Origin of the sequence: Pseudomonas sp. TWI923 (assembly GCF_039673365.1) — a bacterium.
Lineage (GTDB): Bacteria > Pseudomonadota > Gammaproteobacteria > Pseudomonadales > Pseudomonadaceae > Aquipseudomonas > Aquipseudomonas sichuanensis.
This window is the reverse complement of record NZ_JBDJLM010000019.1, coordinates 1-56,559: the sequence shown is the minus strand read 5'-3', so window position 1 is coordinate 56,559 and position 56,559 is coordinate 1. Positions and strand designations below refer to the sequence as shown.

The following is a 56,559-nucleotide window of genomic DNA, read 5'->3' as shown; positions in this document are numbered from 1 at the left end:
CTGCTGCGCAGGGCGGCTTCGGCGGAATCGTATTCGCTCTGGCTGGTGTAGCCCTTGGGCAGCAGCTTCTGCTGGCGGATGAACGCGGCGCTGCTCTGGGTCACCCGCGCCTGTTCGGCGAACACCTCGGCCTTGGCCGAGTCGACGGTGTTCTGCAGGTCTTTCGGGTCCAGGCGCGCGAGCACCTGGTTGGCCTTGACGTGGTCGCCCACATCGACGCTGCGGGAAATGATCTTGCCGCCCACGCGAAACGACAGGTCGGTCTGCACCCGCGCCTGCACGTCGCCGGTGAGGGTGACCCGGGCGGCGAAATCGGTAGGTTGGACTTGTTGCACCGCAACCTTGGGCAATACCGGGGCGGCTTCTTCCTTGTCACAGCCCGCAAGCATCAACAACAGCCCCAGGCCACCGACCATGATCGGATGCGATACCGACATGCAGGCTCCTCGCTTGTACGAATGGTTTGTACGACGCGTGGGAGAAGCGTAGATCAGGGATCGACAAACGGCATGGGACGGTGGGCAATTCCCCTGTGCTAGCAACTGTCTTGCATCAAATCTGAAATCTGGCGCGGTAACTGTGGGAGCGGGTTTACCCGCGAACACCGGCTTAGCCGGTGCCAAGCACCGCGTTGCCCGCTTCGCGGCTAAAGCCGCTCCCACAGGGCCGAGCTGGATCAATGGTCTACGACCGCTGCCACATTCTGAAAACATCAGCCACGCGTGGTTTCAAGACGCGCCACTAGTGTTCATGGCGAGCCCCTATTCAAGGACGACCTGCATGAGCCTGGCCCAGTCGTATCTGCTCCGCCGAGGACGGTTCTCTGAACCGGGCCGGATCTATTTACTGACCACCCTCACCCACCAACGAAAACCATTGTTCATGGATTTTCACAATGCCCGGCTCGTCATCAACGAACTGCGCAAATCAGACCAGGAACAAGCTTGCCAATCGCTGGCGTGGGTAGTCATGCCAGACCATCTGCATTGGCTTATCGAACTGCATTCGGTGACGCTTGCCACGCTGATGCGCAGATTCAAATCGCGCTCGAGCCTGGCCTTGCATAAGTCGGGGGGTTGAGCAGGACCCGGTATGGCAGCCCGGCTATCAGGACAGGGCACTACGTCGAGACCAGGATGTGAGATGGGTTGCCAGGTACATCGTTGCCAATCCATTGCGGGCTGGGCTGGTGGGAAGTATCAGGGAGTACCCGCATTGGGATGCGGTCTGGCTTTGAACCTGTGCCGGGTGATTCGCGGGTGAACCCGCTCCCACAGGGCTGGCGCCATGTCCGAGGACACCGCCGTCCCTGTGGGAGCGGGTTTACCCGCGAAGGACTCAGGCCGAAGTGGCGACCTGAGCGGGGCGACGCACCTGCGGCTGCGAAACGTTGGCCGCGGCGCCTTCTTCGATGGCCTGCTGGATCGCCTTGCGGCGACGTTCTTCGGCCTGGCGGCTGAAGTACCAGACCAGGAAGGTCACCAGCGACACCGACAGCAGGATCAGGCTGGCCACGGCGTTGATCTCGGGCTTAACACCGAGGCGCACGGCCGAGAACACTTCCATCGGCAGCGTGGTCGAGCCGGGGCCGGACACGAAGCTGGCCAGCACCAGGTCGTCCAGCGACAGGGCGAACGACATCATGCCGCCCGCCGCCAACGATGGCGCGATCATCGGGATGGTGATCAGGAAGAACACCTTCCACGGCTTGGCACCCAGGTCCATGGCCGCTTCTTCGATCGACAGGTCCAGCTCACGCAGGCGCGCCGACACCACCACCGCCACGTAGGCGGCGCAGAACGTGGTGTGGGCGATCCAGATGGTGACGATGCCACGCTCCTGGGGCCAGCCGATCATCTGCGCCATGGCCACGAACAGCAGCAACAGCGACAGACCGGTGATCACCTCGGGCATTACCAGCGGCGCGGTGACCAGGCCACCGAACAGCGTGCGGCCCTTGAAGCGGGTGACCCGGGTCAGCACGAAGGCCGCCAGGGTGCCCAGTGCCACGGCGGCGACCGCCGTGTAGCAGGCGATCTCCAGCGAGCGCATCACCGAACCCATCAGCTGGCTGTTGTCGAGCAGGCCGACGTACCACTTCACCGACCAGCCGCCCCACACCGTCACCAGTTTGGAGGCGTTGAACGAGTAGATCACCAGGATCAGCATCGGCAGGTAGATGAACAGCAAGCCGATGATCAGCATCAGGTTGGAGAAACTGAAGCGTTTCATGCCCGACCCTCCATCTCTTTGGCCTGGCTGCGGTTGAACAGCAGGATGGGCACGATCAGGATCGCCAGCATCACCACTGCCAGCGCGGACGCTACCGGCCAGTCACGGTTGTTGAAGAACTCCTGCCACAGCACCTTGCCGATCATCAGGGTTTCCGGGCCGCCGAGCAGTTCAGGAATCACGAACTCGCCCACCACCGGGATGAACACCAGCATGCAACCGGCGATGATGCCGTTCTTGGACAGCGGCACGGTGATCTTCCAGAAGCTGTTGAAGGTGCTCGAACCCAGGTCCGATGCTGCCTCGAGCAGGCTTTCGTCGTGCTTCACCAGGTTGGCGTACAGCGGCAGGATCATGAACGGCAGGTACGAATAGACCACGCCGATATACACCGCCAGGTTGGTGTTGAGGATCTGCAGCGGCTGGTCGATCAGCCCCAGCCACAGCAGGAAGCTGTTGAGCAGCCCGTTGTTGCTGAGGATGCCCATCCAGGCGTAGACGCGGATCAGGATCGCGGTCCAGGTCGGCATCATGATCAGCAGCAGCAGGACGGTCTGCGACTCCTTCTTGGCTTTGGAGATGGCATAGGCCATCGGGTAGCCGATCAGCAGGCACAACAGGGTGCTGAACAGGGCGACCTTCAACGAACCGAGGTAGGCCGAGATGTACAGCTCGTCTTCGGTGAGCAGGCCATAGTTGGCCAGGTTCAGCACCAGCTGCACCTTGCCTTCGAGATAGGTGTAGATCTCGGTGTAGGGCGGGATCGCCACGTCGGCTTCGGCGAAGCTGATCTTCAACACGATGAAGAACGGCAGCATGAAGAACAGGAACAGCCAGATGAACGGCACGCCGATCACCAGGTGCCGCCCCTCCGGGGTCAGGCGCTGGAAGGCTCGCTTGAGCTTGCGCAGTTTCATGACCGCAGTACCACGCCGCTGTCGTCTTCCCACCACACGTACACTTCGTCACCCCAGGTAGGGCGGGTGCCCTGACGCTCGGCGTTGGCGACGAACGACTGGACGACCTTGCCACTGGGCAGCTCGACGTAGAACACCGAGTGGCCACCGAGGTAGGCGATGTCGTGAACCTTGCCACGCGACCAGTTGTGCTCGCAGGTTGGCTGCGTGGTGGTGACCAGCAGTTTCTCCGGGCGCAGGGCGTAGGTGATGTGCTTGTCTTCCACCGAGGTGGTGATGCCGTGGCCGACGTAGATCTTGCGCTCCAGCTCCGGGCTGGCAATGACGGCGTGGCCTTCGGCGTCTTCGACCACTTCACCTTCGAACAGGTTGACGTTGCCGATGAACTCGCAGACCAGGCGGCTGGTCGGGGTTTCATAGATGTCGATCGGGCTGCCGATCTGGGCAATCCAGCCCAGGTGCATGATGGCGATGCGCTGGGCCATGGTCATGGCCTCTTCCTGGTCGTGGGTCACCATCACGCAGGTCACGCCCACGCGCTCGATGATCTCCACCAGCTCCAGTTGCATCTGCGAGCGCAGCTTCTTGTCCAGCGCGCCCATCGGTTCGTCGAGCAGCAGCAGCTTGGGGCGCTTGGCCAGCGAACGGGCCAGGGCCACACGCTGGCGCTGGCCACCGGACAGCTGGTGCGGCTTGCGCTTGGCGTACTGAGTCATGTGCACCAGCTTGAGCATCTCGGCCACGCGGGCGTCGATCTCGGCCTTGGGCATCTTGTCCTGCTGCAGACCGAAGGCGATGTTCTGCGCCACGGTCATGTGCGGGAACAGCGCGTAGGACTGGAACATCATGTTGATCGGCCGCTCGTAGGGCGGCATGTCGGTGATGTCGACACCGTCGAGGAAGATCCGCCCCTCGGTCGGGCGCTCGAAGCCGGCGAGCATGCGCAGCAGGGTCGATTTACCGGAACCGGAGCCACCCAGCAGGGCGAAGATCTCGCCTTTGCGGATTTCCAGGGACACATCGTCCACGGCTATGGTTTCGTCGAACTTCTTCGTGACCCGGTCGATCTTGACCAGCACCTGCTTGGGTTGCTGGCCACCCTCGAGGGCTTTCTTATAGGCACCGGAGGCAACTGCCATGAGTGAAACTCCCAACAAGATTTATATGCCCACACGGCCTGTTGCTACAGGGGCCGTGGCGGGCCTGGATTGTTGTTACTTGCCCGACTTGACCTTGGTCCAGCTGCGGGTCATCAGGCGCTGCACCTTGGGTGGCAACTCTGCGTTGACGAACATCTTGTCCAGCACTTCCTGCGGTGGGTAAACCGCGGCGTCAGTCCTCACGGCCTGGTCCATCAGGTCGCCAGCCTTGGGGTTCGGGTTGGCGTAACCGACGTAATCACTGACCTGGGCGATAACCTCAGGCTTCAGCAAATAGTTGATGAAGGCGTGGGCCTCTTTGAGGTTCTTGGCGTCCTTGGGGATCGCCAGCACATCGAACCAGAGGTTGCCGCCTTCTTTCGGGATTGCGTAGGCCAGGTTCACGCCCTTCTTCGCTTCAGCAGCGCGGGCCTTGGCCTGGAACACGTCACCGGAGAAGCCTGCCGCGACGCAGATGTCGCCGTTGGCCAGGTCGGTGATGTATTTCGAAGAGTGGAAGTAGGTCACGTAAGGGCGCACGGCCAACAGCTTGGCCTCGGCCTTCTTGTAGTCTTCAGGGTCGGTGCTGTTGGGGCTCAGGCCCATGTAGTTGAGCACCGCCGGGAGCATCTCGTCGGCCGAGTCGAGGAAGGCCACGCCGCATTTGCTGAGCTTCTTCATGTTCTCGGGCTCGAACAGCACGGCCCAGGAGTCGATCTTGTCGGTGCCCAGCACCGCCTTGACCTTCTCGACGTTGTAGCCGATGCCGTTGGTACCCCATAGGTAGGGCACCGCGTACTGATTGCCCGGGTCGTTCTTCTCGAGGCGCTTCATCAGCACCGGGTCGAGGTTGGCATAGTTGGGCAGCAGACCCTTGTCGAGCTTCTGGAACGCGCCCGCCTTGATCTGCTTGCCGAGGAAATGGTTGGACGGCACGACTACGTCATAGCCGGTCTTGCCGGCCAGCAGTTTGCCTTCCAGGGTTTCGTTGGAATCGAACACGTCCTGCACCGGCTTGATACCGGTTTCTTTCTCGAAATCCGCGAGGGTGGTCGGCCCGATGTAGTCGGACCAGTTGTAGATATGCACCGTGGGCGCCGCTTGGACGCTGCAAGCCAGCGTCAGGCCCGCTCCAGCCATCAAGGCCTTGCGCAATACAGATATAGACAAGTGGGGGCTCCTTACAATCAGTGCCTTTGCGGGCGGAAAACCTGGCCGCTCACGCAAAACCGGCGCGCAACTTACCTTCACGGCTTCGATGCCGCAAACTTATTTGCCTAAAGCTGCCTCTGGGCCGCAAAGGCCCGGCCCAGAGGGTCCCGCATCGGGCTTACTTGCCCGACTTGATCTTGGTCCAGCTACGGGTGATGTCGCGCTGGGCAGACTTCTCCGGCGCCTTGATGGCGTACAGCTGTGCCTTCACTTCATCGGACGGGTAGATGGCCGGGTCGCTGGTGATGTCCTTGTCCACGAACTGGGTGGCCGCCTTGTTGCCGTTCGGGAAGCGCACGGCATTGGTAATGCCGGCCATCACTTCCGGTTGCAGCAGGTAGTCCATGAACTTGTAGGCCGCTTCGACGTTCTCGGCGTCCTTCGGAATGGCGACCATGTCGTAGAAGGTGCCGGCACCTTCCTTGGGAATGGTGTAGCTCAGCTTGACCTTGTCGCCGGCCTCGTGGGCACGGGCCTTGGACTGCTCCAGGTCACCCGAGTAACCCACGGCCACGCAGATGTTGCCGTTGGCCAGGTCGGAGATGTACTTGGAGGAGTGGAAGTAGGTGATCGAAGGACGGATCTTGAGGAACAGGTCTTCGGCGGCCTTCAGGTCTTCCTTCTTGGTGCTGTCGCTTGGCTTGCCCAGGTAGTGCAGCGCGGCCGGGATCATCTCGGTCGGTGCATCGAGGAAGCTCACGCCGCAGCTCTTGAGCTTGGCGATGTTCTCAGGCTTGAACACGGCGTCCCACGAGTCGATCTTGTCCACGCCCAGCGCGGCCTTGACCTTCTCCGGGTTGTAGCCGATGCCGATGGAGCCCCACATGTACGGGAAGGCGAACTTGTTGCCCGGGTCGCTGGCGTCGCCGACGGCCTTGAGCAGGGCCGGGTCGAGGTTTTTCCAGTTGGGCAGCTTGGAACGGTCCAGCTCCTGGTAGACGCCAGCCTTGATCTGCTTGGCCAGGAAGTTGTTGGACGGCACGACGATGTCGTAGCCCGACTTGCCCGCCAGCAGCTTGGCTTCGAGGGTTTCGTTGCTGTCGAAGACGTCGTAGACGACCTTGATGCCCGTCTGCTTCTCGAAGTTGGCCACGGTGTCCGGGGCGATGTAGTCCGACCAGTTGTAGACGTGCAGCACTTTGTCATCAGCCTGAACAGCGGTCGCCACGGCACCCATCAGGGCGGCGGCCAGCAGCGTCTTGCCCAATTTCTTCATGCGTAATGCTCCAGAATTTATTATCAAGCCATCTGTTCAGCAGCCAGGGCCCACGGTGCACGCGCTGGGCGACTGAAACAGCCGTTAGTCTGGCAAGTTACAAGGCGCTGTTTCAACACAACCAGAGCCTTGTAATGACTTAATGTCACCTCGCCAGCCTAGCAGACCGTCATTTGATCGCTTCGTACGTCAAATCCAGGCACTTGCGCGCCTTCTCCACCAGTTCGTCCACCTCGGCATGGGTAATCACCAGCGGCGGGGCGATGATCATGGTGTCGCCCACGGCGCGCATGATCAGGCCGTTTTCGAAGCAGAAGTTGCGGCAGACCATGCCCACGCCCTTGCCCTCGTAACGGCTGCGGGTGGCCTTGTCCTTGACCAGCTCGATCGCGCCGAGCAGGCCCAGGCCGCGCACTTCGCCCACCAGTGGGTGGTCCTGCAGCTCACGCAGTCGTTTTTGCAAGTAGGGTGCCACTTCCGTGCGCGCCTTCTCGACGATGTGCTCGTCGCGCAGGATGCGCAGGTTTTCCAGGCCCACCGCGGCCGCCACCGGGTGGCCGGAATAGGTGAAGCCGTGGTTGAAGTCGCCACCTTCGCTGATCACCTTGGCCACCTTGTCACGCACGATCACACCGCCCATGGGGATGTAACCGGAGGTCAGGCCCTTGGCGATGGTCATCAGGTCGGGCGCAAGGTCGTAGTAGTCGGAGCCGAACCACTCGCCGGTGCGGCCGAAACCACAGATCACTTCGTCGGCGACGAACAGGATGTCGTACTTCGCCAGGATCTCCTTGACCTTCGGCCAGTAGGTCTCTGGCGGGATGATCACGCCGCCGGCGCCCTGGATCGGCTCGGCGATGAAGGCGGCGACGTTGTCTTCGCCCACCTCCAGAATCTTTTTCTCAAGCTGCTCGGCAGCCCACACGCCGAAGTCGTCGGGGCTCATGTCGCCGCCCTCGCCGAACCAGTACGGCTGAGGAATGTGCACGATGCCTGGGATCGGCAGGCCGCCCTGCTCGTGCATTCCGCTCATGCCGCCCAGGCACACGCCGGCGAAGGTGGAGCCGTGGTAGCCGTTGATGCGGCTGATGATGGTCTGCTTGTGCGGCTTGCCCTTGAGCGCCCAGTAGTGGCGGACCATGCGCAGCACGGTGTCGTTGCCTTCGGAGCCGGAGCCGGTGAAGAACACATGGGTCATGCCCTCGGGCGCCACGTCGGTGATCGCCTTGGCCAGCTCCAGCGCGGGCGGGTGGGCGGTCTGGAAGAACAGGTTGTAGTACGGCAGCTCGCGCATCTGCTTTTCTGCCGCCTGCACCAGTTCTTCACGGCCATAGCCCACCGCCACGCACCACAGGCCGGCCATGCCGTCGAGGATCTTGTGGCCCTCGCTGTCCCACAAATGCACGCCCTGCGCCTTGGTGATGATGCGCGGCCCCTTCTCCTTCAGCTGCTTGTAGTCGCTGAAAGGTGCAAGGTGGTGCTCGCCGCTCAGGGTCTGCCATTCACGGGTTTGCGGGTTGTTGACGCTCATGTGCTTCTCCATGGTCCGGTGGCCGCGCCCTGGCGGCCTCAGGGTTGATCACACAGCAAACAGCAGGAACTCTCGCTCCCAGGAGCTGATGACGCGCTTGAAGTTTTCATGCTCGGCGCGCTTGGTGGCGACGTAGCCGGCAATGAATTTCTTGCCCAGGTACTGCTCCAGTGCCCGGCTGATTTCCATGCGTTCGAGGGCATCCTCGATGGTCAGCGGCAGGCGCAGGTTACGGCGCTCGTAGCCGCGGCCCTGCACCGGCGCGCTGGCCTGGATGCCTTCGACCATGCCGATGTAGCCGCACAGCAGGCTGGCGGCGATGGCCAGGTACGGGTTGGCGTCGGCGCCCGGCAGGCGGTTCTCGACCCGGCGGTTCTGCGGGCCGGCATCCGGTACGCGCAGGCCGACGGTGCGGTTCTCTTCACCCCACTCGACGTTCACCGGCGCCGAGGTGTCCGGCAGGAAGCGGCGGAACGAGTTGACGTTGGGGGCGAACAGCGGCAGCGCCTCGGGGATGAACTTCTGCAGACCGCCGATGTGGTTGAGGAACAGCTCGCTCATGCTGCCATCGGCATTGGAGAAGATGTTCTTGCCGGTGGCGGCATCGACCACGCTCTGGTGCAGGTGCATGGCACTGCCCGGCTCGCCGGTCATCGGCTTGGCCATGAAGGTGGCGGCCACGTTGTGCTTGAGCGCCGCCTCGCGCATGGTGCGCTTGAACACCAGGATCTGGTCGGCCAGGTGCAGGGCGTCGCCGTGACGGAAGTTGATTTCCATCTGCGCGGTGCCATCTTCGTGGATCAGGGTGTCGAGGTCGAGCTGCTGCAGTTCGCACCAGTCATAGACGTCCTCGAACAGCGGGTCGAATTCGTTGGCGGCCTCGATCGAGAACGACTGGCGGCCGGTTTCCGGGCGGCCGGAGCGGCCTACCGGCGGCTGCAGCGGGAAGTCCGGGTCTTCGCTGCGCTTGGTCAGGTAGAACTCCATCTCTGGCGCGACGATTGGCTGCCAGCCCTTGTCGGCGTAGAGCTTGAGGACTTTCTTGAGCACGTTGCGCGGCGACAGCTCGACCGGGTTGCCCTTCTTGTCGTAGGTGTCGTGGATCACCTGGGCGGTCGGCTCGATGGCCCAGGGCACGAGAAACACCGCGTTCTCGTCGGGGCGGCAGATCATGTCGATGTCGGCCGGGTCGAGCAGTTCGTAATAGATGTCGTCGTCGACGTAATCGCCGGTCACGGTCTGCAGCAGCACGCTCTCGGGCAGGCGCATGCCTTTTTCGGCGATGAACTTGTTGGTTGGCGAGATCTTGCCGCGGGTGATGCCGGTCAGGTCGCTGATCAGGCATTCCACTTCGGTGATCTTGTGCTCTTTCAACCAATCGGTGAGCTGGTCGAGGTTGTTACTCATAAATACCTCAGGAGGTAATGTGGCCCGGTTGCAGGGAACCGGCTGCCATTGACGCCTGGCGTCGGTCAAAGTCGGCGCACACAGCGCCGAGGGGCCTGGACAGGCCCGCGCCTTGATTCTGGATGGAGTGCCTGGCTAAAGCAAAAACCTGCGCGCAGGACGCCAGTGGATACACTCCATAAGAGTGGCTCCGTGGTGAAAGCAAAGGGCAGATAGAAAGGAAGACTTGCAGTAACGCATTACGAGGCATGGTTTTTTTGTGCGAACCGTCAATTATTGCGGCCACTGCGGCCACCCACTGTTGCAGGCGTGCAATGATCGGACGGTAACCGGGAGATGTACCTGAGCGCACCGTGCATGCGGTGCTGGCAGGTCTCGACAGGCGGACCATGTGACCCTCGTATTATTGTGTTTTGGGTTGTGACCGAGCTTAGCCTTGTTCATTTTTTTACACAACCACTCCGTAAAAAATAAAACACGGCCCGCTCTGGATAACCCTTCAGCACGAAAATAGCGGATAATGGCACGCCCCGATATGCAGCAAATCTGCCGTAGACGTGCCATTTCAGGGCATCATGGGGCTGGCTTGACTTAACCCGGTCTTTCCGATTGACTGGGGTTGCAAGCCCCCCTTGATTGATATTTTTAACAACAAAGGTGTTGCATCATGTCGGTACCCCCGCGTGCCGTTCAGCTTAACGAAGCGAACGCGTTCCTTAAGGAACATCCTGAGGTTCTCTACGTTGACCTTCTGATTGCAGATATGAATGGTGTGGTTCGTGGCAAGCGCATCGAGCGCACGAGCCTGCACAAGGTTTACGAGAAAGGCATCAACCTGCCGGCCTCCCTCTTCGCCCTCGACATCAACGGTTCGACCGTCGAAAGCACGGGCCTCGGTCTGGACATCGGCGATGCCGACCGCATCTGCTACCCGATCCCCGACACCCTGTGCAACGAGCCCTGGCAGAAGCGCCCTACCGCGCAATTGCTGATGACCATGCACGAACTCGAAGGCGAGCCGTTCTTCGCCGACCCGCGTGAAGTGTTGCGCCAGGTGGTGAGCAAGTTCACCGACATGGGCCTGACCATCTGCGCCGCTTTCGAGCTGGAGTTCTACCTGATCGACCAGGAGAACGTGAACGGCCGCCCGCAGCCGCCACGCTCGCCGATTTCGGGCAAGCGCCCGCAGTCGACCCAGGTGTACCTGATCGACGACCTCGACGAATACGCCGACTGCCTGCAGGACATCCTCGAAGGCGCGAAAGAGCAGGGCATCCCGGCCGACGCGATCGTCAAGGAAAGCGCCCCGGCACAGTTCGAAGTCAACCTGCATCACGTTGCCGACCCGCTCAAGGCCTGTGACTACGCGGTGCTGCTCAAGCGGCTGATCAAGAACATCGCCTACGACCATGAAATGGACACCACCTTCATGGCCAAGCCCTACCCGGGCCAGGCAGGCAACGGCCTGCATGTACACATCTCCGTGCTGGACAAAGATGGCAACAACATCTTCACCAGCGAGGATCCCGAGCAGAACGCCGCGCTACGTCACGCTGTCGGCGGTGTGCTCGAGACCCTGCCCGCCTCGATGGCGTTCCTCTGCCCCAACGTCAACTCGTACCGCCGCTTCGGCGCGCAGTTCTACGTGCCCAACGCGCCGAGCTGGGGCCTGGACAACCGCACCGTGGCCCTGCGTGTACCTACAGGTTCGCCGGACTCGGTGCGCATCGAACACCGCGTCGCCGGTGCCGATGCCAACCCGTACCTGATGATGGCGGCCGTACTGGCCGGCGTGCACCACGGTCTGACCAACCAGGTCGAACCGGGTGAGCCGATCGAAGGCAACTCGTACGAGCAGCTGGAGCAGAGCCTGCCGAACAACCTGCGCGATGCCCTGCGCGAGCTGGACGACAGCGAGATCCTCAACAAGTACATCGATCCGAAGTACATCGACATCTTCGTCGCGTGCAAGGAGAGCGAGCTGGAGGAGTTCGAGCATTCGATCTCCGACCTCGAGTACAACTGGTACCTGCATACCGTGTAAACGAAAACGCCGCCCTCAGGGGCGGCGTTTTGTTTCAAGATCGCATCGCGGGGCAAGCCCGCTCCCACGCTGTTCGACGTGGGAGCGGGCTTGCCCCGCGATGTCGTCAGAGCGGCTTCTCGAAAATTTTCGAATTACGCTGGAAGTTATACAGCGACGCCCGCGCCGCCGGCAGCTGCTCCACGCCACAGGGCGCAAAGCCACGTTCGCGGAACCAGTGCGCGGTCCGGGTCGTCAGCACGAACAAGGTCTTCAACCCCAACTGCCGAGCCCGCGCCTCGATGCGCTCGAGCAACTCGTCGCCACGCCCGCCATGCCGGTACTCCGGGTTCACCGCCAGGCACGCCAGCTCCCCCGCCTCGGAATCGGCAATCGGGTACAGCGCCGCACAGGCGATGATCATGCCCTCGCGTTCGACCACGCTGAACTGCTCGATCTCCCGCTCCAGCACCTCGCGCGAACGGCGCACCAGGATGCCCTGCTCTTCCAGCGGGCTGATCAAATCCAGCAGGCCACCGACATCGTCGATGGTCGCCTCGCGCACCACTTCGAACTGCTCCTGGGACACCAGCGTGCCGCCGCCACCGCGGGTGAACAGCTCGGTCAGCAGCGCGCCATCTTCGGCGTAGCTGACGATATGGCTGCGCGCCACCCCGCCCTTGCAGGCCTCGGCGGCCGCGTCCAGCAATTCCGCCTGGTAATCGCTGCCCAAGCGCTGCAGGTGCGGCGCAATGTGTTGCGGGCGCAGTTCGCGTACCAGTTGCCCCTTCTCATCCAGCAGGCCGGGTTCGGCGCCGAACAGCAGCAGCTTGTCGGCACCCAGCTCGATCGCGGCGCGGGTGGCCACGTCTTCGCAGGCCAGGTTGAAGATCTCGCCGGTCGGCGAGTAGCCCAGGGGCGACAGCAGCACGATGGAGCGCTCATCGAGCAGGCGGTTGATGCCCTTGCGGTCGACCCGGCGCACTTCGCCGGTGTGGTGGTAATCGACCCCCTCCAGCACGCCGATCGGCCGCGCGGTGACCAGGTTGCCGGAAGCCACGCGCAGGCGCGAGCCCTGCATCGGCGAAGCCGCCATGTCCATCGACAGGCGTGCCTCGATGGCCAGGCGCAGGGCGCCGACCGCATCGATCACGCAGTCGAGGGTGGCCGCGTCGGTGATCCGCAAGCCATGGTGATAGTGCGGGGTCAGGCCGCGGGCGGCCAGGCGGCTTTCGATCTGCGGGCGCGAGCCGTGCACCAGCACCAGCCGCACGCCGAGGCTGTGCAACAGCACCAGGTCGTGGACGATATTGCCGAAGTTCGGGTGTTCCACACCATCGCCCGGGAGCATGACCACGAAGGTGCAGTCGCGGTGGGCGTTGATGTAGGGAGAAGCATGGCGCAGCCAGTTGACGTAATCGGGCATGACGAGGCCTGTGGATAAGTGAACGGAGAACGAAAAGGCGCACAACGTTCGAAAGTCATCGTCGGAACAGGCTTGCGGTCACGCGCGGTCTCCTCTAGGCAGGAACGAATCAGCTCAATGGACGTTTAGCTCAGGCAATAGTGCCGGATCAGGTCACGCAATAGACGCACGGTAGGCTCGATACGTGACATTTCCAGGTACTCGCCAGGCTGGTGGGCACAGGCGATGTCGCCTGGGCCGAGCACGATGGTCTGGCAACCGAGCTGCTGAAGATAAGGCGCTTCGGTGCCAAAGGCCACCGCTTCGGCGCGATGGCCGGTCAGACGTTCGGCCAGTTGCACCAGTTCGCAGTCGGCGGCCTGCTCGAAGGGCGGCACCTCGGGGAACAGCGGCGCGTAGTCGATGCGCACCTCGTGGCGCTCGGCCAACGGCGCCAGTTTGCCGCGAATGGCCGCGCGCAACTGCTCGACATCCATGCCCGGCAGCGGGCGCAGGTCGAACTCCAGCGCGCACTGGCCGCAAATCCGGTTGGGGTTGTCGCCGCCATGGATGCAGCCGAAATTCAGGGTTGGCGTGGGCACCGTGAACTGGGGGTTGCGGTACTTTTCCTGCCAGCCGCGGCGCAGGCTCATCAACTCGCCCATCACCGCATGCATGGCCTCCAGGGCGCTGTGGCCGAGGGACGGGTCCGACGAATGGCCGCTGCGCCCAAGGATGTCGATGCGGTCCATGAGGATACCCTTGTGCATGCGGATCGGCTTGAGCCCGGTGGGCTCGCCGATCACCGCCGCGCGGCCCAGCGGCTGGCCGGCTTCGGCCAGGGCGCGGGCGCCGGACATCGAGCTCTCCTCGTCGCAGGTGGCGAGGATCAGCAGCGGTTGCTTGAAGTCGTGCTCCAGCAGCGGAATCACCGCGTCGATGACCAGGGCGAAGAAGCCCTTCATGTCGCAGCTGCCCAGCCCGACCCAGCGGCCATCGACCTCGGTCAGCTTCAGCGGGTCGCTTTTCCACAGCTGCGGGTCGTAGGGCACGGTGTCGCTGTGCCCCGCCAGCACCAGCCCGCCCGGGCCGGTGCCGCGGCTGGCCAGCAGGTTGAACTTGCCGGGGGTGACCTGCTGGATCTCGCATTTGAAGCCCAGGTCGCCCAGCCAACCGGCCAGCAGGTCGATGACCGGGCGGTTGGACTGGTCCAGCGCAGGCTGGGTGCAACTGACCGACGGGGCGGCGATCAGGGCGGCGAACTGGTCTTTCAGCGACGGCAACGGCATGCGCGGACTCCTCGACGGCATCGAAGCTCATCATAACAATGCCATCCCTGCGCAGAGCAAGCGATTGCCGGGTGCCACGCAATCCCTGTGGGAGCGGGTTTACCCGCGATGGGCCGCAAAGCGGCCCCAAAACCGGCAGGCCACAGCCGACTCCTGTAGACTGCCCGGCAACGATGCCCCCTCCCTGCGAGCCCGCGATGCACACTGAAACCGAACTCAAACTCCGCGCCAGCCCCGAGACCCTTGCCGCCCTACGCGAGCACCCGCTGCTGAAAAAGCGCAACAAGTCCGGCTGGCAGACCCGCGAACTGCTCAATCAGTATTTCGACACCCCCGAGCGTGAGCTGTCCGCCGCCCGGGTCGCCCTGCGCCTGCGCCGTGACGGCGAGGTGATCATCCAGACCCTCAAGTGCCGCGGCCAGAGCGTGGCCGGCCTGTCCGAGCGCAACGAGCACGAGTGGCAGCTGGACAAGGTCAAGCTCGACCTGAAGAAGCTCGACGCCAGCTGCTGGCCCGAGCAACTGGCCGAGCTCGACAAGAAAACCATCAAGCCGTTGTTCACCACCGACTTCACCCGCGAGTACGCGGAAATTTCCTGGGGCCGTGGCAAGGCCAAGGTGGTGATCGAGGCTGCGCTGGACCAAGGCTTCGTGATCGCCGGCAAACGCAAGGAAGCCATCTGCGAGCTGGAGCTCGAGCTGCGCGAAGGCGCGCCCGAAGCGCTGCTGGAGCTGGCCGCCGAACTGGCCGCCACGCTGCCACTGATGCCCTGTGACATCAGCAAGGCCGAACGCGGCTACCGCCTGCTCGACGAAGGCAGCTACGAGCTGGACCTGCCGACCGCCGAGCTGGATGCCGAAATGCCAGTGGACGACGCCTTCGCCGCCCTCGCCTGGCAATTGCTCGGCAGCAGCCAGCGCCTGGCCGAGCAGTACCGCCACACCGGCCACTGGCGCCTGCTGCAGGACTGGGTGCGCTGCCTGGCCGAACTGCGCGCACTCACTGGCAGCCTTGGTCAGGCCGCGCCGCGCGCTGCCACCCGCGAGCTGCGCGCCAGCCTCGACGCCCTGCTGGAAGACTGGCGCCCGCTGGTGCTGGCCGGCAACGAGGACGAAGACATCCGCCGCGCCGCGCCCGAGCAGTTCACCGAAGAGCTGGAAGACCCGCGCTGGGGCCAGTTCTCCCTGCAGACCGCGCGCTGGCTGAGCGCCCGTGCCTGGACCGTCGAACGCAAAGGCCGTGGCGAACGCCAGGGCAAGGCGCAACTGGCCAGCTGGCTGCAGCACTTGCTCGGCGAAGAAGCCCGCGCCCTCAAGCTGCCGCTGTACGTGCAGCGCCCGGAAGACCTGGCCGAGCAGCTGCCGCGCATCGAGTCGGTACAGGCCTGGATGCACCATGCCCGCCAGGTGCTCGACCTGCCCCAGCAGGACCGCCTGTACGGTGAACTGAACAAGCTGCATGAGCTGGCCGAGCAAGCGCTGGTCGATGAGCACAAGGACGAGCTGCTGGAAGCACGCATCGAGCAAGCCCGTGCCATCGAACAGAACCGCGCCTGGAAGTACCTGCTCAAATCGCCCTCAGCGCGTTAAGGGCAGGCTGGTCGTGGACTTGATCTCGGACAAGGCCACGATCGAATTGACCTCCTGGATCCCCGGCACATTCGACAGCTTTTCGAAGAAGAACCGTTCGTAGGCTTCGATGTCCGGGGTGACAATACGCAGCAGGAAATCCACCGAGCCCATCAGCACGTAGCACTCCAGCACCTCGGGGAAGCCGCGGATCGCCTCGGTGAACTCGGCGAAGTTCGAGCGGCCGTGGGCATTGAGCTTCACCTCGGCGAAGATCTGCGTATTCAGCCCCACCTTCTTGCGATCCAGCAGGGTCACCTGGCCGCGGATCACCCCCTCCTCTTTCAGGCGCTGGATACGGCGCCAGCAGGGCGATTGCGACAGTCCGACGCGCTCGGCAACCTGCGCACTGGACAATGAAGCGTCCGCCTGCAGTACCTCGAGAATGCGCCGGTCATAGGCGTCCAGTTCGCTTTGCATGATTGATTCTCCAACGCGCCATAAAACGAATTAACTAATTCGTCAAAATCGTAAATGGCCGAATCATAGCGAAAATATGCCCCGCCGAACGTGCAAGAATTTCTGCACTTTCGCGGAGACCCAGCATGAACGCACTCGAACGCCCCCTCACTTCGCCCCGCACCGACGCCTGGGCCGCCACGGCCGCGCACAGCACCGTGCACTACCACCTGCAGGCCGAAGCCGAGCCGGACACCCTGTGCCGAGTGCTGAACCTGTTCGCGCTGCAATTTCTCACCCCGCACAGCGTGCAGGTGAGCCAGTGCGACGACCTGCTCGACGTGCAGATCGGTATCGGCGGCCTGAGCTGGCACCGCGCCGAAGTGATCGCGCAAAAATTGCGCAACCTGGTCTGCGTTGCCGACGTCAGCCTGCACAACCTGCCGCGCCTGGCGCACGCGGCAGTCAGCTGAAGGCCGCCGGCGGCAAGATCCGGAAATCCTTTGCCGCACCGCGGGTGGGCCGCCCGGGCTAGCCTTTCCGGGCCTTCGATCACCTGGCCAGGACGCCGCCATGCTCGCCAAGGATAGCCATGACCTCGACCTCAACCGCCTGCTCGACGCCCTGCTGGCCGAGCAGCGGATCACCGCCAGCGATGCCCTGCAAGCACTCGAACGGGCAAGGTCCCACCCCGCCGACCATCCCCTGGAACTGATTGCCGGCCTGGCCCTGCCAGACCCACTGCACCCAGGCCAGGCCCTCGGGCTGGATAGCCTCTGCCGCTGGCTGGCGCATCAGGCTGGCCAGCCGTTCCTGCACATCGACCCGCTACAGATCGACCTGGCGCGCCTCGGCAACCTGGTCTCTGCGGCATTCGCCCAGCGCCACGGCATCCTTGCGGTGGCCATGGATGACAGCAGCATTACCGTGGCCAGCGCCCAGCCCTACCAGCGCGAGTGGGAAGCCGACCTTGCCCTGAGCCTTGGCAAGCAGGTACGCCGGGTGCTGGCCAGCCCCAGGCAACTGCGCCAGCTGGCGACGACCTTCTACGACCTGGCCCACTCGGTGCACGGTGCCGGGCAGCAGCAGTCGCCGCGCCTGGGCGAACTGGAGCAACTGCTGGAGCTGGGCGCCAGCCATGCTCAAGCCAGTGCCGACGACGCCCACATCGTGCACATCGTCGACTGGATGCTGCAGTACGCCATCGAACAAGGCGCCAGCGACATCCACCTGGAGCCGCGCCAGGCGCAAGGCCACCTGCGCCTGCGCATCGACGGCCTGCTGCACGCGGTCTACGCCTTCCCGGCGGCGGTTGCGCTGGCCATGGTCAGCCGCCTGAAACACCTGGGGCGGATGAACGTGGCGGAGAAACGCCGGCCCCAGGATGGCCGGCTTAAAAGCCGTCTACCGGGTGGGGAGGACATCGAGTTGCGGCTCTCCACCCTGCCCACGCCGTTCGGCGAGAAGCTGGTGCTGCGCCTGTTCGACCCCCGGCAACGGCATGACACCCTCGAACGCCTGGGGCTGGGTGGCTCGCTACTGCAGCAGTGGCAGGCGCTGTTGCAACAGCGCCAGGGCATCCTGCTGGTCACCGGGCCCACAGGCTCGGGCAAGACCAGTACGCTGTATGCCAGCCTCAGGCACCTGGCCACACCCCAGGTGAACCTGTGCAGCATCGAGGACCCCATCGAACGCCTGGAGCCCGCCATCAATCAGTTGCAGGTCCAGCCGGGCCTGGACCTGAACTTTGCCGACGGCGTGCGCGCCCTGCTGCGCCAGGACCCGGACATCATCATGATCGGTGAGATCCGTGACCCCGAGACCGCGCAGGTGGCCGTGCAAGCGGCGCTGACCGGGCACCTGGTGCTGTCCACCCTGCACACCAACGATGCCTGCGCTGCCATTACCCGCCTGCAGGAACTGGGTGTGGCCGACTACCTGATCAAGGCCACGCTGATCGGCGTTCTGGCCCAGCGCCTGGTGCGCACACTGTGCCCGGCCTGCCGCGACAGCGCCCAGCAGGAGCAGCCCTGCCGCCAGTGCCGGGGCAGCGGTTTCCAGGGCCGCACAGGGTTGTTCGAATTGCTCAGGGTCAGCGCCAGCCTGCGTGAACGGATCACCCCGGGCGCCGACCTGGCCGCCCTGCGCCAGCAGGCACAGGCCGACGGCCTGCGTGACCTGCAACGCTGCGGCCAGGACCGCGTCGAGCAGGGCCTGACCACCCTGGAGGAGGTGCTGCGGGTCTGTGGGTAAGTGATAAATCCCCTGTGTGAACGGGAACTTGGCCTGGGCAGGCATGATCCAACGGGCATCTCAAACAGCCCTCATAGACCGAGGTGATTCATCATGCGTTTCAAAACAGCCATCGCAGCCACCGTCCTGTTCGCGCTGCCCATTGGCTCCGCCATGGCCGACACGTTCTGGCGTAACGTCATCTCCTCGGGTGCCACCACTGCCTCGACCTACCTGACCTTCAAGGACCATAAGCTGATCGTCGCCGCCCAGGATGACGCCGGCAGCTTCGTTGCCAGTGACGGTGCGATTCGCGGGCCGTTCCTGGAAGCTGCCATCAACCAGGTTCGCGCCGACAACCCAGGCGTGCAGGCCAGCGACATGGAACTGGCCAACGCCATCCTGGCCAAGAATGCTGTAGCCGAGTAATCCAGAGAACTGCTTTGTAGCCCAATCGCCGGCAAGCCGGCTCCCACTCCGACCGCATCAGCCCAGGCCATGGGCAAACCTTGTGGGAGCTGGCTTGCCAGCGATGAGGCCAGTACAAGCAACACAAAATTGCTGCTTCCACAGGGCGGGGCAATTTCAGCGATACGCCTCCACCGGCACACACGAACAGAACGGGTTCCGGTCCCCATACAAAGCTCAATTGCCGCTTCGAGGCGCCCTATTTCCATACGGCAGAGCCATACAAATCGTCAAATGCCGTAGGACCTTTCTCTAACTCTCCTGAGCAGAAAAAAGACAGTTTCCAGGCTGCTAGCGTCCGGGCTTCCACTCACAAGGAAGCAGCAGCATGAGCCAGCGCATGAACATCTTCGGTAAAGGCCAAGGCCTGGACGGCGATCTCACCAGTACTGATGCCACCTGTATCGCTGGCCAGGCTCGCGGTACTTTCCATGGCCGCCGCTGGCTACTCGAGGGTGACCGTACCACGCCATGTCCGCGGTGCGGCAAGCAAGGCACGATCGTCGATGGCGAGTCACGCTGGCTTCAGGATGGCATCCCCGTCGCTGTAGATGGCACCCCCGTAAAATGCGGGTGCCCAGCAGGTAGCAACTACGTCTTGGCTCCAATGAACCAGCAAGTCGCGGCACTGGCGAATTCGGCACACCTGCCCACCTCCGATAGCTTGCGTCGCAACGCTCCACCCCAGCCACAGGCCTTTGCTCGCGCCACATCGCCCATGGCTTCGGCAGCCCCCGGCGGCCTTGAACCTGGGTTTCACATAGTGCAACGCAGCACCTCGTTCCCTCAGTTGCTCATGCGCCTGTTCGAGGTGCGCGGCTCGCTGCCAGTCGCCCGCTTGCAACGGCTGAACCCCACCTTCGCTCAAGGCTTCAAGGCCGGTGAAATCTTCGTCATCGGCGACCCGGACAATATCCATGCCTGCACCCGCGAAGAGGCCGAGTTGATGGCCGCAGCACAGAGGGCACGGGAGGCGCTGACTGAAATGAACGCCGAGGAGGCGGATTTCATGATGCGTCACCAGAGCGATATTGCAGGGCTGCTCGCAGATGCAAGCTTATCGATGGGCGTTGTCCAGACGATGATGGCCAGATCACTTGAGGAATTGCAGGGCACACTGCGCGGCATAGAGCATTTGCATCAGCAACAATTCACGAAGCACGGCCACCTGAAAAGCCCTGAGTTCTTCAGTGCGCGCAAGGAGCTCTTCCGAAAACTGGATACACAGTTAAAAATCACCTTTCTCAACAAGCATATGGACCTTGGCAGCCATGACTCCTTGCGTAGGGACCTTGGTATATCAAGCAGAAGCCTGGTCCATCACTGGAGCAAGGCCGGCGGGCCGGGACAAATTCCGGGTTATTCAACCCACTTGGACAAATTGGCAAAAATGTCCAACTACCTGAAGTATGGAGGGAGCGTAGGGATTATCTTTGGTGGTTCTTCATCGCTTTTGAAAATCCAAGAAGCATGCCGGGCCGGCGAAACGGCAGCCTGTAAAAAAATTCGTTTCACTGAGTCTGGAAGTTTTGCAGGGGGCCTTGCTGGCGGTACGGCTGGCGGCATTTTCGCAAACGCTGTAGCCGGGGCGTGCCTTAGCCTTGGCCCGGTCAGTGCGACTGTCTGCGTCATAGCCGTAACTGGCGCAGCAGTCTTGGTAGGGAGCGTGGGCGGAATGACGGCGGGAGAAATCACCGGCGATGTCCTGTTTGAATCCCTGTACTCGGAGTGACTACAACATGAGCCTACTTGTTGAATTAGCGTCATCCTCGAAATCCTGGAAACTCTTCATTGCCCTTACCCCGTGGGTGATCCTGCTAATAGGACTTTTTATCATTGCTCGCCTGGCATGGACCAAAAATCTGAACATCATGCTCTCGGCCTTGAAAAGCAGTGATTGGCTAAGGCTTCAAAGCGCTTTATGGTGCATGTTCGGGGCTTGGGGGAAATTAATGATAACCGGCACCATCGCAGGCTTATTGCATTGGCCGACCAAACAAATGCATATCCGCCTTGGAAAAATAAAAAAGGAAGAAATAGACAACTTCCCAAAATCTCTGAAATACCAACTTTTCATCGGCGAACTCCTCATGGCTGCCGGCGCACTACTATGCGCCATCACTTATCATGCCTATTCATAAACACGACAAATCACCGAGCGACGGCCAGCAGCAAACCGCCCGGGTGAGCGGATCGCTCTCCTGGAGGGCTCGCTGCCTATTTACAGGGCACAGTTCCTTTATCGATACGCCTCCACCGGCACACACGAACAGAACAGATTCCGGTCCCCATACACGTTGTCGACCCGGTTCACCGCCGGCCAGTATTTATGCTGGCGCGCGTGAGCGCTGGGGGCGATGCCCTGTTCGATGCTGTAGGGCCGGTTCCACGGCGCCAGCACGTCGGCCAGGGTGTGCGGGGCATGCTTGAGCGGGTTGTCCTCGGCCGGCCAGTTGCCGTCCTGCACCTGCGCGATCTCGGCGCGGATCGCCAGCATCGCTTCGACAAAACGGTCCAGCTCGGCCTTCGACTCACTCTCGGTAGGTTCAACCATCAGCGTGCCCGGCACTGGGAACGACATGGTCGGGGCATGGAAGCCATAGTCCATCAGGCGCTTGGCCACGTCCTCCTCGCTGATGCCGGTCAGCGCCTTGAGCGGGCGCAAATCGAGGATGCACTCGTGGGCCACCCGCTGGTTGCGCCCGCTGTAGAGCACCGGGAAGGCATCGCGCAACTGGCTCACCAGGTAGTTGGCTGACAGGATCGCCACCTCGCTGGCATCGGCCAGCTGTGGCCCCATCATGGCGATGTACATCCAACTGATCGGCAGGATGCTTGCGCTGCCCCACGGCGCGGCACTCACCGCCGTGTTGTTCGGGTCCAGCCCAGGCACCGGCACAACCGGGTGGCTGGCAACGAACGGCTTGAGGTGCGCCCGGATGCCGATCGGCCCCATGCCCGGGCCACCGCCGCCATGGGGGATACAGAAGGTCTTGTGCAGGTTCATGTGCGAGACGTCGGCGCCGATGTCGGCCGGGCGCGCCAGCCCCACCTGGGCGTTGAGGTTGGCGCCATCCATGTACACCTGGCCGCCGTGCTGATGGATCACCTCGCAGATCTCGCGGATGCCCTCCTCGTACACGCCATGGGTCGAGGGGTAGGTGATCATCAGGCAGGAAAGCCGTTCGCCGGCGGCCTGGGCCTTGGCCTTGAGGTCGTCGAGGTCGACGTTGCCCTGCTCGTCGCACTCGACGATCACCACCTCCATGCCGGCCATCTGCGCCGACGCCGGGTTGGTGCCGTGGGCCGAGGACGGAATCAGGCACAGGGTGCGCTTGGGCTGGTGGCGGCTCTGGTGATAGCGGGTGATCGCCATCAGCCCCGCGTACTCGCCCTGGGCGCCGGAGTTGGGCTGCATGCAGATGGCGTCGAAACCGGTGATGGCACACAACCAGCTTTCCAGCTCATCGATCATCGCCTTGTAGCCCTGCACCTGGGCGGCCGGGGCGAACGGGTGCGGCAGGGCGAACTCGGGCCAGGTGATCGGGATCATCTCGCTGGTGGCGTTGAGCTTCATGGTGCAGGAGCCCAGCGGAATCATCGACTGGTTGAGCGCCAGGTCCTTGTTCTCCAGCTGCTTGAGGTAGCGCAGCATCTCGGTTTCGCTGTGGTGCAGGTTGAACACCGGGTGCTGCAGGATCGGCGTGCGCCGCACCAGGGCGCCGGGGATGCCCTCGGGCAGGGCTTGCTGGTCCAGGGTGGCGATGTCCAGGCCGTGGTCGACGCCAAGGAAGATGTCGAACAGCTTGAGCACCGTGGCTTCGTCGCAGGTTTCGTCCAGGCTCAGGCCCAGATGCCCACGGCCAAGGATGCGCAGGTTGATGCGGGCAGCCTCGGCGCTTTCGATGATCGCCGCCTGGGTGCCGCCGACGTCCAGCGTGAGGGTGTCGAAGAAGTGCTGGTTGAGGCGCTTGATGCCTTTGCTTTGAAGCCCGGCGGCAAGAATGAAGGTCAGCCGGTGCACCCGCTGGGCGATGCGCTGCAGGCCTTCGGGGCCGTGGTAGACGGCGTAGCAGCTGGCAATGTTGGCCAGCAGCACCTGCGCGGTGCAGATGTTGGAGTTGGCCTTCTCGCGGCGGATGTGCTGCTCGCGGGTTTGCAGGGCCATGCGCAGCGCAGTGTTGCCGCGGGCATCGCGGGACACCCCGATGATGCGCCCGGGCATCGCCCGCTTGTAGTCGTCACGGCAGGCAAAATAGGCCGCGTGTGGGCCACCGAAACCCATGGGCACGCCAAACCGCTGGGTAGACCCGAGCACCACGTCGGCGCCCAGCTCGCCGGGCGGGGTGAGCACCACCAGGCTGAGGATATCCGCCGCGACGCAGGCCAGGGCCTGCTGGGCGTGCAACTGGTCGATCAGCGGGCGCAGGTCACGCACTTCGCCGTGGGTGTCGGGGTATTGCAGCAAGGCGCCGAACACCTGGTGGCTGGCGAGGTTATCCACAGAGTCGATGATCAGGTCGAAGCCGAAACCTTCAGCGCGGGTCTTGAGCACCGACAGGGTTTGCGGATGGCAATGCTCGTCGGCGAAGAACGCGTTGCTCTTGCTGCGCGCCACGCGCTTGGCCAGGGCCATGGCCTCGGCGGCGGCAGTGGCCTCGTCCAGCAGCGAGGCGTTGGCCAGGGCCAGGCCGGTGAGGTCGATCACCATCTGCTGGTAGTTCAGCAGCGCTTCCAGGCGCCCCTGGGCGATCTCGGGCTGGTAGGGCGTGTAGGCGGTGTACCAACCCGGGTTCTCCAGCACGTTGCGCAGGATGACGTTGGGGGTGACGGTGGCGTGGTAGCCCATGCCGATCAGGCTGGTCCACAGCTGGTTCTGCGCGGCATAGCCGGCGAGCTTGGCCAGGGCGGCCTGTTCATCGAGGGCCGGCGGCAGGTCGAGCGGGCGGTTGAAGCGGATGCCAGGCGGCACGGTCTGCTCGATCAGTTCGCCGCGGCTGGCGACGCCAAGGGCATCGAGCATGGCCTGCTGCTCCTGGGCATCGGGCCCCAGGTGGCGACTCAGGAATGAGTTGGGTGCTTGCAGTTGATGCAGGGACGGCGACTGGGACATGGCGACGATCTCTTCCTGGACCAGTTCTCATGGAGACTTACAAGTCTAGGAAGGGATCGGCGATGGTGCGGGAAAACTTGTGCTTGCTTGGGGCTGCTGCGCAGCCCTATCGCGACACAAGGCCGCTCCTACAGGAGATTGCGATCCTCTGTAGGAGCGGCCTTGTGTCGCGACAGGGGCGCAAGGCGCCCCAAAGGCTTACTCGCCGATGGCAGCCTTGTAGCCGGCAGCATCCAGCAGCTTGTCCAGCTCGGCCGGGTTACTTGGCTTGAGCTTGAAGATCCAGGATTCGTAGGGTTCTTCGTTGAGCAGCTCCGGGCTGTCGGCCAGCTCTTCGTTGACCGCGATCACTTCGCCGCCGATCGGGGCGTAGATATCGGAGGCTGCTTTCACCGACTCGACCACGCCGGCAGCGTCGCCTGCGGCGAACACCTTGCCGACTTCGGCCAGCTCGACGAACACCACGTCACCCAGGGCTTCCTGGGCATGGTCACTGATACCAACGGTCACTGTGCCGTCGGCTTCCAGGCGGGCCCATTCATGGCTTTCGGCAAAACGCAGGTCGGCGGGGATTTGGCTCATAGTCTTGTATTCCTCGATTGGGTCAGCGGTTGGCCCGCCGTTTAATTAGTCAGATCAGGATCTTGCCGTGGCGCACGAAGGTCGGTTTGACCACCCGCACCGGGTACCACTTGCCGCGGATCTCCACCTCGGCGCGTTCGCCAGTAGCAATGGGCACGCGGGCCAGGGCAATGGACTTGCTCAGCGTAGGAGAGAAACTACCACTGGTGATCTCCCCTTCGCCAATCCCGGACACACGGACCACCTGATGGGCGCGCAGCACGCCGCGCTCCTCCAGCACCAGGCCGACCAATTTTTCCTGCACACCTTGCTCGATTTCCGCCAGCAGGCCGGCCCGGCCGATGAAGTCGCGGCTGGCCGGCTCCCAGGCAACGCTCCAGCCCAGGTTGGAGGTCAGCGGGGTGTGGGCTTCATCGATGTCCTGGCCATAGAGGTTCATGCCGGCCTCCAGGCGCAGGGTGTCGCGGGCACCCAGGCCGCTCGGGGCAATGCCGGCACCGACCAGGTCGTTGAAGAACGCCGGGGCCTGCGCGCCGGGCAGGATGATCTCCAGGCCGTCTTCGCCGGTGTAGCCGGTGCGGGCGATGAACCAGTCACCTTCGGCAACGCCTTCGAACGGGCGCAGCTCGCGGATCAGGGCCGCGCGTGCGGGGCTGAGCAGGGCTGCGACCTTCTCGCGGGCTTGCGGGCCCTGGATGGCGAGGATCGCCAGTTCCGGGCGCAGCTTGAAATTGATGGCGAAACCGGCGCTGTGCGCCTGCAGCCAGGCCTGCACCTTGTCGCGGGTGGACGCGTTGGCCACCAGGCGATAGCCGTCCTCGGTGCGGTAGGCGATCAGGTCGTCGATCACCCCGCCGTCGGCGTTCAGCAGCGGGCTGTAGAGGGCCTTGCCGGGGGTGTCGAGGCGAGTCACGTCATTGGCCAGCAGATGTTGCAGCCAAGGGGTGGCGGCACAGCCATCGATGTCGATGACAGTCATGTGGGAGACATCGAAGACCCCGCAGTCACTGCGCACCTGATGGTGCTCCTCGACTTGCGAGCCGTAATGCAGGGGCATGTCCCAACCGCCAAAATCGACCGTCTTGGCGCCGAGCGCCAGGTGCAGGTCATACAGAGGCGTACGCTGTCCCATGGGTTTCTCCTTCCGGGCGTGGCGAGGCGGCGGCAGTCGGCGATGTTCAGTCATCACCTGTTCTTGTAGGAGCCGCCGCTGCGAATGCCGCGCATTGTAGCCGCAAGCTGTCGGCCTGACACCTTTAGCGCGGTTGCCCCGGACGATGGGCCGAGCGGCGGATCAAACCGATGACCGGCAACAGGCCGACCAGCACCAGGCTCAGCGCCGGCAACGAGGCCCGCGCCCACTCGCCTTCGCTGGTCATCTCGAACACCCGCACGGCCAGGGTGTCCCAGCCGAACGGGCGCATCAGCAGGGTTGCCGGCATTTCCTTGAGCACGTCGACGAACACCAGCAACGCAGCGCTCAGGGCACCCGGCACCAGCAACGGCAGATACACCTTGAAAAACAATCTCGGCCCGCCGACCCCAAGGCTGCGTGAAGCCTCCGGCAGCGACGGGCGGATGCGCTCCAGGCTGCTTTCCAGCGGGCCGTAGGCGACGGCGATGAAGCGCACCAGGTAGGCCAGCAGCAACGCCGACAGGCTGCCCAGCAGCAGCGGCTTGCCCGCCCCACCCAGCCATTGCGAAAACGGAATCACCAATTGATTGTCGAGGTAACTGAACGCCAGCATGATCGACACCGCCAGCACCGAGCCCGGCAAGGCATAGCCCAGGTTCGCCAGGCCGACCCCGGCGCGGATGCCGGTGGTCGGCGCCTGGCGCCGGGCAAAGGCCAGCAGCAAGGCGGCGCAGACGGTGATCAACGCCGCCATACCACCCAGGTAGAGGGTATGCAGCACCAACCCGAGATAACGTTCGTCCAGGTCATGCCGGCCCCGCTGCCAGCACCACACCAGCAGTTGCAGCAGCGGGATGACGAAGGCGCAGGCGAACACCAGCAGGCACCAACTGCTGGCGGCGAACGCCTTGATGCCCCGCAGGTGGTAGAGCGCCTGGCCCCGTGGCCGTTCGTGGCCGCTGCGGCTGGCGCCGCGTGAACGCCGCTCGCCGTACAACACCAGCATCACGGCCAGCAGCAGCAGGCTGGCCAGCTGCGCGGCGCTGGACAGGCTGAAGAAGCCGTACCAGGTCTTGTAGATGGCGGTGGTGAAGGTGTCGAAGTTGAACACCGACACCGCGCCGAAATCGGCCAGTGTCTCCATCAGCGCCAGGGCGATACCCGCACCGATGGCCGGCCGCGCCATGGGCAATGCCACCCGCCAGAACGCCTGCAACGGCGACAACCCCAGCACCCGCGCTGCCTCCATCAAACCCTTGCCCTGGGCCATGAACGCGGTGCGCGCCAGCAGGTAGACGTAGGGGTAGAACACCAGCACCAGCACGGTGATCACTCCGCCGGTGGAGCGTACCCGGGGCAGGCGCATCGGCCCGAAGACTTCGCGCAGAGCACTCTGCACGGGGCCGGCGAAATCCAGCAGCCCAACGAACACGAACGCCAGGACATAGGCCGGGATGGCGAATGGCAGCATCAGCGCCCAATCCAGCCAACGCCGCCCGGGGAATTCGCAGAGACTGGTGAGCCAGGCCAGGCTTACGCCCACCACGGTCACGCCGACACCGACGCCCAGCACCAGGGTCAGGGTGTTGCCCAGCAGGCGGCTCATCTGGGTGTCGAGCAGGTGCGACCAGATCTGCAGGTCGACCGTCTGCCAGGACAGCAGCAGGACGCTCAGCGGCAGCAGGACCAGCGCGGCGATGAGAAAGACCGGGGGGTACCAGCGGCGTTGGGGGGCGTGGGGCAAGGCAGGGATCTCGGTTACGGATTGCGACCGCTGCGCGGTCGTTCGCGGCTAAAGCCGCTCCCACAGGGATCGCGCAAACCTTGCAGGCAGCACAAAACCTGTGGGAGCGGCTTTAGCCGCGAAGGGGGCCTTGAAGGCCCCGCAAGGATAAGCGCTGAAACTCAGTTCCAGCCAGCCCGATCCATCAAGCGAATAGCCTCGGCCTGGCGCTTGCCGGCCACTTCCACCGGAATGCTGTCAGCCTTGAAACTGCCCCAGGCCGCCACTTCTTCCGAAGGCTTTACCTTGGGGTTGGCCGGGAACTCCTGGTTGATGTCGGCGAACAGTTTCTGCGCTTCCTCACCGGTCATCCACTCCACCAGCTTCTTCGCCGCTTCCGGGTGCGGTGCATGCTTGGTCAGGCCAATACCCGACAGGTTGACGTGCACGCCACGGTCGCCCTGGTTGGGCCAGAACAGTTTCACTGGCAGGTCAGGCTTCTCTTTGTGCAGGCGGCCGTAGTAGTAGGTGTTGACGATGCCCACGTCGCACTGGCCGGCGGCGATGGCATTGAGCAGTGCGGTGTCGTCGGAGAACACGTCGGTAGACAGGTTGTTGACCCAGCCTTTGACCAGTTTTTCGGTTTCAGCCTCGCCGTGGTTCTGGATCAGCGTGGCGGTCAGCGACTGGTTGTAGACCTTCTTCGCCGTGCGCAGGCACAGGCGGCCTTCCCACTGCTTGTCGGCCAGTGCTTCGTAGGTGCTCAGCTCCGAGGGTTTCACGCGCTCGGTGGAGTAGACGATGGTCCGCGCACGCAGGCTCAGGCCAGTCCAGTCGTGGGACGAGGCGCGGTATTGCGCGGGGATGTTCTTGTCGATGATGTCCGACTTGATCGGCTGCAGGATGCCCATCTGCTCGGCCTGCCAGAGGTTGCCGGCATCGACGGTGAGCAGCAGGTCGGCCACGCCGTTCTGGCCCTCGGCCTTGATGCGCTGCATCAGCGGCGCTTCCTTGTCGGTGATGAACTTGACCTTGACGCCGGTCTTGGCGGTGTAGGCGTCGAACACCGGCTTGATCAGCTCGTCGATGCGCGAGGAGTACACCACCACTTCGTCCGCCGCCTGGGCGGTGCCGCCGAACAGCGTGAGGGCCAGGGCGGCCAGTAGGGGTTTGCGGGGCAACATGGGGGGCACTCCTCGCTGATATGAGAGGTGCGAATGGTAGTGAATCCCATTTTCTGGCTCACCTGGCGAGCAGTTACCAGATGTTGCAGGGGACTGCTGCGCAGTCCTTTCGCTGGCAAGCCAGCTCCCACAGTGACTTGAGGTGGCACCACCCGTGTGGGAGCCGGCTTGCCGGCGAAAAGGGCCGCAAAGCGGCCCCGGCAATCTCAAGCCCTGGCCAGCTCCGGCAGGTCCCCAGACAACCCCAGCGCCTGACGCACGAACATCGCCTTGGCCTCAGGCATCTGCTCCACCAGCTTCAAGCCACTGTTACGCAACCAGCGCAACGGCAACGGGTTGGCCTGGAACAATCGCTCGAAGCCCTCCATCGCCGCCATCAGCGCCAGGTTGTGCGGCATGCGCCGGCGCTCGTAGCGGCTCAATACCTTCACATCGGCCAGACGCTCGCCACGCTCTGTAGCGCGCACCAGCTCCTCGGCCAGCACCGCGGCATCGAGGAAGCCCAGGTTTACCCCCTGCCCCGCCAGCGGGTGAATGGTGTGGGCGGCATCGCCGATCAACGCCAGGCCCTCCTCCACATAACGCTTGGCATGGCGCTGGCGCAGCGGTACACACACCCGCGGGTCCGCTTCCAGCACCTCGCCCAGACGCCCCTCGAAGGCACGCTCCAGCGCAGTGCAGAACGCCGCGTCGTCCATCGCCATGGCCTGCTCGGCCTGCTCCGGAGTAGTCGACCAGACGATCGAGCACCAGTCCTGCTTGCCATCGCGATCGAGCGGCAGGAAGGCCAGCGGGCCTTCGTCGGTGAAACGCTGCCAGGCCGTGGTGCGGTGCGCTTCGCTGCAACGCACGCTGGTGACGATGGCGTGGTGCAGGTAATCCCACTCGCGGGTTTCGCAACCGGCCAGGCGACGCACCGCCGAATTGGCGCCGTCGGCGGCGATCACCAGCGGCGCTCGCAGTGTGCGGCCATCGGCGAGGGTCAGCAGCCACTCATCGCCGGAGCGGCGCAGCTGCTCCAGGCGAGCGTTGGCCAGCAGGCCGACATCGCTGTCGTGCAGGCGCTCCAGCAGGCCATCCTGGATGACCCGGTTCTCGACAATGTGGCCGAGCACCTGGGCGTGCACGCTGGCCGCCGAGAAGTGGATCTGCCCGGTGCCACTGCCATCCCAGACATGCATGTCCGAGTACGGCGAGACCCGCCGCCGGGCGATGCCGTCCCAGGCGCCAAGGCGCTCAAGGATGCGCTGGCTGGCCGCCGATAGCGCACTGACGCGAGGCTCGAATGGCGCCTGGGCATCGAAAGGCTTGACCGACAGCGGGCCGCCATCGAGCAGGAGGATTTCCAGGCCACTGTGGCGCAGGGCCAGGGCCAGGGCGCTGCCGACCATACCGGCACCGACAATCAAAAGATCTGCGCGCATTTCCATGCCTTACGCCTGCCTCGCTTGCGGCTTGAGCCGCACATATAGGGTTTTGTCGACCCGCGCCACCAGCTCGCCGGCGCCATCGCGGATCTCCACCTGCAACCTGGGCAGGTATTTCTTGCCGCTGGCGGTCTGCTGGCGAATCTCGTCCAGCAGCGCGTCGTCGACGTGGAATTCGGCGTACACCGGGCCCTTGCCCGGCGAGATGAAATCGATGCTGGCGGCCTTGTCCCAGACGATGTATTCGCGCCCTAGCTGCTCGATCAGCAGCAGCATGTAGAACGGGTCGACCATCGAGTACAGGCTGCCGCCGAACTGGGTGCCGACGTAGTTGCGGTTCCACCGCGTCAGTTTCATGCGCACCTTGACGCTGCGCATGTCCGGGCTGATGGCCAGGACACGGATGCCGGCGCCCAGGTAGGGCGGGTAGCAGTTGAGCAGCCAGCGCAGCAGGCGGGCCTTGCGCGCGAGCTTGCGGGGATCACTCATGGGCGGCCCCGCGGGTCGGGGCGGGTACCGAGGCCCATGGCCTGGCGGGCGAACCAGCTTTTTGCCGGTGGCAACAGGTCGAGGCCCAGCAGGCCGAGGTTGCGCCCGGTGGTGATCAGTGGCTGGTTGCTGCCGAACACGCGGGTGACCTGGTCGGAGAAGCCGATGGTCAGCGCCTGGTCGAGACGCTGGCGTTGCTGGTAGGCCTGCAAGGTGGCCAGGTCGCCCGGTTGTTGCGGGCCGGCCAGAAGCGCGTCGGCCAGCGACTGCACGTCACGCAGCGACAGGTTGAAGCCCTGGCCGGCTATCGGGTGCAGGCTGTGGGCGGCGTTGCCGAGCACCACCAGGTGCGGACGCACTTGTTCCTGGGCCTCGACCAGCGCCAGCGGGTACAGGTGCCGCGCGCCCACCTGGCGCAAGGCGCCGAGACGGTAGCCGAAGGCGTCCTGCAGTTCACGCAGGAAGCTGCGCTCGTCAAGCTCGGCCAGGCGTCGGGCGTCCATCCCCTGGCGGGTCCAGACCAGCGCACAGCGGTTTTCCGGCAACGGCAGCAACGCCATCGGGCCTTGCTCGGTAAAGCGCTCGAACGCCTGGCCGCGGTGAGCCTCGCCCGGAGTGATGTTGGCGATCAGCGCGCTCTGGTCATAGGGCGTGCTGCGCACGTGGATGCCCAACTGTTCACGCAAGCCAGAGCGGCCGCCGTCGGCCAGCACTGCCAGATCGCACTCCAGCGAAGTGTCGTCGTCCAGTTGCAGGCGGTAGCCGCCGGCGATGGCCTGCATCGCCTTGACCTCGGCCGGGCAGCGCCAGCTCACCACCTCGTTGTCGATGGCTTGCCACAGGCACTGGCCGAGCCAGGCGTTCTCGACCACGTAACCCAGCGCCGGCACGCCCTCTTCGAGCGCATCCAGGCGGGTGGCGCCAAAGCGGCCACGGTCGGATACCTGGATCTGGCTGATCGGCTCGGCGCGGCGGCTGATGGCCTGCCACAAGCCCAACTGCTCGTAGATCTGTCGGGTGCCGTAGGACAACGCCGAGGAGCGCGCGTCGTAGCTGGGCTGGAAGCTGTCGCCCGGGGCGAACGGCTCGATCAGCAGGATTTTCCAGCCACGGGCCTTGGCCCCGGCCTGGAGTGTGAGGGCAAGGCTGGCGCCAACCAGCCCGCCACCGATGATCGCCAGGTTGACCCGACTCATGCCACAGCCTTGCGGGCATCGAGCATCAGCGCTTCGATTTCGGCGATGGTTCTCGGCACGCCCGAGGTGAGGATTTCACAACCTTGCCTGGTGACTACCACGTCGTCTTCGATCCTTACGCCGATGCCGCGCCATTTCTTCGCGACGTTCTGGTTGTCGGCGGCAATGTAGATGCCCGGCTCGACGGTCAGGGCCATGCCCGGTTCGAGCACGCGCCACTGGCCACCGACCTTGTATTCGCCCACGTCGTGCACATCCATGCCCAGCCAGTGCCCGGCGCGGTGCATGTAGAAGGCGCGGTAGGCCTCGCTGTCGATCAGTGCCTGCACCTCGCCCTTGAGCAGGCCCAGTTCCACCAGGCCCTCGGTGATCACCCGCACGGTGGCCTCGTGGGCATGGTTCCAGTGCTTGCCGGGGGCGATCACCGCGAAGGCCGCGGCCTGGGCCGCGAGCACCAGTTCGTAGATCGCCTTCTGCTCCGGCGAAAAACGCCCGCTGACCGGGAAGGTGCGGGTGATGTCGCTGGCGTAGCAGTCGATCTCGCAACCGGCGTCGATCAGCACCAGGTCACCGTCCTTGAGCGGCGCGTCGTTCTGCTGGTAATGCAGGATGCAGCTGTTGCGCCCGGCCGCGACGATCGAGCCGTAGGCCGGCATCTTCGCCCCACCCTTGCGGAACTCGTAGTCCAGCTCGGCTTCCAGGCTGTATTCGTGCAGCCCGGCGCGGCAGGCCTGCATGGCCCGCACATGGGCCCGCGCCGAGATCGCCGCGGCCTCGCGCATGACTTTCACTTCCGCCGCCGATTTATACAGGCGCATGTCGTGCAGCAGATGATCCAGGGCAACGAATTCGTTCGGTGGCTGCGCGCCCAGGCGGGCCTTGGAACGGATCACGTTGATCCAGTCCATCAGCCGGCGGTCGAACTCGGGGTTGCTACCCATGGCGCTGTAGACCCGCTCGCGGCCTTCGATCAGGCCGGGCAGGATCTCGTCGATATCGGTGATGGGGAAGGCGTCGTCGGCACCGAAGTCGCGCATCGCACCGTCCTGGCCGGCGCGCAAGCCATCCCACAGCTCGCGCTCAGGGTTACGCTCGCGGCAGAACAGCACGTACTCGCCATGCTCGCGGCCGGGGATCAGGGCAATCACCGCCTCGGGCTCGGGGAAGCCGCTGAGGTACTGGAAGTCGCTGTCCTGGCGATAGACGTGCTCGACGTCGCGGTTGCGGATGGCAACGGCGGCGGCGGGCAGGATGGCGATGCTGTTGGGGACCATCTGCGCCATCAGCGCCTTGCGCCGACGGGCGTACTCCGCCTTGGGTATGTGGCTCATGGGCAAACGACCCCGAATCGATCAGTGCAGCGATGGCTTGGGCGCGGGCGCGGCCGGGGCGGCCAGCTCGGTGTACAGCAGCAGCGGCGCGACACGCAGGTACTCCATGACTTCCATGTAGTCGCTCTCGCCGTCCTCGGACTCTTCCAGCGCTTCCTGGACTTGCGAGATGGCTACCAGGTCCTGGAGCACTTCCTTGGCATCGGTGGACAGGTCCTTGCCGCCGGCGTTCAAACCGAAACCGGTGATGAAGCCCTGGCACCACTGGCCCAGCGCGGTGGCGCGGTCGCTCAGTGCGGCGTCGTCGGAAGGCAGCAGCAGCACGATGGCGACGTCTTCGCCGGTCAGCTCGGCCTTGACCATCTCCTGCAGGCCGATCAGGGCATTGCGAACCGTGTCGCCGGGTTCGGTTTCCAGCAACTGGGCGGCGTCTGCCAGCCAGGCATCGGCATCGAAGCCGGCACCGGCGCAGCTGCGGCCGATCAGCAGGCCATGCAGCTCGGCCGGGGTGACAGGGTGGCCATTGCTGGACAGCAGCATGGCGAAGGCGATGTAGGGCGATTGGGTATTGGGCATGGGCAGCTAGGCGCCAGACGGCGCAATGACTAGAATGAAGGCCTTGTATCCTAGCACCGGCAGGCGCGCCAAGACCATCAGCACTGGCCGCGTGGCGACTGTGCGGGCATGATCGCAAGGTGAGTCGACGATGGAGCGAATCGAGTGCAACCCATGCAAGAGAACGACCTGCAAGCGCTGATGAGCCGGTTCGAGTCGCTGATCGAGCGGGTCGAGCAACTAAAACGGCAAAACGCACTCTTAGTAGCGCAGGAAAAAACCTGGCGCGAGGAGCGCGCCCACCTCATCGAAAAGAACGAGATCGCCAAGCGCAAGATCGAATCGATGATCCTGCGCCTCAAGGCCCTGGAGCAAGACTCATGAGTTCAAGCAATAGCGTCACCGTCCAGATCCTCGACAAGGAATACTCGATCATCTGCCCGCCCGAGGAGCGCAACAACCTGGTCGGCGCCGCCCGTTACCTCGACGGCAAGATGCGCGAGATCCGCAGCAGCGGCAAAGTGATCGGCGCCGACCGCATCGCGGTCATGGCCGCCCTGAACATCACCCACGAGCTGCTGCACCGCCAGGACCGACCGGAAGCGGCCAGCAGTGGCGGCACCACCCGCGAGCAGGTGCGTGACCTGCTGGAACGGGTCGATCAGGCGCTGTCCGACGATCCGGTTAGCAAAAGCGACTGAGATTGGTATACTGGCGCCACTCCCTGGGGGATGCGCCAGTCGGTTATGTCCCTGAGCCGATACGCACAACCACGGGGGTTGCACGCTGGGGCCGGTGTGCATGTCCGCCCGACGGAAAGCCTTAACGCCCCCTGCAATCTCCACCTTGAACTTTCGGGTTCAAGGGCTACACCGATAGCGGTCTTGTCGGGGAGCCTGCATTCAGAACTGCCCGCCTCCAACGGCGGGCTTTTCGTTTCTTCAGGGATCGCCCGTGCCATGACCGACACCGCGCCGCTCACCCGCCCCCAGCTTCGCCGCCTGCTGCGCAATGCGCGCCGCGCCCTCACACCCGCCCAGCAAAGCCAGGCCGCCCTTGGCCTGTACCGCCAGCTGGCGCAGGATCCGGTGTTCCGCCGCGCCCGCCATATTGCCCTGTACTTGCCCAACGACGGCGAGATCGACCCGCGCCTGCTGTTGCGCGAGGCCCACAAGCGCGGCAAGCGCGTCTACCTGCCGGTGCTGCACGCCTGGCCACGCACGCGCATGGTGTTCCAGCGCTTCGAGCAGGGCGAAAAACTAAGGCCTAATCGCTTCCGGATCTCGGAGCCGATGATCGAGCGCAAGCGCCAACGACCCGTCTGGGCGCTGGACCTGATCCTGCTGCCGCTGGTTGGCTTCGATGAAATGGGGGGGCGCCTGGGTATGGGCGGTGGCTTCTACGACCGCAGCCTGGCCTACCTGGGGCGGCGCAAGGCCTGGAAGAAGCCGTTGCTGCTGGGGCTGGCGCACGAATGCCAGAAGGTCGAACGCCTCGCTCAGGCCAGCTGGGATGTACCGCTGCGGGGGACGGTCTCGGACCGTGACAGGTACCTGGCGCCGAGGTGATCAGGCTCGAAAATGTGGATCAGCGCCGCTGTTGCGCCGGGTCGACCGGCATCTGCTGGCTGGCGGCGTCCAGCTTGCGTTCCCACAGGCCCTGCGCATAACCGGTAGTCACCACGCCCAGGCCAAAAATGAAGGCGAGGATCCAGAGCAGGTCCGGTTTACGTTGTTTCATCGAATGCCCCCCTAGGCAAACTGTCCGTGCTCGGCGCCTTTATGGGTGGCGGCCGGAGCGTCTGTCTTTAAAATCGGCGCATTTTCCGCCAACGTGAGCCCACACGCAAACGTTGACGCCAACCGGCTGTCGGTTTGATGCAACGAGTTATTTCAAACCCTTTCAGGAGCAGTATCCATGGCCTACTGGCTGATGAAATCCGAGCCCGACGAGCTCTCCATCGAAGGCCTGGCAAAGCTCGGCAGCGCCCGCTGGGACGGGGTACGCAACTACCAGGCGCGCAACTTTCTGCGGGCCATGAGCGTCGGTGACGAGTTTTTCTTCTATCACTCCAGCTGCCCGCAACCCGGCGTGGCCGGCATAGCCCGGATCAGCGCCGCCGCCTACCCGGACCCGACCGCGCTGGACCCTGCAAGCCACTATCACGACCCCAAGGCCAACGCCGACAAGAACCCCTGGAGCGCCGTGGACGTAGAGCACGTGCAGACCTTCCGTCAGGTACTCGGCCTGGGCCTGCTCAAACAGCAGGCCGCCCTCGAAGAGCTGCCGCTGGTGCAGAAGGGCAGCCGCCTGTCGGTGATGCCGGTAACCGCGGCCCAGTGGGCGGCGATCATCGCCCTGGGCCGTTGATCACTGCACGATCAGGTTGTTGAACAGCAGGTCCTCGACGATCGGCTTGCCCTCTTCGGCTTCCATCACCTGCTGCACTTGCTTGAGCGCGTCCTGGCGCAGTTTTTCCTTGGCTTCGACGTTGCTCATGTTGTCCACACCCTGCTGGGTGAACAGCGCCACCAGCTGGTTGCGGATCAGCGGCTCGTGGTGCTTGACCGCGGCGGCGGCGGCATCGCCGGTCACGCGCAGGGCAACATCGGCCTTGAACACACGCAGCTTGGGGCTGCCGTCGAGGGCATAGTTGCCGACGAAGGGCGGGCTGAGGCTGATATAGCTCACCTTGGGCGCCCCTTCCTTGGCCTCCTCGGCCATCGCCGCGGCTGGCAGCATCAGGGCCAGCACCATCAAGATCCACGCTTTCACCAATTACGCTCCTCAATACAGTTGGCGCCAGCTTACCCAGCGCGCCGGGCAAACCCAAGCCCGGGCTTATGCCGGCACATCAGGGCGGACCATGCTCGTTGACCCGCCAAACGGCCCTCCTACACTTATCGGCCACCACACGCAAAGGAATAGCCCTGATGAAAGCCTTGTTGTGCAAAACCCTGGGCCCGGCGCGGGACCTGGTTCTGGAAGAGGTCGCCAGCCCCGCGCCGAAGAAGAACGAGATCCTGCTCGAGGTGCATGCCGCCGGGGTCAACTTTCCCGACACCCTGATCATCGAAGGCAAGTACCAGTTCCAGCCGCCCCTGCCGTTCTCGCCCGGTGGTGAGGCGGCCGGCGTGGTCGCAGCGGTCGGCGAGAAGGCCGGCGCGTTCAAGGTCGGTGACCGGGTCATGGCCCTGACCGGCTGGGGCGCTTTCGCCGAGCAGGTGGCGGTGCCGTTCTACAACGTGTTGCCGATCCCCGCGGGCATGGACTTCACCACCGCCGCCGCCTTCGGCATGACCTACGGCACCTCGATGCACGCGCTGACCCAGCGCGGCCAGCTCAAGGCCGGTGAGACCCTGTTGGTGCTGGGCGCCTCGGGGGGCGTGGGCCTGGCTGCGGTGGAAATCGGCAAGGCCCTGGGTGCTCGGGTGATCGCGGCCGCCAGCAGCGCCGACAAGCTGGCGGTGGCCAAGGCAGCCGGGGCCGATGAACTGATCGACTACAGCCAGGCCAGCCTGAAGGACGAGATCAAGCGCCTGACCGGCGGCCAGGGGGTGGACGTGGTCTACGACCCGGTGGGCGGTGCGTTGTTCGACCAGGCCGTGCGCGGTTTGGCGTGGAACGGGCGGCTGCTGGTGGTGGGCTTTGCCAGCGGCACGATCCCGCAGCTGCCGGTGAACCTGGCGCTGCTCAAGGGCGCGGCAGTGATCGGGGTGTTCTGGGGAGCGTTCGCCCAGCGCCAGCCGGAGGACAACGCGGCCAACTTCCACCAGCTGTTTGCCTGGCATGCCGAGGGTAAGCTGAAGCCGTTGGTGTCGCAGACCTATGCATTGGCTGAAGGGGGTGCGGCGATCGAGCGGCTGGCGCAGCGCCAGGCGGTGGGCAAGTTGGTGGTGGTGGCCCGATAGACCTCATCGCGGGGCAAGCCCGCTCCCACGCGCGGCAGCTCGATCTCGGCCCTTGGCGTGGGAGCGGGCTTGCCCCGCGATCAGACCTCACGCAGGTTATGGCAGCGCCTGAACCGCGCCTCCAGGTTGCGATCCGGCATCTGGTGGCTGCGCAGGGCATTGAGCGTCTGCTCCACATATTCGCGCGTGGTGCCATAGCGCCCTGTGGCGCTGGCGAGGATCTGGCTGAACAGGGTGTCTGGCAGGTTACCCGCGTAGCACGGCAGGTGCCTTTCCAGCACAAAGCCCAGGGCCTGCACCTTACTGCCGTCACCCAGGCGGCAACTGAGCCAGTGCGGGCGATAGGCCGGATAAGGCATCTCGCGTTGCCACAGGGCCATCAGCGAATCGTCCAGGTTGCTCTCGTCCAGGCGGTAGGCGAAACCGCTGCACGAACCGCCACGATCAAGGCCGAACACCAGCCCAGGGCATTCCGGGGTGCCGCGATGCTCGTGAGACCACAGGTAAAGGCCACGGTGATAACCATGCACCCGCGCCCGCTGGCGCTCGACCGAATTGCACTCAGGGCGCCAGATCAACGAGCCATAGGCGAACAGCCACACCGGGCCACCCGTGTGCTGGGCCATTGTTTGCTGCATCGAGTGCTGCAGTTGTTCGCGGGTCAATTGCTGCCCGAAATCGAGTGACGGGGGATATGAGATTTGCCAGGACAAACTTTCAAGTGTCGACATGAGCTGCCGCCATTATTTCCTGTGAACTACTGAAGTGCGCGTTCGATCGCGATTACTGCAGAGCCTGAGCCAACGTATTCGCGGCTAAACCCGCTCCCACAAGAGCAACGCCGGCCCTGTGGGAGCGGGTTCACCCGCGAATGCCACTGCGCCTAACGTAAAGTAGATCGCACGTCGGTCTCAAGTCTGAATGCAAGATTTCATTAAATCTTCCGCCGAACGGGAAGTAATGTTTCGAGTATAGCGAAAGTTATTAACCGTCTCGGCAATAATCCACGCCATATAATCAACGGGAAAAAAGTTGGTTATTAATAACGGCACACCCTTGCGGTGTGCCGCCGGGTTATCAACCGCGCGGCGCGTAGGCGAACACGTCGGCGCGCATGCGATGCGGGTCCATGCCGGCTTCTACCAGGGCATCGAGGGTGGCGTAGACCATGTTCGGCGAGCCACTGGCGTAGACGTGTACCTGGTTGAGGTCACCGATGTCTTCGCAGACCGCTTCGTGCAACAGGCCGCAACGCCCTTCCCAACCGCACAGGTCGCTGACCACCTTGTGCAGGAACAGGTTGGGCAGGCGCTCCCACTCGGCCCAGTGCTCGATCTGGTAGAAGTCCTCGGGCCGCCGCACGCCCCAGTACAGGTGCACCGGGTGCTTGAAGCCCTGGGCGCGGCAGTGCTCGACCAGGCTGTGCATCTGGCCCATGCCGGTACCGGCGGCAATCAGCACCAACGGGCCATCGGGCAGTTCGGCCAGATGCGCATCACCGAAGGGCAGCTCGATGCGCGCCAGGCCATTGCGTCGCAACTGCTCGATCAACTGCACGGCGCTGCTTTCACGAGCCAGCACATGCAGCTCCAGCTCACGCCCGCCATGGGGCGCAGAGGCCAGCGAGAAAGCGGCCTTGTCCGCCCCTTCACGCTCGATCATCAGGTATTGCCCGGCGTGGTAACGCGGCGGCTTGCCAGCGGGTGCGCGCAGGCGCACGCGCCAGACATCGCCACCGACGTCGACGCATTCGCTGACGGTGCAGGCCAGTTTGCGCACCGGCAGCTCGCCCAGGGCCAGCACACCGTCCCACAGCAAGACACAGTCCTCCAGCGGCTCGGCGATGCAGGTGAACAACTCACCGTGATCGCGAATGACGCCTTCCTGACGGATACGCCCTTCCACCAACAGCGCGGCGCAGACATGACAGTTGCCGTTACGGCAGCTGTTCGGGCAGTCGTAGCCCAGGCGCCGCGCCGCATCCAGAATCCTTTCGCCCGGTTCCACCGCCAGCACCGCGCCGGACGGCTGCAAGGTTACCTGCATCAATCTATTCCCAACTGATCCCACAGCTCATCGATACGGCGGGTGACGGCCTCGTCCTTGACGATGACCCGGCCCCATTCGCGTGTAGTCTCGCCCGGCCATTTGTGCGTGGCATCCAGGCCCATCTTCGACCCCAGCCCCGACACCGGCGACGCGAAGTCGAGGTAATCGATGGGAGTGTTGTCGATCATCACCGTATCACGCTTGGGGTCCATGCGCGTGGTGATGGCCCAGATCACATCGTTCCAGTCGCGGGCGTTGATATCGTCGTCGGTGACAATAACGAACTTGGTGTACATGAACTGTCGCAGGAACGACCAGACACCCAGCATCACGCGCTTGGCGTGGCCTGGGTACTGCTTTTTCATGGTCACCACCGCCATGCGATACGAGCAGCCTTCCGGCGGCAGGTAGAAGTCGACGATCTCGGGGAACTGCTTCTGCAGGATCGGCACGAACACTTCGTTCAGCGCCACGCCGAGGATCGCCGGCTCATCCGGCGGGCGGCCGGTGTAGGTGCTGTGGTAGATCGGTTTTTGCCGATGGGTGATGCGCTCGACGGTGAACACCGGGAAGCTGTCCACCTCGTTGTAGTAACCGGTGTGGTCGCCGTACGGCCCTTCCGGGGCCATTTCGCCCGGGTGGATCACACCTTCGAGGATGATCTCGGCGGTGGCCGGCACCTGCAGGTCACTGCCACGGCATTTCACCAACTCGGTGCGGTTACCGCGCAGCAGACCGGCGAAGGCGTATTCGGACAGTGTGTCCGGGACCGGGGTCACGGCACCGAGGATAGTCGCCGGGTCCGCACCCAGGGCGACGGCCACCGGGAAGGGTTGGCCGGGGTGCTTTTCGCACCACTCGCGGTAGTCCAGGGCACCGCCGCGGTGGCTCAGCCAGCGCATGATGACCTTGTTGCGGCCGATCACCTGCTGGCGATAAATACCAAGGTTCTGCCGGTCCTTGTTCGGGCCGCGGGTGACGGTCAGGCCCCAGGTAATCAGTGGCGCCACGTCGCCCGGCCAGCAGTGCTGGATCGGCAGTTGCCCGAGGTCGACGTCATCGCCCTCGACCACCACCTCCTGGCACACGGCGTCCTTGACCACCTTCGGCGCCATCGACACGACCTTCTTGAAGATCGGCAGTTTCGACCAAGCGTCCTTCAGGCCCTTCGGCGGCTCGGGCTCCTTGAGGAACGCCAGCAGCTTGCCGATTTCGCGCAGCTCACTGACCGACTCGGCGCCCATGCCCATGGCCACGCGCTCGGGGGTGCCGAACAGGTTGCCCAGTACCGGGATGTCGAAGCCGGTGGGTTTTTCGAACAGCAATGCCGGGCCCTTGGCGCGCAGGGTGCGGTCGCAGACTTCGGTCATTTCCAGGACAGGGGAGATGGGAACCTGGATGCGCTTGAGTTCACCGCGCTGTTCCAGGCCACGGATGAAGTCGCGCAAATCGCGATACTGCATGCAAGGGCCTCGTGTGGGGGCATGTCGGTCGGGGGGCAGAGTGTAGCGCCGTTGAAGGGGTAAAGGCCAAAAATGACTTGGGGCCGCTTTGCGACCCTTCGCGGGTAAACCCGCTCCCACAGAGCTCGCACGGAACCAGTGGGAGCGGGTTTACCCGCGAAGGGCTGCACAGCAGCCCCAGTTGCAGCCAGACGCGAAGCTTACTTGCGCTTCATCGACAGGAAGAACTCGTCGTTGGTCTTGGTCTGCTTGAGCTTGTCGACCAGGAACTCGATGGCGGCGATTTCGTCCATCGGGTGCAGCAGCTTGCGCAGGATCCACATGCGCTGCAGTTCGTCGTCGGCGGTCAGCAACTCTTCGCGGCGGGTGCCGGACTTGTTGATGTTGATGGCCGGGAACACACGCTTCTCGGCGATGCGGCGGTCCAGTGGCAGCTCCATGTTGCCGGTGCCCTTGAACTCTTCGTAGATCACTTCGTCCATCTTCGAGCCGGTCTCGACCAGCGCGGTGGCGATGATGGTCAGCGAGCCGCCCTCTTCGATGTTACGCGCGGCACCGAAGAAGCGCTTCGGCTTCTCCAGGGCGTGGGCATCGACACCACCGGTCAGTACCTTGCCGGAGCTAGGAATCACGGTGTTGTAGGCACGGGCCAGACGGGTGATGGAGTCGAGCAGGATGACCACATCCTTCTTGTGCTCGACCAGGCGCTTGGCCTTCTCGATGACCATTTCGGCAACCTGCACGTGGCGGGTCGGTGGCTCATCGAAGGTGGAGGCGACCACTTCGCCGCGCACGGTGCGCTGCATTTCGGTCACTTCTTCCGGGCGCTCGTCGATCAACAGGACGATCAGGTGGCACTCGGGGTTGTTGCGGGTGATGTTGGCCGCGATGTTCTGCAGCATGATCGTCTTACCGGCTTTAGGCGGCGCGACGATCAGGCCACGCTGGCCTTTGCCGATTGGAGCGCACAGGTCGATGACGCGACCGGTGAGGTCTTCGGTGGAGCCGTTGCCGGCTTCCATCTTCAGACGCTTGTTCGGGAACAGCGGCGTCAGGTTTTCGAACAGGATCTTGTTCTTCGCGTTTTCCGGGCGATCGAAGTTGATCGTGTCGACCTTCAACAGCGCGAAGTAACGCTCCCCTTCCTTCGGTGGGCGGATCTTGCCAACGATGGTGTCGCCAGTGCGCAGGTTGAAGCGTCGGATCTGGCTGGGCGAAACGTAGATATCGTCGGGGCCGGCCAGGTAAGAGGCATCGGCGGAACGCAGGAAACCGAAACCATCCTGGAGAATCTCCAGCACGCCGTCACCCGAGATCTCTTCGCCGCTTTTCGCGTGCTTCTTCAACAGGGCGAAAATCACGTCCTGTTTGCGCGAACGGGCCATGTTTTCGATGCCCATCTGTTCGGCCATTTCCAAAAGATCGGTAATCGGCTTTTGCTTGAGTTCAGTCAGGTTCATAAGGGGAGTGACGTAATCATGTAAGAAGGGAGAGAGTTAAGCTTTGGCTTAATGAGGCCGCGCCGCTAGATGGCGACAGGATCGCGTACTGATTCGAATTGGGATGCTTCGGCGACGGCGTGCAGAGGGCACTGAAAGAAGCAGTGCGAGGCCGAATGTAACACTTGCATTTTTCGACGTCTAGTGGTTTTGACCACACACATCGACAGGTTTTTATCTGGGCTGGCGCCATCGCGGGGCAAGCCCGCTCCCACGCAGATCAACTGCGACAGATAAAAAAAGCCCCGCATTTGCGGGGCTTTTTCACATCACAGGTGGGCGTCGATGAACGCGGTCAGCTGCGATTTGGACAGGGCGCCGACCTTGGTGGCTTCGACGTTGCCGTTCTTGAACAGCATCAGGGTCGGGATGCCGCGCACGCCGTGCTTGGCCGGGGTTTCCGCGTTTTCGTCGATGTTCAGCTTGGCGACGGTCAGCTTGCCTGCGTAGTCTTCAGCGATGGCATCCAGCACCGGAGCGATCATCTTGCATGGGCCGCACCATTCAGCCCAGTAGTCGACCAATACCGCGCCTTCGGCCTTGAGTACGTCGGCTTCGAAGCTGGCGTCGGTGACGTGTTTGATTTTGTCGCTCATGGAAATCTCCAAGGTCATAAGCAGTAAAAAACGTTGCCCATCATAGCGGCACCCTGGCGCGACAGGAAGCCACGGACGATTGACTGTATCTATAGTTGTGCAAGACCCCACGAATCGAAACTGTCATATCACCGTCATAACATCGCTATCACATTGCCATGCATCAAAGCCTTGCAGTGCTGCGCGTTGGCGGATGGCCACGATCGTGGCACGATTGCCAGGTTAACGACCGAGAACCCCCAGACCATGCCGCATACCACCGCGAAGAACCTGTCTCTGATCGCCGCCATCGACCTGGGCTCCAACAGCTTCCATATGGTCGTGGCCAAGGCCCATCACACGGAAATCCGCATTCTTGAGCGGCTCGGGGAAAAGGTTCAGCTCGCTGCCGGCATCGACGAAGAGCGCAAGCTCAGCGAAGAAGCCATGCAACGGGGCCTGGAGTGCCTCAAGCGCTTCGCCCAACTGATCAACGGCATGCCCGCTGGCGCGGTGCGCATCGTCGGCACCAACGCCCTGCGCGAAGCGCGTAACCGCAACGAATTCATCCTGCGCGCCGAAGCCATTCTCGGCCACCCGGTCGAGGTCATCTCCGGCCGTGAAGAAGCGCGCCTGATCTATCTGGGGGTTTCCCACACCCTCGCCGATACCCCCGGCAAGCGCCTGGTCGCCGACATCGGCGGCGGCAGCACCGAGTTCATCATCGGCCAGCGCTTCGAGCCACTACTGCGCGAAAGCCTGCAGATGGGCTGCGTCAGCTTCACCCAGCGCTACTTCCGCGATGGCAAGGTCACCCCGGCGCGCTATGCCCAGGCCTACACCGCCGCACGCCTGGAGCTGATGAGCATCGAAAACGCCCTGCACCGCCTGACCTGGGACGAGGCCATCGGCTCGTCCGGTACCATCCGGGCCATCGGCGCGGCGATCAAGGCCGGCGGCCTGGGCAACGGCGAGGTCAACGCCGAGGGCCTGGCCTGGGTCAAGCGCAAACTGTTCAAGCTCGGCGAAACCGACAAGATCGACTTCGAAGGGGTCAAGCCCGACCGCCGGGCGATCTTCCCGGCCGGCCTGGCCATCCTGGAGGCCATCTTCGACGCTCTGGAACTGGCACGCATGGACCACTGCGACGGCGCCCTGCGTGAAGGCGTGCTGTTCGACCTGCTGGGCCGCCACCACCATGAAGACGTGCGCGAACGCACCCTGAACTCGCTGATGGAGCGCTACCACGTCGATCAGGGCCAGGCCGCGCGCGTCGAGCGCAAGGCCTTGCACGCCTTCGACCAGGTGGCAGCGGCATGGGACCTTGAAGAGGGCAATTGGCGCGATCTGCTGGGTTGGGCAGCGAAAGTGCACGAAGTGGGGCTGGACATCGCCCACTATCACTACCACAAGCACGGCGCCTACCTGATCGAGCATTCCGACCTGTCGGGCTTCTCCCGCGAGGACCAGCAGATGATGGCCCTGCTGGTGCGCGGCCACCGCCGCAACATCCCCAAGGACAAGTTCGCCGAGTTCGGCGACGAAGGCGTCAAGCTGATTCGCCTGTGCGTACTGCTGCGCTTCGCCATCCTGTTCCACCACATCCGCGGCACCCAGCAGATGCCAAAGGTGGAACTGCAAGCGGCCGATGACAGCCTGGAAGTGGTGTTCCCCGACGGCTGGCTGGAGCAGAACCAACTGACCCAGGCCGACTTCGCCAACGAGGCGGAGTGGCTGACTCGGGTTGGGTTCGTGCTTAGCGTGCGCTGAGAGACAGATTTGGCAGGGGCCTGTGGGAGCAACTGTCTTATGTTGCCAGTACTGGCCTCATCGCTGGCAAGCCAGCTCCCACAGTTACGATGCTTGCCACGATCCATGTGGGAGCGGCTTTAGCCGCGCACACCGGCGTAGCCGGTGCCATCCACCTCGTGGCCTGCTTCGCGGCTGAAGCCGCTCCCACAGGGTAAGCGGCTCGCCATCACAGCTAGCGTACGTTCAGCACCGGGTTGCTCAGCCGCTCCAGCAACGCCGCCTGGGCACTGCGCGGGTTCTGGTTGCCGGTCGGCGAGCTGCGCACGTAGCGCCCGTCCGGCTGCAGCGTCCAGGCCTGGGTGTTGTCGGTCAGGTAGCCTTCCAGTTCCTTCTTCACCCGCAGCAGCAATTTCTTGCCTTCCACCGGGAAGCAGGTCTCCACACGCTTGTCGAGGTTGCGCTCCATCCAGTCGGCACTGGACAGGTAGATCTGCTCCTCGCCGCCATTGAGGAAATAGAACACCCGCGTGTGCTCGAGGAAGCGACCGATGATCGAGCGCACGTGGATGTTGTGCGACACCCCCGGGATGCCCGGGCGCAGGCAGCACATGCCACGCACCACCAGATCGATGCGCACGCCCGACTGGCTGGCCTTGTACAGCGCCTTGATGATCTTGGCATCGGTCAGCGAGTTGAACTTGGCGATGATGTGCGCAGGCTTGCCGTCCAGGGCGAACTGGGTCTCCCGGGCGATCATGTCGAGCATGCCCTTCTTCAGGGTGAACGGCGCGTGCAGCAGCTTCTTCATGCGCAGGGTCTTGCCCATGCCGATCAGCTGGCTGAACAGTTTGCCGACGTCTTCGGTGAGGGCGTCGTCGGAGGTCAGCAGGCTGTAGTCGGTGTACAGGCGAGCGTTGCCGGCGTGGTAGTTGCCGGTGCCCAGGTGCGCGTAACGCACGATCTCACCCTGCTCACGGCGCAGGATCAGCATCATCTTGGCGTGGGTCTTGAAGCCCACCACCCCGTAGATCACCACCGCGCCGGCGGCCTGCAGGCGGCTGGCCATCTGCAGGTTGGACTCTTCGTCGAAGCGTGCGCGCAATTCGATCACCGCAGTGACCTCCTTGCCGTTACGCGCCGCGTCCACCAGGGCGTCGACAATCTCCGAGTTGGCGCCCGAACGGTACAGGGTCTGGCGCACGGCAAGCACGTGCGGGTCCTTGGCGGCCTGGCGCAGCAGGTCGATCACCGGGGTGAAGGACTCGAACGGGTGCATCAGCAGGATGTCCTGCTTGCCGATCACGCTGAAGATGTTGTCGGCATTCACCAGCAGCTTGGGGATCGCCGGGGTGAACGGCGTGTACTGCAGCTCCGGATGGCTGTCGAGGCCGGTGATGCTGAACAGGCGGGTCAGGTTGACCGGGCCGTTGACCTGGTACAGCTCGCTCTCGCTCAGGCTGAACTGCTTGAGCAGGTAGTCGGACAGGTGTTTCGGGCAGGTGTCGGCCACCTCGAGGCGTACCGCGTCGCCATAACGGCGCGAGAACAGCTCGCCGCGCAGGGCACGGGCCAGGTCGTCGACCTCTTCGGAGTCCAACGCCAGGTCGGCGTTACGGGTCAGGCGGAACTGGTAGCAGCCCTTGACCTTCATGCCTTGGAACAGGTCATCGGCGTGGGCGTGGATCATCGACGACAGGAACACATAGTTGTCGCCAGTGCCGCCGACTTCTTCCGGCACACGGATCACCCGCGGCAGCAGGCGCGGCGCCGGGATGATCGCCAGGCCCGAGTCGCGGCCGAAGGCATCGACGCCTTCGAGTTCGACGATGAAGTTCAGGCTCTTGTTCACCAGCAGCGGGAACGGGTGAGTCGGGTCGAGGCCGATCGGGGTGATGATCGGGGCGATCTCGTCGCGGAAGTAGCGGCGCACCCAGGTCTTGAGCTTGGGCGTCCAGTAGCGGCGGCGGATGAAGCGGATCTGGTGCTTCTCCAGCTCCGGCAGCAACACGTCGTTGAGGATCGCGTACTGGCGCTCCACCTCGATGTGCACCAGCTCGCTGATTCGCGCCAGCGCCTGGTGCGGCTGCAGGCCGTCGGCCCCCGCCTGCTCACGGGCGAAGTTGATCTGCTTCTTCAGCCCCGCCACGCGGATCTCGAAGAACTCGTCCAGGTTGCTGGAGAAGATCAGCAGGAACTTCAACCGCTCGAGCAGCGGGTACGACTCATCCAGCGCCTGCTCCAGCACGCGGATGTTGAACTGCAGCTGGGAAAGCTCGCGATGAATGTACAGGCTGCTGTCGTCCAGGCTCGGCACGGCGATTGCCGGGGCCGGCGCCGGTGCTGGGGCCACGGTTTCGACCACAGGCGCAGGCTCGGCCTCTGCTGCCGGCGGCAGGTCGGGCGGGGTCTGCACCATCTCTTCGGGCACGGCCTGGGCATCCTTGATCGCGACAGGTGTGAGCACTTCGTTATTCATCTGAGGTTCCTGTGAGGGCGTTATTGCCCTCTCAACATTTGAGCGGCGCGCACGGCGAAATACGTCAGGATGCCATCGGCACCTGCCCGTTTGAAGGCGGTAAGGGATTCGAGGATCACGGCTTCGCTGAGCCAGCCGTTCTGGATCGCGGCCATGTGCATGGCGTACTCGCCACTGACCTGGTAGGCGAAGGTCGGCACCTTGAACTCGGCTTTCACCCGCTGGACGATGTCCAGGTACGGCATGCCCGGCTTGACCATGACCATGTCGGCGCCTTCGGCCAGGTCCAGGGCCACTTCGTGCAGGGCTTCGTTGCTGTTGGCCGGGTCCATCTGGTAGGACGCCTTGTTGGCCTTGCCCAGGTTCAGCGCCGAGCCGACCGCGTCGCGGAACGGGCCGTAGTAGGCACTGGCGTACTTGGCCGAGTAGGCCATGATGCGCACGTTGACGTGGCCGGCCAGTTCCAGGGCCTCGCGGATTGCACCGAGGCGGCCGTCCATCATGTCGGACGGGGCGACGACCTGGGCGCCGGCGTCGGCGTGGGACAGGGCCTGGCGCACCAGGGCATCGACGGTGATGTCGTTCTGAACGTAACCCTCTTCATCGAGGATGCCGTCCTGGCCGTGGGTGGTGAACGGGTCCAGCGCCACGTCGGTGATCACCCCCAGCTCCGGGAAGCGCGCGCGCAGGGCACGAGTGGCACGCTGGGCGATACCGTCCGGGTTCCAGGCTTCGGCGCCATCGAGGGATTTCTTCTCGGTCGGCGTTACCGGGAACAGCGCCAGCGCCGGAATGCCCAGTTCCACCCAGCCCTGTGCAGCTTCGAGCAGCAGGTCGATCGACAGGCGTTCGACGCCCGGCATCGAGGGTACTTCCTCACGGCGGTTTTCGCCGTCCAGGACGAATATCGGCAGGATCAGGTCATCGACGGTCAGGGTGTTCTCGCGAACCAGGCGACGGGAAAAGTCGTCCCGGCGGTTGCGACGCAGGCGGGTGGCAGGAAACAGACGGTTGGCGGGGGTAAAGCTCACGGCAGACTCCTGAGCCCGCGCAGGCGGGCGAGCGCGACAGTTATAAGCGGCCATTATGACGCCTGTGTTACACCCAAGGGCAACCCTGCGACTTGTGGCCGCAGTCATTGTCCTTGTAGGAAATGTTCACGTCGAGACACATTTGGACACTTTCCCGAACGAGCACGAAGGGGTAGGCTGCGCGTTCATTTCGCCAGCACGTCAGAAAATGCTTCAACAATTCCTGAACGATTTCGGCTATTTCGCCCTGTTTCTCGGCACGTTCTTCGAAGGCGAGACCATTCTCGTGCTCGCAGGTTTTCTGGCGTTCCGCGAATACATGGACATCAAGCTGGTGGTGCTGGTGGCGTTCTGCGGCAGCTATGCCGGCGATCAGCTGTGGTACTTCATGGGCCGCCGCCACGGGCGCAAGATCCTCGCCCGCAAGCCGCGCTGGCAGGCCATGGGTGACCGGGCGCTGGAGCATATCCGCCGCCACCCCGACCTCTGGGTCCTGAGTTTCCGCTTCGTCTACGGCCTGCGCACGGTGATGCCAGTGGCCATCGGCCTGTCCGGCTACCCGCCACGCCGCTACCTGCTGCTCAATGGTATTGGCGCCGCGGTCTGGGCCCTCGCGCTGGGGCTTGCCGCCTATCACTTCGGCGCCATCCTCGAAGGCATGCTGGGCAGTATCAAGAAGTACGAGCTATGGGTGCTCGGCGCCCTGCTGGGCCTGGGCTTGCTGCTCTGGCTGCGCCGGCGCTTCCGTACCCAGCGCGCCGAGCGCCGCGCGGCGGCAGAAGGCCAGGAAGCACAAGCTGAGCAAGCTGTAAGCCAGGAGCAGCCCCCAAGCCAGGGGCGTGACCAGCACTAACCCCGAAGCGCCGGCCAGATACAGTGCCGGCGCATTCAAAAGCAGCCGCAGCAACTCCATGCGCCCTGCCCAGGGCCGGTCTTCCAGCGCCGCGCCCAACGCGAACAAGCCGAACGCCATCACCGCCCAGCCCAGCAGCAGCGCGGCGAACGGCACCCGCTCGGCCACGTCCATCAAGTAGCTGCCCAGCGCCACGTAGACCGCGAACTGCACAACCACGTACAGCTGCTGCATGCCGTGCAGCGCGATGGCGAACTTGCGAAAACGCGCCAGGTCCTGCTTGGGGTGCGGATCGGCAGCCGCCACATCCGCCGGGCGCCAACCGGTGGGCATGAACCAGATGCGCAGCTTGTCCCACAGACGACCGGTGCGCTGGGCATCCGCCCACAGCTGCGCATAGAACTGCAGGTTGGCCCACAGCGGGTTCCAGCTGGCCAACGGCGTGGTCACGCCGAAGATCACCGGTTCATCGTCGTCCTCCTCCTGGAAGGTGCCGAACAGCCGGTCCCAGAAGATGAACACACCGCCGTAGTTGCAATCCAAGTAGCGAGGATTCTGCGCATGGTGGACACGATGGTTGGACGGCGTGATCAGCACCCATTCGAGCCAGCCCAGCTTGGGCACATGGCGGGTATGCACCCAGAACTGATACAGCAGGTTCAGCGACGCCACGGTGATGAACACCACCGGCGGCACGCCGAGCAGCGCCAGCGGCAGGTAGAAGATCCACGAGAAAATGAAGCCGCTGCTGGTCTGGCGCAGCGCCGTGGTGAGGTTGTATTCCTCGCTCTGGTGATGCACCGAATGCGCGGCCCACAGCACGTTGCGCTCGTGGCCCATGCGGTGCAGCCAGTAATAGCAGAAGTCGTAGAGCACGAAGGCGCCCACCCATACCCACCAGGCCTCGGCCGGCAGGCGCAGCAGCGCCAGGTGTTCCCAGGCCAGGGCATAGGTGAGCAGCCCGACGCCCTTGGTCAGCAGGCCGGTACTGGTCGACAGCACGCCGGTGCTCAGGCTGTTGATCGAATCGGCCAGTCGATAGTTGCGCTGGCCACGCACGCGGTCGGCGACCAGCTCCACGGCGATCAGCACAAAGAACATCGGCACAGCCAGCAGAATCAGGTCCATCGGCGGCAGTCTCCAAGGGTGTCGCAAGAGATTCGGGTTTGTACGAAAAGTCGCCGAGCGGCGATCAGGCAAGGCGAAAACAGGCGAGGAAGCGGAGTTTGCTGGTTGCAAATGAGCATTCCGAGCCTGTTTTCAACGCAGCATGATCGTCGCGCAGGCACTTTTCGTACAAAGCCTAGGCCGCGCCTGGCCGAACCCCTATGGCCACATCTGCCAAACTAGAGGACATTTAGCGCCTCGACACTGGAGTAATGAGCATGACCAAGAAAGTAGCGGTGATCCTTTCCGGCTGTGGCGTCTATGACGGCGCCGAAATCCACGAGAGCGTGATCACCTTGCTGCGCCTCGACCAGCGCGGCGCCCAGGTGCAGTGCTTCGCACCGAACATTGCGCAGATGCATGTGATCGATCACCTGACCGGCGAACAGATGCCCGAGTCGCGCAACGTGCTGGTCGAGTCGGCACGCATCGCCCGGGGCGAGGTGAAGGACATTCGCGAGGCCAAGGTCGAAGACTTCGACGCGCTGATCGTACCCGGCGGTTTCGGCGCCGCGAAGAACCTCTCCAACTTCGCCGTTGAAGGCGCCAATTGCAGCGTTAACCCCGACGTGCTGGCCCTGGCTGAAGCCTTCGCCGATGCCTGCAAACCGGTCGGCCTGATGTGCATCTCGCCAGCCCTGGCAGCCAAGATCTACGGCCCAGGCGTGGTCTGCACCATCGGTAACGACGCCGGCACCAGCGCGGCTGTGGTGAAGATGGGCGGCACCCACCAGGAGTGCGATGTGCATGACATCGTCGAAGACACCCAGCGCAAGCTGGTGACCACCCCGGCCTACATGCTGGCCAAGTCGATCAGCGAAGCTGCCGGTGGCATCTACAAGCTGGTGGACCGGGTGCTGGAGCTGACCCACGAAGGTGACAAGTAAACCCCGCACCGCAAGCGGCTAATGCCAGTCAGTTAGTGCTTCATCGCACTTGTTGGGGCTGCTTTGCAGCCCTTCGCGGGTAAACCCGCTCCCACAGGATCTCGCAAAGCCTCAAGCTGGCGCGAAACCTGTGGGAGCGGGTTTACCCGCGAAGGGTCGCACAGCGACCCCAACTGCCTTAGCTGACTGGCATTACGTGGTCTTAACCTTTGCGTGTGGTCCGGCTCAACTGCCCATCCACCCCCACCGGCACCTCGCCCGCCAGGGTGACCCGGCGCACCACGCGTGGCTGGGTGCCATAGTCGTCCACCGCGTAGTGCTGGGTCGCGCGGTTGTCCCAGATCGCCACATCCCCCGCCTGCCAGCGCCAGCGCACGGTGTTCTCCAGGCGCGTCACATGCCCCTGCAACACCGCGAACAGGTGCTGTGAGTCGGCCAGTGAATAGCCCTTGATGCGTTTGACGAAATGCCCCAGCTGCAGCGCCCGCTCGCCGCTGATCGGGTGCACCCGCACTACCGGGTGCTCGGTTTCGTACACCGTCGAGGTGAACACCTTGCGGTAGCGCTCGAGCTTGGCCGGGTCCACGTCCGGCTTCACGCTGGCGTAGTCGTACTCGTTGCTGTGCACCGCCCAGAGCTGGTCGGCCAGCACGCGCAGGGGTTCCGGCAGCTCCTGGTAGGCGGCGGCAGTGTTGGCCCATACCGTGTCGCCACCCGAAGCCGGGGCCACCACGCTGCGCAGGATCGAGGCCTTGGGGTAGGCGTCGACGAAGGTCACGTCGGTGTGCCAGGAATTGGCCCGCTGGCCCTCGGCGCCATCCAGCTGCAGCAAGTAACTGGTGCCGTCCACCACCGGCACCGTGGGGTGGGCAATCGGCTCGCCCAGCAGTTGGGCGAAGGCCTCCTGGCCGATGTCGTCGAGGTGGTCCTGGCCGCGGAAGAAGATCACCTTGTGCTGCACCAGCGCCGCCTGGATCGCGTCGATGATGGCCGGGTCGAGGTCGGCGGACAGTTTGACGCCACGGATCTCGGCGCCGATGCGCCCGGCGACGGGGTGGATATCCAGCTCAAGGGTGTGTGGCGCGGTAGCCAGTGCGGCGTTGCTCATGGTCGTGGTCCTCAGGGTTTTTGTCGGGGTTTTGAATCAGCGGGCGGCCTGCACGGCCTGGTCCTGTCGCAGGGCGGCATCGAGGAAGCGCGGTTCTACCCACTCGCTTACCTGGAAATCCCGGCGAATCAGGCGCTCCTTGGCGGCCAGGTCGACGCCCTGTTGCAGCAGGCCGACGAAGCCGGCGTCCAGGCGCGGGTCGAAATAGGCGGCAAGGTTTTCCTCGGCCAGGTCATCGCGCAGGATGCTCTTCGGCCAGTTGGCGGTGGTGGCCACCAGGTCGATGTAGGCGTCGCGGTTGTGCTCGTCGCGCAGCCACTTCACCGCCTGCAGCTGGGCATTGACCAGGCGCTGCACCAGTTCGGGGTGCTGGCGGATGAAGTCGCCGGTACCCAGCAGCACCGCCTGGGTGCTGCCGGCGCCCTTGAGGTCGCGGGAGTTGACCGGCAGCTCGACCAGGCCGCGTTCGCGCAGCGACAACAGGTTGGACAGGCCCCAGGTGGCGTCGATCTGCTTGGCCGCCAGCGCGGCGTTGGCGGCGTTGAAGTCCAGGTTGATGACTTTCAGCTCACGCTCGGACAGCCCCTGGCTGGCCAGGGCGCTGGCGAACGACAGCTGGTTGGCGGTACCGCGGAACACCGCCACGCGCTTGCCCTTGAGGTCCGCCAGGCTGTGGATGCCCGAGCCCGGCACCACGCCGAGGTAGCTCTTGACCCCGCGCACCCCGGCCGACAGCACGCGGGTGTCCAGGCCATTGGCCTTGCCGATGATGGCGGCCAGGTCACCCAGGTAGGCGAAGTCGGCCTGGCCGTTGGCCAACGCCTCGTTGACCACGGGGCCGGCGCCCTTGAAGAAGCGCCAGTCGATACGGATGCCGTCCTTGGCAAACTCTTTTTCCAGCAACTGCTGGTCACGCAATACATCGACCACGCCACCGGCGCTGGGCTTGCTGCCGGCGCTGAGGTCGGGCACGGCAATCCGGATCACGTCGGGCTGCGCGGCCAGCGCCGCCAGCGGCAAGGCACTCAGCAAGCCGGCGAGCAGCGGGGTGAGCAGGTGGCGAAAGGGGGTTTTCATGGCAAGGCTCCTTGGCAAGCTGCCACCGGCGATGGCCGGCGCTTTGGCCAGAAGCTAGGCAGGTCGGGTTAGAACCTACAAAGATCAATACGTCATTCTTCAGTAACCAGAAGGCATAAATCAGCGGCCATGCGGGTCTTGGGGGGGCTTGCAGGCAGCGCATGGAAAATATGAGGAAAACGCAACGGGTTGGGGCTTCCCGATGCAGGGGACGCATGCTCTTATCTCTTGAATGTTATTTGTGTGGATTTTTAATTCCATAAATGAATAAACAAGGAACGGTTTGGGAGATGGCCTGATGAGCGGAGTTTTGAGCAAGCCCAGATGGTTTCCGGGGCCGCTGCGTGGCCCGTTCGCGGCGCAAGGCCGCGCCTACGGCCACGCCGCGCTGCCTTGGCTCGTGCCGTTGCTGCTGGCGGCGTTATGGCTGGTGGCCAGCCGCGAGCACTGGATGAGCGAGCAGATCCTGCCGGCGCCGTCGCTGGTCTGGCAGAGCGCTCTGGAGTTTGGCTCCGGGGAGCTGTGGAGCCACCTGTGGATAAGCTTGCAACGCCTGCTGTGGGGCTTGCTGGCGGGCATCGCCAGTGGCCTGCTGCTGGGCACCTGGCTGGGGGCTTCGCGGCGGGCGCAGACCCTGGTGCTGCCGACCTTCGTGGCCCTGGCGCAAATCCCCACGCTGGCCTGGATCCCGCTGTTCATGCTGTTCTTCGGCATTGGCGAAGTGCTCAAGCTGGTAGTGCTGGTCAAGGCGGTGGTGGTACCGGTCACCCTGCACACCCTGGTCGGCGTGCGCGACGCCCAACCCAAGCTGCGCGAAGCCGCCGCCACCTTGCGCCTGCCCGCGCACCTGTTGTTCCTGCGCCTGCTGCTGCCAGCTGCCCTGCCCGCCTTTCTCGCCGGGGTACGCCTGGCCCTGGCCACCGGCTGGACGTCGCTGCTGGCGGTCGAGCTGCTGGCCTCCAGCGAAGGTATCGGCTACCTGATGGTCTGGGGCCGCCAGCTGTTCATGCTCGACCTGGTGTTCCTCTGCATCCTGCTGATCGGCCTGGTCGGCGCGGTGATGGATCGTGGCTTCTCGCGCCTGGAGCGCAGCCTGCTGTACTGGCCGCAACCGGCCACCGGCGAGCAGCCGCGTGGCGCCGTGGCCAAGGGCTGGCAGAGCCTGTTGCTGCCGGCAGCGCTGCTGGCCCTGTGGCAGTGCGCCAACAGTTTTGGCTGGGTAGACGCCAACATCCTCGCCTCGCCACTGGATGTACTGCGCAGCCTGTCTGCCGGGCTGCTGGACGGTTCGCTGAGCGAAGCCTTGCGCCTGAGCCTGCAACGCACCCTGGCCGGGTTGCTGCTCGGTGGCGGCGCGGGCTTTGCCCTGGGGCTGCTGCTGGGCTTGTCGCAACGCAGCGAGCGCCTGCTCGGCCCGAGCCTGTCGGCGCTGCGCCAGGTGGCGCTGTTTGCCTGGGTGCCCTTGCTCACCGCCTGGTTCGGCCTGGGGGAAGGCGCCAAGCTGGTGTTCGTCGCCCTGGCGGCGTTCTTCCCGCTGCTGATCGCCACCCAGCGCGGCATCGCCAGCCTGTCGCCGCAGCTGGGCGAGGCGGCCCAGGCGCTGCGCCTGGGCCTGGCGCAACGCCTGCGCCTGCTGGTGCTGCCGGGCGCTGCGCCGGCGATCTTCGCCGGCCTGCGCCTGTCGCTGATCTACGCCTGGCTGGGCACCATCGGCGCCGAATACTTCATGCCCTCGGACGGCGGCATCGCCAGCCTGATGATCGGCGCCCAGCAATTGTTCCGCATGGACCAGGTAATGGCCGCCATGGTCCTGATCGGCCTGGTCGGCGCCCTGCTCAGCCACCTTGGCCAACGCCTCGAATCGCGCGCCACGCGCTGGAGATCCGCATGAACGCCTTCATCACCCCGGCCCTGCACGCGGCCAATCAACCTGACGCCACGCCACCGCTGGTCAGCTTCGAAAAAGTCGGCAAGACCTTCAGCGTGGACGGCCAACCGTTCGAAGCCATTCGCGACTTCGACCTGTCGATCGAGCAGGGCGAGTTCATCGCCATCGTCGGCTCGTCGGGCTGCGGCAAGTCCACCCTGCTGCGCCTGCTGGTGGGCCTGGACAACGACTACAGCGGCCAGATCCGCGTCGATGGCCAGGTAGTCAGCGGCATCGGTGGCGAGCGCGGCATCGTGTTCCAGGAGCACCGGCTGTTCCCCTGGCTGACGGTGGAGCAGAACATCGCCCTTGGGCTGGTCAACGACAAGCTCACCCAGGGCGAGCGCGCCCGCCGGGTGCATGAGTTCGTGCAACTGGTGGGGCTGGTCGGTTTCGAATCGGCCTACCCGCACCAGCTCTCCGGCGGCATGGCCCAGCGCGTGGCGATCGCCCGGGGGCTGGTGGCCAGCCCGCGCATCCTGCTGCTCGACGAGCCATTCGGCGCCCTGGATGCACTGACCCGCCAGCAGTTGCAGGACGAACTGCTGGCGATTCGCGAGCGCTCGGGGGTGACCATTCTGCTGGTGACCCACGATGCCGAAGAGGCAACTTACCTGGCCGACCGAGTGGTGGTGCTGGAACCGCGCCCGGGGCGGATCAAGGCGGTGGTGGAGATCGGGCTGCCGCATCCGCGCCAACGCACCGGGGTGGCGCTGCATGGCTTGCGCGAGAAGGTGCTGCACCAGATTACCGGGGATGGCGGGTATCTGCGGCCGGTGGTGCAAAGGGTGGAAGGGTTGCGGCCGGAGTTGATTGCGCTCTAGGGATGGGTTGCCTGTACCGGCCTCATCGCCGGCAAGCCGGCTCCCACAGGGCGGTGCGATGCCTTTGTGGGAGCCGGCTTGCCGGCGATGAGGCCCGCCCGGACACCCAAAACTGCGCAGGTAAACC

49 protein-coding genes, 1 other RNA gene and 2 pseudogenes (1 of these 52 only partly in view) are annotated in these 56,559 nt (G+C 64.1%); 19 read left to right on the top strand and 33 right to left on the bottom strand.

What is annotated here, in order from left to right; genetic code table 11:
* On the bottom strand, positions 1-437 hold the 5' end (the start) of the coding sequence (locus ABE459_RS10680; protein WP_323830021.1) for an efflux RND transporter periplasmic adaptor subunit. 652 nt of this gene lie to the left of the window's left edge; only the first 437 of its 1,089 coding nucleotides appear in the window; it begins with the start codon at positions 435-437; the stop codon falls past the left edge of the window.
* Between the two features lie 343 nt (positions 438-780).
* On the opposite strand from ABE459_RS10680, the pseudogene ABE459_RS10675 reads away from it, so the two are divergent.
* A pseudogene (locus ABE459_RS10675) lies at positions 781-1,237 on the top strand (transposase).
* Between the two features lie 101 nt (positions 1,238-1,338).
* Here the strand turns inward: ABE459_RS10675 and ABE459_RS10670 are convergent.
* The 7 genes from ABE459_RS10670 to ABE459_RS10640 all read right to left on the bottom strand — a co-directional run bounded on the left by ABE459_RS10670 (position 1,339) and on the right by ABE459_RS10640 (position 9,654).
* The gene (locus ABE459_RS10670) at positions 1,339-2,232 is read right to left on the bottom strand and encodes an ABC transporter permease subunit (protein WP_125462197.1); all 894 of its coding nucleotides are present in this window, start codon (positions 2,230-2,232) and stop codon (positions 1,339-1,341) included.
* Positions 2,229-3,149, bottom strand: coding sequence for an ABC transporter permease subunit (locus ABE459_RS10665; RefSeq protein ID WP_189654508.1), 921 nt, complete (start codon positions 3,147-3,149; stop codon positions 2,229-2,231). Before ABE459_RS10665 ends, ABE459_RS10670 begins: the two co-directional genes overlap by 4 nt.
* Positions 3,146-4,288: a polyamine ABC transporter ATP-binding protein gene (gene potA / locus ABE459_RS10660; protein WP_110992168.1), complete on the bottom strand. Its 1,143-nt coding sequence runs from the start codon at positions 4,286-4,288 to the stop codon at positions 3,146-3,148. The genes ABE459_RS10665 and potA overlap by 4 nt, the downstream gene beginning before the upstream one ends.
* Before the next feature lie 75 nt (positions 4,289-4,363).
* Positions 4,364-5,458, bottom strand: coding sequence for a polyamine ABC transporter substrate-binding protein (locus ABE459_RS10655; protein WP_125462195.1), 1,095 nt, complete (start codon positions 5,456-5,458; stop codon positions 4,364-4,366).
* A gap of 160 nt (positions 5,459-5,618) precedes the next feature.
* Positions 5,619-6,716, bottom strand: a complete 1,098-nt coding sequence (locus ABE459_RS10650) for a polyamine ABC transporter substrate-binding protein (protein ID WP_125462194.1) — start codon at positions 6,714-6,716, stop codon at positions 5,619-5,621.
* Positions 6,717-6,885: 169 nt separating this feature from the next.
* Positions 6,886-8,247 (bottom strand): aspartate aminotransferase family protein, encoded by a 1,362-nt coding sequence (locus tag ABE459_RS10645; protein WP_323830018.1) that lies wholly within the window; start codon positions 8,245-8,247, stop codon positions 6,886-6,888.
* A 48-nt stretch (positions 8,248-8,295) separates the two neighbouring features.
* Complete coding sequence (locus ABE459_RS10640; RefSeq protein WP_125462192.1) at positions 8,296-9,654, bottom strand: glutamine synthetase family protein; 1,359 nt, start codon at positions 9,652-9,654, stop codon at positions 8,296-8,298.
* Positions 9,655-10,321: 667 nt separating this feature from the next.
* Here ABE459_RS10640 and ABE459_RS10635 point away from each other — a divergent pair.
* Positions 10,322-11,698, top strand: coding sequence for a glutamine synthetase family protein (locus ABE459_RS10635; RefSeq protein ID WP_125462191.1), 1,377 nt, complete (start codon positions 10,322-10,324; stop codon positions 11,696-11,698).
* Between the two features lie 106 nt (positions 11,699-11,804).
* On the opposite strand, the gene argA is transcribed toward ABE459_RS10635, so the two are convergent.
* Both argA and argE read right to left on the bottom strand, forming a co-directional pair.
* The gene (gene argA, locus ABE459_RS10630; protein ID WP_125462190.1) at positions 11,805-13,103 is read right to left on the bottom strand and encodes an amino-acid N-acetyltransferase; all 1,299 of its coding nucleotides are present in this window, start codon (positions 13,101-13,103) and stop codon (positions 11,805-11,807) included.
* A gap of 125 nt (positions 13,104-13,228) precedes the next feature.
* Complete coding sequence (gene argE, locus ABE459_RS10625) at positions 13,229-14,371, bottom strand: acetylornithine deacetylase (RefSeq protein ID WP_125857089.1); 1,143 nt, start codon at positions 14,369-14,371, stop codon at positions 13,229-13,231.
* Between the two features lie 197 nt (positions 14,372-14,568).
* Here argE and ABE459_RS10620 point away from each other — a divergent pair, with 197 nt between their 5' ends.
* A complete protein-coding gene (locus tag ABE459_RS10620) occupies positions 14,569-15,960 on the top strand; it encodes a CYTH domain-containing protein (RefSeq protein ID WP_125462188.1) in 1,392 nt (463 codons plus the stop codon).
* Here ABE459_RS10620 and ABE459_RS10615 read toward each other — a convergent pair.
* A complete protein-coding gene (locus tag ABE459_RS10615) occupies positions 15,949-16,419 on the bottom strand; it encodes an Lrp/AsnC family transcriptional regulator (RefSeq protein ID WP_110992159.1) in 471 nt (156 codons plus the stop codon). The genes ABE459_RS10620 and ABE459_RS10615 overlap by 12 nt on opposite strands.
* Before the next feature lie 125 nt (positions 16,420-16,544).
* On the opposite strand from ABE459_RS10615, the gene ABE459_RS10610 reads away from it, so the two are divergent.
* The 5 genes from ABE459_RS10610 to ABE459_RS10590 all read left to right on the top strand — a co-directional run bounded on the left by ABE459_RS10610 (position 16,545) and on the right by ABE459_RS10590 (position 21,239).
* Entirely contained in the window at positions 16,545-16,871 is a 327-nt protein-coding gene (locus tag ABE459_RS10610) for a hypothetical protein (RefSeq protein ID WP_125462187.1), read from the top strand.
* A 100-nt stretch (positions 16,872-16,971) separates the two neighbouring features.
* Positions 16,972-18,651 carry an ATPase, T2SS/T4P/T4SS family gene (locus ABE459_RS10605; protein ID WP_323830014.1) on the top strand — a complete coding sequence of 560 codons (1,680 nt, stop codon included), beginning with the start codon at positions 16,972-16,974 and terminating at the stop codon, positions 18,649-18,651.
* 93 nt (positions 18,652-18,744) lie between these two features.
* Positions 18,745-19,059, top strand: coding sequence for a DUF2388 domain-containing protein (locus ABE459_RS10600; protein ID WP_125462185.1), 315 nt, complete (start codon positions 18,745-18,747; stop codon positions 19,057-19,059).
* A gap of 367 nt (positions 19,060-19,426) precedes the next feature.
* Positions 19,427-20,830, top strand: coding sequence for a PAAR domain-containing protein (locus tag ABE459_RS10595; protein WP_323830012.1), 1,404 nt, complete (start codon positions 19,427-19,429; stop codon positions 20,828-20,830).
* A gap of 7 nt (positions 20,831-20,837) precedes the next feature.
* Complete coding sequence (locus tag ABE459_RS10590; protein ID WP_258705501.1) at positions 20,838-21,239, top strand: hypothetical protein; 402 nt, start codon at positions 20,838-20,840, stop codon at positions 21,237-21,239.
* A 98-nt stretch (positions 21,240-21,337) separates the two neighbouring features.
* Here ABE459_RS10590 and gcvP read toward each other — a convergent pair whose 3' ends face one another.
* The 10 genes from gcvP to ABE459_RS10540 all read right to left on the bottom strand — a co-directional run bounded on the left by gcvP (position 21,338) and on the right by ABE459_RS10540 (position 33,854).
* The gene (gene gcvP / locus ABE459_RS10585; RefSeq protein WP_323830009.1) at positions 21,338-24,211 is read right to left on the bottom strand and encodes an aminomethyl-transferring glycine dehydrogenase; all 2,874 of its coding nucleotides are present in this window, start codon (positions 24,209-24,211) and stop codon (positions 21,338-21,340) included.
* Positions 24,212-24,409: 198 nt separating this feature from the next.
* A complete protein-coding gene (gene gcvH, locus ABE459_RS10580) occupies positions 24,410-24,793 on the bottom strand; it encodes a glycine cleavage system protein GcvH (RefSeq protein WP_125462181.1) in 384 nt (127 codons plus the stop codon).
* 49 nt (positions 24,794-24,842) lie between these two features.
* Positions 24,843-25,925: a glycine cleavage system aminomethyltransferase GcvT gene (gcvT, locus tag ABE459_RS10575; RefSeq protein WP_323830007.1), complete on the bottom strand. Its 1,083-nt coding sequence runs from the start codon at positions 25,923-25,925 to the stop codon at positions 24,843-24,845.
* A gap of 124 nt (positions 25,926-26,049) precedes the next feature.
* The gene (locus tag ABE459_RS10570) at positions 26,050-27,672 is read right to left on the bottom strand and encodes an iron ABC transporter permease (protein ID WP_323830004.1); all 1,623 of its coding nucleotides are present in this window, start codon (positions 27,670-27,672) and stop codon (positions 26,050-26,052) included.
* Positions 27,673-27,833: 161 nt separating this feature from the next.
* Positions 27,834-28,835 carry an extracellular solute-binding protein gene (locus ABE459_RS10565; RefSeq protein ID WP_125462178.1) on the bottom strand — a complete coding sequence of 334 codons (1,002 nt, stop codon included), beginning with the start codon at positions 28,833-28,835 and terminating at the stop codon, positions 27,834-27,836.
* Positions 28,836-29,041: 206 nt separating this feature from the next.
* Positions 29,042-30,259 (bottom strand): 2-octaprenyl-3-methyl-6-methoxy-1,4-benzoquinol hydroxylase, encoded by a 1,218-nt coding sequence (locus tag ABE459_RS10560; RefSeq protein ID WP_323830001.1) that lies wholly within the window; start codon positions 30,257-30,259, stop codon positions 29,042-29,044.
* A 9-nt stretch (positions 30,260-30,268) separates the two neighbouring features.
* On the bottom strand, positions 30,269-30,751 hold the full coding sequence (locus ABE459_RS10555) for a DUF4442 domain-containing protein (RefSeq protein WP_125462176.1): 483 nt from the start codon (positions 30,749-30,751) through the stop codon (positions 30,269-30,271).
* The gene (ubiH, locus tag ABE459_RS10550; protein ID WP_125857080.1) at positions 30,748-31,947 is read right to left on the bottom strand and encodes a 2-octaprenyl-6-methoxyphenyl hydroxylase; all 1,200 of its coding nucleotides are present in this window, start codon (positions 31,945-31,947) and stop codon (positions 30,748-30,750) included. Before ubiH ends, ABE459_RS10555 begins: the two co-directional genes overlap by 4 nt.
* Entirely contained in the window at positions 31,944-33,278 is a 1,335-nt protein-coding gene (gene pepP, locus ABE459_RS10545) for a Xaa-Pro aminopeptidase (RefSeq protein WP_125462174.1), read from the bottom strand. The genes ubiH and pepP overlap by 4 nt, the downstream gene beginning before the upstream one ends.
* 21 nt (positions 33,279-33,299) lie before the next feature.
* Complete coding sequence (locus ABE459_RS10540) at positions 33,300-33,854, bottom strand: YecA family protein (protein WP_125462173.1); 555 nt, start codon at positions 33,852-33,854, stop codon at positions 33,300-33,302.
* A gap of 153 nt (positions 33,855-34,007) precedes the next feature.
* On the opposite strand from ABE459_RS10540, the gene ABE459_RS10535 reads away from it, so the two are divergent.
* The 4 genes from ABE459_RS10535 (at position 34,008) to ABE459_RS10520 (ending at position 35,401) form a co-directional block, all read left to right on the top strand.
* A complete protein-coding gene (locus tag ABE459_RS10535) occupies positions 34,008-34,217 on the top strand; it encodes a TIGR02449 family protein (protein WP_110992146.1) in 210 nt (69 codons plus the stop codon).
* Positions 34,214-34,534 (top strand): cell division protein ZapA, encoded by a 321-nt coding sequence (locus ABE459_RS10530; protein ID WP_125462172.1) that lies wholly within the window; start codon positions 34,214-34,216, stop codon positions 34,532-34,534. The genes ABE459_RS10535 and ABE459_RS10530 overlap by 4 nt, the downstream gene beginning before the upstream one ends.
* Positions 34,535-34,551: 17 nt before the next feature.
* Positions 34,552-34,731: non-coding RNA, 6S RNA (ssrS, locus tag ABE459_RS10525), on the top strand.
* 61 nt (positions 34,732-34,792) lie between these two features.
* Positions 34,793-35,401 carry a 5-formyltetrahydrofolate cyclo-ligase gene (locus tag ABE459_RS10520; RefSeq protein WP_323829995.1) on the top strand — a complete coding sequence of 203 codons (609 nt, stop codon included), beginning with the start codon at positions 34,793-34,795 and terminating at the stop codon, positions 35,399-35,401.
* Positions 35,402-35,420: 19 nt separating this feature from the next.
* On the opposite strand, the gene ABE459_RS10515 is transcribed toward ABE459_RS10520, so the two are convergent.
* Complete coding sequence (locus ABE459_RS10515) at positions 35,421-35,573, bottom strand: hypothetical protein (protein ID WP_189654507.1); 153 nt, start codon at positions 35,571-35,573, stop codon at positions 35,421-35,423.
* Between the two features lie 177 nt (positions 35,574-35,750).
* On the opposite strand from ABE459_RS10515, the gene ABE459_RS10510 reads away from it, so the two are divergent.
* Positions 35,751-36,203 (top strand): EVE domain-containing protein, encoded by a 453-nt coding sequence (locus ABE459_RS10510; protein WP_323829992.1) that lies wholly within the window; start codon positions 35,751-35,753, stop codon positions 36,201-36,203.
* Here the strand turns inward: ABE459_RS10510 and ABE459_RS10505 are convergent, their stop codons facing one another.
* The gene (locus ABE459_RS10505; protein ID WP_125462169.1) at positions 36,204-36,608 is read right to left on the bottom strand and encodes a flagellar basal body-associated protein FliL; all 405 of its coding nucleotides are present in this window, start codon (positions 36,606-36,608) and stop codon (positions 36,204-36,206) included.
* A gap of 158 nt (positions 36,609-36,766) precedes the next feature.
* On the opposite strand from ABE459_RS10505, the gene ABE459_RS10500 reads away from it, so the two are divergent.
* Positions 36,767-37,744, top strand: a complete 978-nt coding sequence (locus ABE459_RS10500; RefSeq protein ID WP_323829989.1) for an NADPH:quinone oxidoreductase family protein — start codon at positions 36,767-36,769, stop codon at positions 37,742-37,744.
* Between the two features lie 80 nt (positions 37,745-37,824).
* Here ABE459_RS10500 and ABE459_RS10495 read toward each other — a convergent pair whose 3' ends face one another.
* The 5 genes from ABE459_RS10495 to trxA all read right to left on the bottom strand — a co-directional run bounded on the left by ABE459_RS10495 (position 37,825) and on the right by trxA (position 43,351).
* Positions 37,825-38,475, bottom strand: a complete 651-nt coding sequence (locus ABE459_RS10495) for a gamma-glutamylcyclotransferase (RefSeq protein ID WP_125462167.1) — start codon at positions 38,473-38,475, stop codon at positions 37,825-37,827.
* 346 nt (positions 38,476-38,821) lie between these two features.
* Entirely contained in the window at positions 38,822-39,790 is a 969-nt protein-coding gene (locus ABE459_RS10490) for a CDP-6-deoxy-delta-3,4-glucoseen reductase (RefSeq protein ID WP_125462166.1), read from the bottom strand.
* A complete protein-coding gene (gene ubiD, locus ABE459_RS10485) occupies positions 39,790-41,256 on the bottom strand; it encodes a 4-hydroxy-3-polyprenylbenzoate decarboxylase (protein ID WP_110995705.1) in 1,467 nt (488 codons plus the stop codon). Before ubiD ends, ABE459_RS10490 begins: the two co-directional genes overlap by 1 nt.
* 200 nt (positions 41,257-41,456) lie before the next feature.
* Positions 41,457-42,716: a transcription termination factor Rho gene (gene rho / locus ABE459_RS10480; protein ID WP_011536308.1), complete on the bottom strand. Its 1,260-nt coding sequence runs from the start codon at positions 42,714-42,716 to the stop codon at positions 41,457-41,459.
* 308 nt (positions 42,717-43,024) lie between these two features.
* The gene (gene trxA, locus ABE459_RS10475) at positions 43,025-43,351 is read right to left on the bottom strand and encodes a thioredoxin TrxA (RefSeq protein ID WP_125462165.1); all 327 of its coding nucleotides are present in this window, start codon (positions 43,349-43,351) and stop codon (positions 43,025-43,027) included.
* A gap of 246 nt (positions 43,352-43,597) precedes the next feature.
* Between trxA and ppx the strand changes: the two genes are divergently transcribed.
* Complete coding sequence (gene ppx, locus ABE459_RS10470; protein ID WP_125462164.1) at positions 43,598-45,100, top strand: exopolyphosphatase; 1,503 nt, start codon at positions 43,598-43,600, stop codon at positions 45,098-45,100.
* A 214-nt stretch (positions 45,101-45,314) separates the two neighbouring features.
* On the opposite strand, the gene ppk1 is transcribed toward ppx, so the two are convergent.
* Both ppk1 and hemB read right to left on the bottom strand, forming a co-directional pair.
* Positions 45,315-47,558: a polyphosphate kinase 1 gene (ppk1, locus tag ABE459_RS10465; RefSeq protein ID WP_323829977.1), complete on the bottom strand. Its 2,244-nt coding sequence runs from the start codon at positions 47,556-47,558 to the stop codon at positions 45,315-45,317.
* 20 nt (positions 47,559-47,578) lie between these two features.
* Entirely contained in the window at positions 47,579-48,589 is a 1,011-nt protein-coding gene (gene hemB, locus ABE459_RS10460) for a porphobilinogen synthase (RefSeq protein ID WP_346648024.1), read from the bottom strand.
* A 208-nt stretch (positions 48,590-48,797) separates the two neighbouring features.
* Between hemB and ABE459_RS10455 the strand changes: the two genes are divergently transcribed.
* Positions 48,798-49,442 carry a DedA family protein gene (locus ABE459_RS10455; protein ID WP_110995710.1) on the top strand — a complete coding sequence of 215 codons (645 nt, stop codon included), beginning with the start codon at positions 48,798-48,800 and terminating at the stop codon, positions 49,440-49,442.
* A 501-nt stretch (positions 49,443-49,943) separates the two neighbouring features.
* On the opposite strand, the pseudogene ABE459_RS10450 reads toward ABE459_RS10455, so the two are convergent.
* Positions 49,944-50,543: pseudogene (locus ABE459_RS10450) on the bottom strand (sterol desaturase family protein); the annotation flags it as partial.
* A gap of 284 nt (positions 50,544-50,827) precedes the next feature.
* Between ABE459_RS10450 and elbB the strand changes: the two are divergent.
* A complete protein-coding gene (gene elbB, locus ABE459_RS10445) occupies positions 50,828-51,496 on the top strand; it encodes an isoprenoid biosynthesis glyoxalase ElbB (RefSeq protein WP_323829973.1) in 669 nt (222 codons plus the stop codon).
* 202 nt (positions 51,497-51,698) lie between these two features.
* Here the strand turns inward: elbB and ABE459_RS10440 are convergent, their stop codons facing one another.
* Both ABE459_RS10440 and ABE459_RS10435 read right to left on the bottom strand, forming a co-directional pair.
* Positions 51,699-52,604, bottom strand: a complete 906-nt coding sequence (locus ABE459_RS10440; RefSeq protein WP_323829971.1) for a TauD/TfdA family dioxygenase — start codon at positions 52,602-52,604, stop codon at positions 51,699-51,701.
* A gap of 36 nt (positions 52,605-52,640) precedes the next feature.
* Complete coding sequence (locus ABE459_RS10435; protein WP_258705493.1) at positions 52,641-53,681, bottom strand: ABC transporter substrate-binding protein; 1,041 nt, start codon at positions 53,679-53,681, stop codon at positions 52,641-52,643.
* 298 nt (positions 53,682-53,979) lie between these two features.
* On the opposite strand from ABE459_RS10435, the gene ABE459_RS10430 reads away from it, so the two are divergent.
* The gene (locus tag ABE459_RS10430) at positions 53,980-55,572 is read left to right on the top strand and encodes an ABC transporter permease (RefSeq protein WP_323829969.1); all 1,593 of its coding nucleotides are present in this window, start codon (positions 53,980-53,982) and stop codon (positions 55,570-55,572) included.
* Entirely contained in the window at positions 55,569-56,432 is an 864-nt protein-coding gene (locus ABE459_RS10425; RefSeq protein WP_125857072.1) for an ABC transporter ATP-binding protein, read from the top strand. The genes ABE459_RS10430 and ABE459_RS10425 overlap by 4 nt, the downstream gene beginning before the upstream one ends.
* Positions 56,433-56,559: the final 127 nt, after the last annotated feature.

Excerpts from the sequence above, each read along its gene's own strand:
- ABE459_RS10670 (WP_125462197.1), bottom strand. The coding sequence starts at position 2,232 with ATGAAACGCTTCAGTTTCTCCAACCTGATGCTGATCATCGGCTTGCTG.
- ABE459_RS10665 (WP_189654508.1), bottom strand. The coding sequence starts at position 3,149 with ATGAAACTGCGCAAGCTCAAGCGAGCCTTCCAGCGCCTGACCCCGGAG.
- potA (WP_110992168.1), bottom strand. The coding sequence starts at position 4,288 with ATGGCAGTTGCCTCCGGTGCCTATAAGAAAGCCCTCGAGGGTGGCCAG.
- ABE459_RS10650 (WP_125462194.1), bottom strand. The coding sequence starts at position 6,716 with ATGAAGAAATTGGGCAAGACGCTGCTGGCCGCCGCCCTGATGGGTGCC.
- ABE459_RS10645 (WP_323830018.1), bottom strand. The coding sequence starts at position 8,247 with ATGAGCGTCAACAACCCGCAAACCCGTGAATGGCAGACCCTGAGCGGC.
- ABE459_RS10640 (WP_125462192.1), bottom strand. The coding sequence starts at position 9,654 with ATGAGTAACAACCTCGACCAGCTCACCGATTGGTTGAAAGAGCACAAG.
- ABE459_RS10635 (WP_125462191.1), top strand. The coding sequence starts at position 10,322 with ATGTCGGTACCCCCGCGTGCCGTTCAGCTTAACGAAGCGAACGCGTTC.
- argA (WP_125462190.1), bottom strand. The coding sequence starts at position 13,103 with ATGCCCGATTACGTCAACTGGCTGCGCCATGCTTCTCCCTACATCAAC.
- argE (WP_125857089.1), bottom strand. The coding sequence starts at position 14,371 with ATGCCGTTGCCGTCGCTGAAAGACCAGTTCGCCGCCCTGATCGCCGCC.
- ABE459_RS10620 (WP_125462188.1), top strand. The coding sequence starts at position 14,569 with ATGCACACTGAAACCGAACTCAAACTCCGCGCCAGCCCCGAGACCCTT.
- ABE459_RS10615 (WP_110992159.1), bottom strand. The coding sequence starts at position 16,419 with ATGCAAAGCGAACTGGACGCCTATGACCGGCGCATTCTCGAGGTACTG.
- ABE459_RS10610 (WP_125462187.1), top strand. The coding sequence starts at position 16,545 with ATGAACGCACTCGAACGCCCCCTCACTTCGCCCCGCACCGACGCCTGG.
- ABE459_RS10605 (WP_323830014.1), top strand. The coding sequence starts at position 16,972 with ATGCTCGCCAAGGATAGCCATGACCTCGACCTCAACCGCCTGCTCGAC.
- ABE459_RS10600 (WP_125462185.1), top strand. The coding sequence starts at position 18,745 with ATGCGTTTCAAAACAGCCATCGCAGCCACCGTCCTGTTCGCGCTGCCC.
- ABE459_RS10595 (WP_323830012.1), top strand. The coding sequence starts at position 19,427 with ATGAGCCAGCGCATGAACATCTTCGGTAAAGGCCAAGGCCTGGACGGC.
- ABE459_RS10590 (WP_258705501.1), top strand. The coding sequence starts at position 20,838 with ATGAGCCTACTTGTTGAATTAGCGTCATCCTCGAAATCCTGGAAACTC.
- gcvP (WP_323830009.1), bottom strand. The coding sequence starts at position 24,211 with ATGTCCCAGTCGCCGTCCCTGCATCAACTGCAAGCACCCAACTCATTC.
- gcvH (WP_125462181.1), bottom strand. The coding sequence starts at position 24,793 with ATGAGCCAAATCCCCGCCGACCTGCGTTTTGCCGAAAGCCATGAATGG.
- gcvT (WP_323830007.1), bottom strand. The coding sequence starts at position 25,925 with ATGGGACAGCGTACGCCTCTGTATGACCTGCACCTGGCGCTCGGCGCC.
- ABE459_RS10565 (WP_125462178.1), bottom strand. The coding sequence starts at position 28,835 with ATGTTGCCCCGCAAACCCCTACTGGCCGCCCTGGCCCTCACGCTGTTC.
- ABE459_RS10560 (WP_323830001.1), bottom strand. The coding sequence starts at position 30,259 with ATGCGCGCAGATCTTTTGATTGTCGGTGCCGGTATGGTCGGCAGCGCC.
- ABE459_RS10555 (WP_125462176.1), bottom strand. The coding sequence starts at position 30,751 with ATGAGTGATCCCCGCAAGCTCGCGCGCAAGGCCCGCCTGCTGCGCTGG.
- ubiH (WP_125857080.1), bottom strand. The coding sequence starts at position 31,947 with ATGAGTCGGGTCAACCTGGCGATCATCGGTGGCGGGCTGGTTGGCGCC.
- pepP (WP_125462174.1), bottom strand. The coding sequence starts at position 33,278 with ATGAGCCACATACCCAAGGCGGAGTACGCCCGTCGGCGCAAGGCGCTG.
- ABE459_RS10540 (WP_125462173.1), bottom strand. The coding sequence starts at position 33,854 with ATGCCCAATACCCAATCGCCCTACATCGCCTTCGCCATGCTGCTGTCC.
- ABE459_RS10535 (WP_110992146.1), top strand. The coding sequence starts at position 34,008 with ATGCAAGAGAACGACCTGCAAGCGCTGATGAGCCGGTTCGAGTCGCTG.
- ABE459_RS10530 (WP_125462172.1), top strand. The coding sequence starts at position 34,214 with ATGAGTTCAAGCAATAGCGTCACCGTCCAGATCCTCGACAAGGAATAC.
- ABE459_RS10520 (WP_323829995.1), top strand. The coding sequence starts at position 34,793 with ATGACCGACACCGCGCCGCTCACCCGCCCCCAGCTTCGCCGCCTGCTG.
- ABE459_RS10515 (WP_189654507.1), bottom strand. The coding sequence starts at position 35,573 with ATGAAACAACGTAAACCGGACCTGCTCTGGATCCTCGCCTTCATTTTT.
- ABE459_RS10510 (WP_323829992.1), top strand. The coding sequence starts at position 35,751 with ATGGCCTACTGGCTGATGAAATCCGAGCCCGACGAGCTCTCCATCGAA.
- ABE459_RS10500 (WP_323829989.1), top strand. The coding sequence starts at position 36,767 with ATGAAAGCCTTGTTGTGCAAAACCCTGGGCCCGGCGCGGGACCTGGTT.
- ABE459_RS10495 (WP_125462167.1), bottom strand. The coding sequence starts at position 38,475 with ATGTCGACACTTGAAAGTTTGTCCTGGCAAATCTCATATCCCCCGTCA.
- ABE459_RS10490 (WP_125462166.1), bottom strand. The coding sequence starts at position 39,790 with ATGCAGGTAACCTTGCAGCCGTCCGGCGCGGTGCTGGCGGTGGAACCG.
- ubiD (WP_110995705.1), bottom strand. The coding sequence starts at position 41,256 with ATGCAGTATCGCGATTTGCGCGACTTCATCCGTGGCCTGGAACAGCGC.
- rho (WP_011536308.1), bottom strand. The coding sequence starts at position 42,716 with ATGAACCTGACTGAACTCAAGCAAAAGCCGATTACCGATCTTTTGGAA.
- trxA (WP_125462165.1), bottom strand. The coding sequence starts at position 43,351 with ATGAGCGACAAAATCAAACACGTCACCGACGCCAGCTTCGAAGCCGAC.
- ppx (WP_125462164.1), top strand. The coding sequence starts at position 43,598 with ATGCCGCATACCACCGCGAAGAACCTGTCTCTGATCGCCGCCATCGAC.
- ppk1 (WP_323829977.1), bottom strand. The coding sequence starts at position 47,558 with ATGAATAACGAAGTGCTCACACCTGTCGCGATCAAGGATGCCCAGGCC.
- ABE459_RS10455 (WP_110995710.1), top strand. The coding sequence starts at position 48,798 with ATGCTTCAACAATTCCTGAACGATTTCGGCTATTTCGCCCTGTTTCTC.
- elbB (WP_323829973.1), top strand. The coding sequence starts at position 50,828 with ATGACCAAGAAAGTAGCGGTGATCCTTTCCGGCTGTGGCGTCTATGAC.
- ABE459_RS10440 (WP_323829971.1), bottom strand. The coding sequence starts at position 52,604 with ATGAGCAACGCCGCACTGGCTACCGCGCCACACACCCTTGAGCTGGAT.
- ABE459_RS10435 (WP_258705493.1), bottom strand. The coding sequence starts at position 53,681 with ATGAAAACCCCCTTTCGCCACCTGCTCACCCCGCTGCTCGCCGGCTTG.
- ABE459_RS10430 (WP_323829969.1), top strand. The coding sequence starts at position 53,980 with ATGAGCGGAGTTTTGAGCAAGCCCAGATGGTTTCCGGGGCCGCTGCGT.
- ABE459_RS10425 (WP_125857072.1), top strand. The coding sequence starts at position 55,569 with ATGAACGCCTTCATCACCCCGGCCCTGCACGCGGCCAATCAACCTGAC.